Raw genomic sequence first — 57671 nt, forward strand, 5'->3', positions numbered from 1 at the left:
TAAAAACTATCCCAAACGGATTAATACAAGTCTCAAAACCATAATAGGCCATTTTTGTTCCTATATTCTCCGTAAAACAACTGCCTAAAAAAACCATAGAACTGTTATAGTCCATAGGTGGTTGTAAAGGTAGAATAGGAACTGGTGTGGTGAGTTGCATTTTAATAGTATCGTTTGATAAAATCAAAGGTACGTGAATCAACGAATCTAATTATATTGAAACTTCACGAGTTGATATAAAAGATTACCCAATATATAGAATACAATAGGTGCAGCAATAATGGTAATGATAAGAACCAACCTAGATTTTTGCTTCTGCTTTTCAGCTTGTTTACGGATCTTTCTCTTCACCGCTTCAATTTCTTGAGGAGAGAAATCTTTTTGAGAAATCCCTTCGGTATATGCTGCTTTTAGTTTGCTGTAATTTTTACGACGTGTTTTTCTATTAGATAACAACTTCTCATTGTTTCTAATTGCAGTAACCATCGCATTTGCAGATCCTCCAAAACTCATAACAATATATGAGTCTATAAAGTAGGGTAAATGTTACAGGTTATTGTTAACAGAGTTTTGTGACAAAAGAGTTTTTAATACAATGAAGTGTTGGTTTTCAAAGTATTTAACTGGTATCATTAAGGATTGCTTTTCACCAACATAAAACTTAATCATTTCATATTCTTTAGAAACCTTAATTATGCCTGACCAATCTATTTTTGTTGAAGCAACAGCATTAGTTGATTCGATTCCATTTTTATCAAGAACCAATTTAGATTTAAGACCAGAACCAGCATGATTGCTATATATTTTTCGGTTTTTACCTTTTATAATAAAAGGCTCAAAAAGAGTATAACCAAAATATAAAATTAAAAGACCTAGAATGTATAGACTTGATGACTTTTCATGCAATAGAATAAGCGCCGCTACACAAATTATAAAACTTAATATTCTTATTCCAATAACTATTTTTTTCCAAGGCTTATCAAAATAAACCTTGAAATAATGATTGGCAAATTCATCTTTCGTTAAGACATACTCAATCTTAATATCTTCGGACTCGTATTCCATTTAAACCATCTCCTTAGCCGCATCAAGCGCTGCAGCAATTCCTTCAGGATTCTTTCCTCCAGCGGTTGCAAAATGTGCCTGTCCACCGCCGCCGCCTTGAATGTGTTTTCCTAACTCGCGTACCATAGTTCCAGCGTTCAAGTCTTTTTCTTCTACCAGATTCTTTGAAATGATAATGGTCAACGTCGCTTTCTCTCCATCGCTCGCTCCTATAATGAGGAACAGGTTTTCCATTTCTCGCTCGATTTCAAATGCTAATTCTTTTACAGATTTAGCATCAAGATCAGTTTGCGTAGCGATAAAGTTCACACCATTGATTTGTTGCGCACTTGCGATGAGGTCACCTTTAAGATTTCCAGCTTTGGCTTTTAAAAGTTGCTCGATCTCTTTCTTTAATGAAGCATTTTCATCTTGCAATTGTGCAATTGCATCGGCAGGATTTTTTGTGTTGGACTTTAAGATGGTTTTAATCTCATCAAAATGTCTAGACTGCTCTGCAAAGAAATCTTTAACTGCATCACTAGAAATTGCCTCTATACGACGTATTCCAGCTGCAACAGCTCCTTCACTCATGATTTTAAAGTGCCACACGTCTGCTGTGTTTGCTACGTGTGTTCCACCACAGAGTTCGTAGCTTTCTCCAAATTTTATGGTGCGTACCACATCACCATATTTCTCGCCAAATAATGCCATCGCTCCATCTTCTACAGCAGCTTCATAAGTATTGGATCTATTTTCTTCTAGCGGTAATTGCTCACGGATTCGTGCGTTTACAAAGTTTTCTACTTCCTGTAATTGCTCTGCAGTTACTTTAGAGAAATGTGAGAAGTCAAAGCGTAAACTCGCACTGCGCACCATAGAACCTTTTTGCTCTACGTGATCACCCAATACTTTACGTAATGCTTGATGCAATAGGTGAGTAGCGGTATGATTTGAGCTCGTTCTATGACGTTGATTCTTATCGACTTGAGCCGTGAAGTTACTTTCTAGATCTTTAGGTAAGTTCTTAGTCAAGTGAACGGTTTGTCCGTTTTCTTTTTTAGTATCGATGATGTAAATGGTGTCACCACTAGCACTTTCTAGATAACCTTTATCACCTGTTTGTCCACCACTTTCTCCATAGAAAGGAGTCATATTAAATACTAGCTGATATAAATCGCCGTCTTTCTTAGTGGTTACTTTACGATATTTAGAAATGCGCACATTTGCTTCTAGTTTATCATAACCTATAAATTCTTGCGTGTCATCACTACGTATCTCAGTCCAGTCGCTTGTGGTGGTTTCACTTGCTGCACGAGAGCGCTCTTTTTGCGCTGCCATTGCTTTATCAAATCCAGCCTCGTCGAGTTCCATTCCTTTTTCACGCAGGATTAAAGCTGTTAAATCAATAGGAAATCCATAAGTATCATATAATTCAAACGCTTTGTTTCCATCTATGATATTCTGCGATTGACTTTTTGCATTTACAATCATGGAATCAAGCAATACAAGACCGCTATCCAGCGCGCGTAAAAATGACTGTTCTTCTTCCTTGATCACATTAAGAATCAAATTCTTTTGTGATTTTAGTTCTGGAAAAGCATCGCCCATTTGTTTAGACAGTGTATTAACCAGCATATAAATAAATGGTTCTTTTTTATTTAAGTAAGTAAATCCATAACGTATCGCGCGTCGCAATATCCTACGGATTACGTATCCAGCACCATTGTTAGACGGCAGCTGCCCATCTGCTATAGAAAATGATACGGCGCGCACGTGGTCTGCTATGACACGTATCGCGATATCTTCTTGTTCTGTTTTACCATAAGCATGACCTGTTATGGTTTCTATCTCACGGATCAGTGGTGTAAATACGTCTGTATCATAATTAGAGCGCACACCTTGCATTACCATCGCAAGACGTTCAAATCCCATTCCTGTATCTACGTGTTGTGCTGGTAAGTTTTTAAGAGAACCGTTTGCCATGCGATTATACTGCATGAAAACGAGATTCCATATTTCTACCACTTGTGGATGGTCTGCATTCACGAGTGATGCGCCATCTACAGCAGCTTTTTCTTCTGGTGTTCTTATATCCACGTGAATTTCAGAACATGGACCACATGGACCTTGATCACCCATTTCCCAGAAGTTATCTTTCTTATTACCATTAAGAATACGATCCTCGGCAATGAATTCCTTCCAGTAATCATAAGCCTCTGTATCGCGATCTAGGTTTTCACTTGCGTCACCTTCAAATATGGTTACGTACAAACAATCTTTATCGATTTTATAAACCTCAGTGAGTAGTTCCCATGCCCAGGCAATTGCTTCTTTCTTAAAATAATCGCCAAAACTCCAGTTTCCCAGCATCTCAAACATGGTATGGTGATAGGTGTCAACACCTACTTCTTCAAGATCATTGTGTTTACCGCTCACGCGCAGGCACTTTTGCGAGTCTGCAATACGGTTGTGCTTAGACTCACTTATTCCCAGAAAATACTCCTTAAACGGATTCATTCCAGCGTTTACAAACATTAACGTTGGGTCATTTTTTATTACCATGGGCGCGCTGGCGACGATCTCGTGCTGCTTTGATTTGTAAAAGTCTAGGAACGTCTGGCGTATCTGTTGTGATTTCATGCGTGGCTTTAAAAACGGTTAATGGTAATTTCTTATTTTTGTTGAAATGGAGCAGTTGGATTGTTGTGAGTCCGCTTTCGCGAAAGCGTAACAATTCATATCTTTAATCGTTATAATGACACTCCATTTAAGGACACAAAAATAGCATTTTATACCGTATGTCAAAGGTCAAGTATTACTATGATGCAGAAACGCTTTCTTATCGAAAAGTACAGAAGCGCAAGCGCAATACTTTTAGAAAAATAACGGTATTTTTTATAGCGAGTGCGCTGTTTGGGTTCCTATTTTTTAATCTTGCCTCGCAGTTTTATGAGTCGCCACAGGCGCGTAAATTGAAACGTGAGAATGAGTTTTTAAAATTAAGCCTCGCACAGTCTCAGGAAGATGTGAGCGACCTAGCAAAGGTGATTAAGAATGTAGAGGAACGCGATAACTCGATTTATCGCATCTATTTTGACGCCGCACCTATTGCCGACGAGCAGCGCCAGAGTGGTTTTGGTGGAGTGAATCGCTATAAAGATTATGAAGGATTTGACAGTTCAGAAAAGGTCATAGGTTTAAAAGAATCTGTCGATAAATTAAAAAAACGCGTGGCAATCCAGTCTAAATCTCTTGATGAGATTGAAGAACTCGCAAAGAGTAAAGAAGAACTCCTGGTTTCAATTCCAGCGATACAACCAGTACGTAATAAGGATTTAACACGCATGGCGAGTGGTTATGGTTATCGTACAGATCCGTTCAATAAGACTAGAAAATTCCATTATGGTATGGATTTTACAGCTCCGCGAGGAACTCCAGTGTTTGCAACGGGCGACGGCGTCATAGCACGTGCCGATGCTAATAGTGCTGGTTATGGAAATCACATACGTATCGATCATGGATTTGGTTATGTTTCTCTGTATGCACACTTGCGTGCGACAAATCCATATAATGTGAGAGTAGGACAGCGCGTGAAGCGTGGAGACATCATAGGCTACGTAGGTAGTACCGGTCGATCTCAAGCACCACATTTACATTACGAGGTTTTTAAGGATACAGAGCGTATTAATCCTATTAATTTTTACTACGGTAACTTAACTCCAGAGGAATTCAATTTACTATTGAAGGCATCTCAACAGGAAAATATATCTCTAGATTAATGCATATAGATCTTCCAGAAAAGCTGTATTATTCCATGGGTGAGATTACCAAAGCGTTTGATGTGAATGCCTCATTGATCCGTTTTTGGGAAAAGGAATTTGACATTCTACAGCCTAAAAAGAACTCACGTGGCAACCGCAAATTCACTAAGACCGATGTTGAGAATCTGCAGACTATTTATCACCTAGTAAAAGAACGTGGCTTTACACTTGAAGGTGCACGCGACTACATGAAAACTCATAAAAATGAATTGAGCCAGCTCGAAATCATTAAAAAGCTAGAGCACGTTAAGGCTGAGTTGTTGAAGATTAAGGAGCAACTTTAGTATTCAGTCGCAGTTTGCAGTCTCAGTTTTCAGTAGGCAGTAGGCAGGTTGATTTTAGCGTCGCTACGCTTGCTAAAATGTAGTAGGCAGTTGTTCAAGTCTATATCAAATTTCAAAACGGAATGCAAAAGCTCATCCTTTAGGGTTGGGGAAAGGTTTTGTTTTGAAGTTTTCAGTCTCAGTCTCAGTCTCAGTCTCGGTTGTCAGCAGGCAGTAGGCAGGTTGATTTTAGCGGCGCTACGCTTACTAAAATATAGTAAGCAGTTGTTCAAGTCTTAATCAAATTTCAAAACGGAATGCAAAAGCTCACCCTTTAGGGTTGGGGAAAGGCTTTTGTTTTGAAGTTTTCAGTCTCAGTCTCAGTCTCGGTTGTCAGTAGGCAGTAGGCAGGTTGATTTTAGCGGCGCTACGCTTGCTAAAATGTAGTAGGCAGTTTTTTTTAAGTTTAAGTTTAAATTTGAGTTTAAATTTAAGATTAAGTCTCAGTCTCAGTCTCAGTCTCAGTCCCAGTTGTCAGTAGGCAGTAGGCAGGTTGATTTTAGCGGCGCTACGCTTGCTAAAATATAGTAAGCAGTTGTGTTTATAATTTAAGGCTAAACTTAAACTTGATTTTAATCGAGTACTTCGTTTTACTTTTTTAATACCCTAAATAATTATTGTGCTTAGTGAGCATACCAATCGTCAAATGAACTAAGCAGTTCATAGATTGATGGTTTCTCTAATTCTAAAATAGAATCATTTTTGAATAACTAAAAATATTCAAAATGAAAACAATCAATAAGTACTTTTTAATTGCAATCGCTGTAGCGAGTTTAATGAGTTGTGGTGGTGATGATGATGTAATGTCTGGATCGACTACTAGTACAAATGGAATTACCATAGAAGGTAATTTTACTCCAGCCTTAAAAGCGTTTGTCGTTTTTGAACGTAATGCACCATTTGAAGACGCTTTTAGTGTCATATTGAGTGATGGAGACCTTATTAATGACATAAATAATGAATTTCTTATAGAAACAACGACATCTGTTGCTGCGGTATTATTTTATGATACTAATGGAGCAAGTGTAGCTACAGAATCACAAGTAAATTTGGGTATAGGTAATTATACGCTTGATGTGGATACCACAGTTATTGATGGAATACAAACGATTCCTGTTACAGCAACTCAAAGCGGTATGAACTATGGCGACGCAGATTCCTTAAACTCTACTGAATATGTAATGCAGAATACGGGAACGGCCAGTTTAAATATAACGGCAATTACAAAGGATTTTATCACTCGCACAGGAACAATCACTTTTACTTTTAATATGATTGACGATTTTGGTCACGTTATATCAGGTTCCTATACAGGATCTTATAAGATGCTGAAAGGTGATGTGTAAATTTTAAAAGAAATGCAGGTAGAAATTAATTGAGCAACCGGCAATAAAACTCCATGTGGTTCGGGAAAAGCTTTGGTAATTGTCTATTCAGTTCTAAGAATCTTTTCCATTTTACGATTTTTGGCAAGTTCATCGACGAGTTTGTCTAGGTATCTGGTTTGTCGTGTGAGTTTGGTTTCAATTTCTTCTATGCGGTAGCCACAAATCACTCCTTTAATGAGATGAGCATTTGGATTTAAAGTAGCTTGTTCAAAAAATGTCTTGAAAGTCACTTTATCTGCAATGAGTTCTTGAAGTTTTTTTTCATCAAAGCCAGTTAACCATTCAATCACTTGATGTAATTCTGCTACGGTTCTACCTTTTTTCTCAACCTTATCTACGTAATGTGGATAAACACCTGCAAACGTAAGTTTTGCTATGCGTTCATCATGTTCTGGTGTTGTTTTCATGGGTTTTTATTTATTAGCCTTTAACTAATCATTTTTTGATTCAATTTTTAGCAATGACATTTGTGAGATTAAGATTCCTAATATTACAAATCCTGTAAAAAAGAAAAATCCACTTTGAATATCAGAATCATTAGTTGTGAGAATACTGATTCTAGATGAAATTTGTTCGAGCTGAGCTAGTTGACTAGATATAATTCCTGAAAAACCAATATAAGACATAAAAATAGCTACTACCATAACATCTGCCATGGACCATTTACCACTTTTAAAAGCCATAAAATTGATAATTGTATTATTTTTTAGTTTATTAAAAAACAATACAAGTAATGTTGAAATAATTTTAAATACCGGAAATAATACACTGAAAAGTAGCACTAGTAAGCCTACAAAGAAAATTTTCACTTCTTCTTGTAGTAACAATAATTTTGCCATTTCTAGGACACTTTTGCTTTTATAGTAAAGCACTTGATTTTCAAAGGAAATATTTTCTCCTAACAAATTAAATTCCATAAATTTAATTCTTGCATCTATATCAATCATTGGTGAGGTAATTCCCAAAAGAAGAAAAACTATTGCTATTAGGGAATACAAAATAATATCAAGATTGGATTTAAATCTGATAATTAAAATTGTTATCAAAGTAGTACAAAACAAGAAAATTATTAAATAATAATATAAACTCAATTTAGATTTTAATTCATGAGTTTTGTTTTCAATTTTTAAAACACAAGAAATTCCGGTATCACAAGAATATTTATTTAAGATATTGTCATAAATAGTATAGTCTATACTCTGAAATGTTTCGTTAGTATAATTATCAAGTTTAGAAATTATATATGCTTTAATATTATCTCTATTCTCTTTCTCTTCTAAAAAATTCAGAATAGTGTCTGCTATTTCAGGAATGTTTTTTTTCAACTCTTCAAAAATTGAAAAAATTTTTACACCAAAATTTTTGAGAGAAAACCCGAAGCTAGAATTTTTTTTGTTTTCTTCTTTATAATTTTTTTCAAAATCATCAATTATCTTGCTTAATAAATTAATGATTTTTAATTTATTCTCTTCTCTATTAGCCTCTGTTAGCTCTAGTTGGTCTATTTTCTTTCCAATTATTGTCGCTATTTTTTCTTTCCATTTATCTACATTAAATAAGCCATACTTAATATCTGATAATTCTGTTAAATCCGCTTTCAAGATACGATTTGAACTCTCTAAATCATGGATTTTAAATGACGTTAAACTAATTGATATAAAGAGTAGTAGTAGAACTATCGAGCTTAATTGCTTTTTAATTTTCATATACTAATCGTATAAGGTATCGACGAAGAACGAATTAAGAGTTAAATTCATTATTAATTATAAGTAGTGAATTTAAATATTTTGAATTAATTACAGCTTGATATGAGTTTTAAAAAACACTAAAAGCTTTTAGATTCATTAATATGAAACTAAAAGCCATTTCTTATAACAACCTAATAATTGATTTTTTCCTGATCAGTTTAAATTAAAACCACCACAGGTCAATTTCCGTAAATCAATTATGAGAAAAACCTTTTTACTATTATTACTGGCAGTGCTGCTGGCTCCATTAAGCTTTGCCCAAAAAATTGATAATCTCTCATCTCATAGAGATATTAAAAGTGAGCGCTATTTTAGGTTTAACTATGATAACGATTACTTTGCAGCAACAGATAGGAATTATACTCAAGGCTACAGTTTTGAGCTGGTGACTCCTTATTTTAAAAGTAATCCTGCAAATTATTTATTTCTCAATCCTCAAGACAGTTACACACGTTATGGTCTCGCTGTGGAACATATAGGTTTCACACCAGATCGTTATGATGAACCAGCGATTCAGGTAGGCGATAGGCCATTTGCGGCAGCTATTATGCTCAAGAGCTTTATCATTGCTACAGATTCCATAAAGCGCACTCGATTCACGTCTTCTTTTAATCTAGGGATTATAGGACCAGCAGCTTTTGGCAAAGAAATGCAGGTAGAAATTCATAGAGCAACCGGCAATAGAACTCCACGTGGTTGGGGAAATCAAATTAAAAATGACTTAGTTCTTAATTATGAAATAGGTTATGAAAAACAATTATTTCATTACCAGAATTACTTTGCTATCCAAGCTCAAGGTAATCTCAAGGCCGGAACACTTTTTACAAATGCATCTATAGGATTAAATACCACTGTAGGTATTATCAATAATCCATTTACTACTATGCAACATAATAGTGGTTTTAAACTCTACGCTTATGCACAACCACTAGTAACCGCAGTCGCTTATGACGCTACATTGCAAGGTGGATTATTTAATGATAATAGTCCATATACTATAGCTGCCAGCCATGTGGAACGGTTTACTGCACAGCTCAATTATGGAATTGTTTTCAGGACTAGAACGCTATATTTTGAATACACACGCAGCAGGCTTACCCGAGAATTTGCTACTGGAAACACTGCAAATTATGGCGGTATAAGAATAGGTTTTACGTTTTAGAGCACTATATTTTTGAGGTACGCTTTCGCGAAAGCGTCATAAAACAACTTGCCATGACATAACTAGCGTTTAAAATGCTGTAATAATTCCATGGTGGATTTGTGAGCTCTGCCAGTAGCTTGCTCATAGTCTGAAGGGATATCATAAACGCCATTTCTTATTCCTTCATAAATTCCAGCAATAACACCACCTATAAATTCACCCAATTCCTGTTTTCTTTCAACAGCATAATCTTCTACAGACATGGAATTAAAAACCAATTGAGTCTTGTAAACTTGATTCATCAATGTGGCCAATTCCTGCTGAGAAATAGCGGTACCGAGTAAATTGTAGATATAGTTATTATGTTTCTCATCGAGTAACATATGAGTGTAAGCGTGAGCAAGTTCTGTCCTGCTGGTATAACCGCACTTACCTTGAGCAGCACAATTTCTTATTTCGCCGTCCTTTATATAAGTGTCGAGATATTCCAGATCTGGTTCAATATAAATCCCGTTTCTACCGATGACCCATTGCATGTTAGAATTCTGAATATCTTTCTCTGTTTGTCGATTACTCTGGACTATGGGACTAAATGCTGTATGGAACTCATCACCTACAATACTGGTGTAAACGATTTTTGAAACGCCATTTTGTTGAGCAGCGCTGATAACATTGCGGTGCTGCTCAATTCTTTTTTGAGGCTCGTCCATTCCAGAGATTAGCAGTACTGCGTCTATTCCTTGTAATGAGTCATTAAAATCGCTGCGGTTGTTATAATCTCCTTTGCGTATTTCTACTCCTAGATGTTTTGCTTTTTCAGGAGTTCTCGCAATGCCTACTACATTTTGTTTTCCTATTTCTTTAATTAAATTTTTGACAATCGCTTGACCTAATTGTCCGCTAGCCGATGTTACTGCAACTTTCATAATTTCTATAGCTTAGGTTTTTGAGTATGCTCTTTAAGATCATTAATTAATTCAAGTAAAGGTAGAATCACTAATTCTTTATTATCATAAGATATTTCATGACCTTTTTCTGGAATGGTGATGATTTCTATTTGTGGGAAATGCTCTTTACTGAAATGAACGTTTTCATAAGGAACAATCTTATCATTTTCTCCATGAATATGAACGACAGGAATCGCTAGCTGTTCCCAGTCTTTTTCTATTAAGGCAAGTTCTGTAGCGTGGATTTTCTTTTCGTCACCTGCCACGCGATAAGCAGTAGGAACTATCCATCGTGTTAACTTCCACTGCGTGAATCGAGATGCCCAAATATCTTTTTCAATCGTAGGGTCTATTGCTGGCGAAATCATCATCACAGCTTTAACGTCAGTATTTAATACTGCAACTCTTGCCGCAATAGGACCACCATATGATGAACCTGCTACTATTATATTATGGATTTCTTTTTCCTTTAAAATCGAGCTAAAAATTCTGGCTTGTTGATCAATAGATGGCATTTCATCACCAAAGTTTGAATAGCCATATCCAGGTCGATCTATAGCATACATATTTGCGACAGCTAGTAATGTGGTGTCGTTAAGATATCCTTCCCAGTTTGATAACGAACTAGGAGCACCGTGAAAGAACACCACATTAATATTATTATCAAGTGAAGTTACTTCTTGAATGCGCACTTTTAAATCGAGGCTGTCGATTTCAAAATAAGAAACCTCGTTCTTATAGTTGGGATTTTTAAAGTCTGCTATTAATTCTGCATCAGATTTGCGCCATTGCAAGACACTACATGAAGTAGTAGATAAGACTACAAATAGGAAGCTTAAAAGTAAAACAACATTTTTCATAAGTTCCCTTGATAATAGGATGGAGGCAATCAGTTTTTTACTCACTAAATGTCCATATCAACGCTTTTTCTTTTGTGGCTCTAAAAATGGTGTTGTGCTTTTCATTAGGTTCATCTTCATATTTCCATGTTAACCCATTTTCAATACCTTTCAATTGTTGCTCTAATTGATTGGTATAAGTAGAAATATCAGTGACACTTGATCCAGCGTACCAAAGCTTTTTGTTTACATAATTATTTTCTTTAGTTAAGTCTTCGTAATTCTTAACTAAATAACTTTCATTAAACCACAAAGAAGGATCCATAGCAATATAGTAGTCAAACATATCAGGTTCTAATATGGAAGTTTCTACAACAAACAATCCAGCCAACGACTCACCTATAATCGCCTTTTTATTTGTTGTTCTATACTTTTTATTTATCTCTGGAACCAATTCATTTTTTATGAATTTTCTAAAATTGTCTGCACCACCTGGATTGGGAATAAATTCTAAATCATAAGCAACCTTTGATGGGCCAGATAGATCTCTTCTTCTTTCGGTATTTTCAATTCCTACTAAGATGACATTAGGGATTTTATGTTGCTTGATAAGCGTATCTAGGGTATTTGCGATATGCGGAAAATCTTCTTTGATTCCGCCATCAGGCATGTAGAGCACAGTTAAGCTATCAGTAGTCGTGTCATAATTAGGCGGAGTCCAAATGTTTATGACTCGTTCATCATTTGTGAATTTTGAATCTATTTTTAAACTGTCGTGTTCTGGAATAGGATCATCATAAACAGTTGATGTATTAATACAACTAGCCGTTAAAATGATGATTAATAAGTAAAGGATGTTTTTTTTCATGGGTTCTTGTTTTTAACAGCTACTCTTGTTTTATTTTTATGTTTAAATTTCTTTTATAAATATAACCAAATAAAAAATTTGGCGTACTTTTTAAATATACAGAAACCTCTCGGAAAGCCTATAATAGCTATGTTTTATACACGTTGTTGTGTGTAGTGTTTTTTTCGTTCTGCTTGGTTTTCCGATGTTTGTTATTTAGTTCAAATGTGAGCGTTGGCAAGACATACTCTTTTGCAATTTTGGACTTGTGTATTGGCTGAAGCGAATTGCAAATGTGTATGGCTTTGAGCGTTGACTATTCAGTTTCTAATGCTTTTTCAATTATTGCACTTATCTCAGCTTGTTTTTCCGCTATCTGTTTATCAATTTCTTTCTGTGCGTCTATTTGCATTTTTATTTTATCAACTAATTCGGTTTGTTTTGTTTCGTCCCAATCTGGAATCGGAAATTCTTGAACTTGACTTGGAAAAATATTTGTATTGTTTCCTAAGCCTTTTTTATGAGTATAAACTAAATATTGAAATAGGTCTGAACGCATATAATAATACGCTAATCTCGGATTGTAATTCGCTAGTCTAATTCTTTGTGTAAAATCTGCGTGGATTGCGTTAATTTCTTCATCTTCGATTAATGCAACTTTTCCGATTGTTCCTTCTCCAGAACGTGCTAAAATTATATCGTCTTTTTTTACTGACTTATTCATATTCGATTTTGAATAAGCATTACTAACAGTTTTGCAACCTTCTGCATCAAAAGCCCAAGTTTTTATATTAGACATTGCTATGTAAAAATAGTCTCCATCATCATCATAATCTTTTGGCGAAACACTTTTACCTAAAACAATTGGTTCTGAAATGAAGTCCTTGATTCGTTTATTTGTTTTAGAACTAAGGAAATCCCAAACAAATTGACCAGCTCTATTGTGAAACTTAAAACTAAATCTACAATCTATATTATTGCCAAATTCTTTAAGGTTTGAACTAAATTTATTTTCAGCTTTTAATTTTTCAAAAGTCTCTAAATTAAAATCAAGTTCTTCTGCAATTACATTATTTATAATGTCAACATCTAAAGTTCTAGAGTTATCAAGTAAATTAAGCTCTAATTCTAGCTCTTTAATTTTTGTTGCAAATTCATTTTGTAGTGCAATATCAATATTAGGCAGTATCAATCTACTATATTCGTCTTTAGAGTAATATTTAGATGCGAAAATTGACTGAAAAGCTTTTCTTATTTTTAAATTAAAGTACCATTTTAAGAAAGTAATATTATACTTTGTTTCTTCAATATTAAAGTGAAAAACATTTTGATTTAAATAAATAGGTCTGTCAACAATAAATGCCAAACCAATAGTCATAGCATTAGATACAATTAATGAATTTGCTGGTGCTTGATAAAGTGTTTTTCATTCTCTACAGCATATTTCGTAATATGAGCAGATACTTTTGGCATTAAGACATAAGTACTTGTATTAATGTCTTGCATAGTTAAGAATTCAATATCTCCTAACCAATAATCTGGATTATATTTTGAAGGTGTTCTTCCTGATTTAATATCAGTTGATACATCTGCATTTTTTAATATATTTTTGAGCCTATATCCTTTTGTAGAGTTGATTAAACTATAATCTTTTAGCCCAAGTTTAGGGTCTAAAGCAAACTGTTTAAGACTTATTTTTCTTATTCCCATATCACATCTTTTCTAATTGAATCCAAAATTTTATGGGTTTCAGACTTTCTCAAAATAATATCATTGCTTTTGTATTTTGTTAAGAGTCCTTTTTCAAAATGATCTATCAAAGCATCATCAGTTCTTTCGTAATATTCATTTCTAAGAGTATTATTTTCATAAAATGTTTCAAGAATTTTTTTTACAGTCTCTTTCTCTATTTCAAGGTTTTCTATTTTGGTTTTTAGTAACGTAATTTCTAAATCTAACTTTTCAATTGACTTTTTTAATTTTTCTGTTTCTTTTTTTGCCTTTAAAGTTTTTAGTTTTGTTTCAAGAACCTTTTGATCTTCTTTAAAAGCGATAATTCTATTATTATAACCTTCCAATATTTTCTCGCAATCTAAATTTTTTGGTGCATATTCAATATCGTACAAGTCATTTGGTCTTGGATTTTCTCCTCTTTTTGTTCGTTTGTAACCTACATTTTCTGCTTCTGCCATAAAAATGTCGTAATCAATTTCCATTTCTTTAGCAACTTCTCCAAAAACCCACCAAGCATTATAATGACCGAAAATTTCTGTGTCTTTCTCCATTTTAGATAAATCCGTAATTTCAGATAGATATTTTGTGATTAAATCTTTGACGTCAAGTAATTTGTCTTCATCAGTTATGTAATCTTTTAAAAATCTATACAAAACAGCTTTTTCTTCTTTTGGTTTTAAATCTTTAACAGATGGTAGTTTTTTTCTGTCCTTGTCTTCTATGTAAACTTTTATAAGATTTAAAGACCTTGTTTTTAATAAACTCCATTCTTTACCATAAAGATCCCATTTAGCATTCCATTTCTCAATTTCAGCTACTTTCTTTTTTTGTGCAAAAAGAATGCTTGTTTTTGTTGAAGTAAAAGGCTCAAAAGTTATTTGCGGTAAACTTACAACTGCTTTAATTTTAAAATACTTGAATAAAAACAAACGAATGTATTTGTTTTCCGTAGTGTCAAAAACACTTTCAGGTAAAACAACTCCAAGTCTTCCGCCTTCTTTTAAAAGTTGATAATAACGCTCTAAAAACAGATTTTCAGAATTCTTTTTCTTTCCAAACAAAAAGTATTTATCTACTTCTTCTTTTGAGTCATTTATATTTACACTAAAAGGCGGATTAGAAATAATAACATCAAACTGTTCATTAACTCCAATATTTCCTTTTGCTTTATTATAAACCTTATGTCCAGTCTCGTAACTAGCTAATTTTGAATTTTTATATTTTGAATACGTTTGTAAACTTTTTAAACCGTCATCTTTAAAAGTGTTACTACTTCCGTCTCCGTGTAAAATCATATTTACTTTGGTAGAAACAGTTAAACTGTATGAATTATCTATACCATAAATATATTCTTCTGCCCAATCGTTTGGTTTTTCTTCTGGAAAAAGTTTTTTTAGTTTTGATTTTTTAGTGTTTGTTAGTTTAAAGTCGTGCTTTGAAAATTCTTTGGTAATAATTTTCATTGCTTGAATTAGAAAAGTTCCACTTCCTGTACTAGGATCAATAATGTATGGCAAAGAGTAATCTTTTTCAAATTTTTCAATTGCTAATTCGTCAACTTTCATTGCGTAAACTAGAAAATCTACAACATTTGTAGTTGTAAAAAATTGACCTTTAGATTGTTTGAATTTTTCTCTGTTGGTTTCTTCAAAGAAATGACCTAAAATATCTTTTTTCTGTGTTTTTATACTTTTCGAGAACGAGTAGTTCTGTAGTTCTTTTACCAGAAAATATAAGCTTTGTAAAGAGATTTTTTCTGTTGTTAAAATATTGCCTACATTTTTTAAATCTTCTGCTGTATAATTCAGCTTATTTTGAAGTGCATCTTTGTAGCATTGATTGATACGATCAAAGAATTTATTTTGGTCGTCATAATCTTTGTCGTAAATCTGACATCTGTATTTTTCTCCTTCAATGGTTTCGTCTTCGTCATAAATTTTGGTAAGTAAAAACTGAACTAAGAAAATATAAGCTTCATTATCTTCAACGCCTGAACTCCAAAGTGTGTTATGTATGTTTCTTCTAATTTCAGACATTTTTGTTTCTGAAATAGAAAGCAAATCAGAATCATCTTCATCTTTTACTCGTTCTTTCAATTTTGGTTTGCCATAATTGAAAGGTATTTCTAAACCAAAAGTTTTATCTTTTTCTTCTAGCCAATCATCATATTCTTTGTATTCGTCCTTTTCAATTAAATACATTCTATCTGCTAATTCCTCACTAGTATCTAATGAGTAGTAGACAAGATATTTTACTTTGGTTTTGTTCTGTTTTTGTTCTAAATCGGAAAGTTCAAAAAGTTGCCCTTTTATGTCTTTTTCTCCATCTTCAAACATATCAGGTGCTTTAACCTCAATATATAAAAATGGGTTTCCAGTTTTATCTTTAACTATAACGTCAATACGTGCTGAATCATCTTTGTTTTTTTGTTTTTCTCGACCAATACTACCTCTTACATAATATTTTTCGAGTTCGATATTTTTCTCAGAATAACCTAGTTCATTTACAAGTTTGTCAATTAAAAAAGCTCTGACAACTTCTTCAGGTCCAAGTTTCTCAATTTTCGGTTTAGTAATATCTTTTGAATATTCAACTTTAGATTTATCAAGATCGATTTTTGCAACCTTATTCTTGCTTTTAGCAAGTTTGTCTTTTGTTAGTTTTTTCCAGTCACTCATTATATATTCTCTCTTTTTTCTAGTAATTCAGCTACTTCCAAGTTCAAAATCTCAGCAATTTTATATAAATCCTCAATACTTGGTTGCCTTTTATTTCTAGCGTATTCGTTAATAGTTGTATAACTTTTGTCAGTTTTTTCAGCAAGCCAAGTTTGACTTATACCTTTTTCTTTTAGAACTTCTTTTATTCTGTTCATAATTAACCGTTTTGGTTATTCAGTTGCAATGTAAGAATAATTCGCTGAAATGTAGTGAAAAAGTTCGTTGTATTCTCGTGAGTCAGCGTTGGAAAGAAACAGCTCTTTTATTTTTTTGAGCGTTGGCATTTCGCGTTGGCAAAAAAAAATAAATGTGCTGTTTGAGCGTTGGCTTTTTTAGTTCAAATGTTCAGTTTTAGTACGATTTTCACATTACACACAACTAGTGTATAAAGGTAGTTTTTTAATAATACAATTCCTATCAACAATAAAATACATTCAAATTCTAATTTTTTTATTTTGCTTAAGATTCAACAATAACAACCCATTAATTAAATTCAACCACTTACAAACGAAAATAAACGTAAACAAACGTTTAAAATACTTGTTAAACTTCAATGTAGCCACATATTTGCACCGTCATCAACAAACAAACAATGATGTCACGAAACACAAACTAATTTTAACCACGTAAAATCAATTATTATGAGCACGTTAAGAAACAAAGTACAATTAATCGGTAACCTAGGAGCAACTCCAGAAATCAAAACTCTAGACTCAGGTAGCAAGCTTGCAAAGTTCTCTATCGCAACCACAGAGCGTTACAAAAACAAGCAAGGTGAGCAAGTAAGTGACACACAATGGCACAACATCATCGCCTGGGGAAAAACTGCCGACATCGTTGAGCAATACGTTCAAAAAGGAAACCAAGTAGGAATAGAAGGTAAACTTACCTCAAGATCTTATGAAGATAAAGAAGGAATCAAAAGATACGTCACAGAAATCGTTTGCAGCGAGTTACTTCTTATGGGAAATAAAGCTTAAACCATTTTAAGATTTAAGAATAAAAAGACCTGAGCAATCAGGTCTTTTTTGATTTATCAAATTAATTTTCAAATACACACAAATAAAAAAAGCTCCTTTCAGATTCCTGATAATTTGTTCTCACAAATTTCTGGGAGAGGAAAGGTGGATTCCGACACAGTCGGAAGACGGATAGGTTGAAACACCTATGTTATTTTTAAGAATGAATTATTGTTTTATAACCTTACGTATTTCCAACCACTCCTGATACTCCTTCGACAAGCGAAGGATCATCTGTCCTCGCCTTAGCTAAGGCGAGGAGCTTTTACAGAGAAGAATAAAAAAAGCTCCTTTCCTCAGATGAGGAAAGGTGGGCAAATTGGAGTTTACGGAAATTTGGTCGGATAGGTTGAAACACGCATATTATTTTTAAATATGAATTATTGTTTTAAAAATCTATCAAGTTTTCAACCACTTCTAATTCAATTCTTGACTTGTCAAAATTGAATCTGTCCTGTGCCTTCCTCTCGCTACGTAAACTTCGCTCGTCGGATGAAAGATCGAAGGCGAGGAGCTTTTACAAAAACAACAAATGAGAAATAAAATACAAGTACATAATCTTAAACACTTAAAAAAATTTAGGAAAAGATTAAGGAAACAACTGACTCCAGCTGAAGCTTTTTTGTGGAAAGAAATTACTTCTAGAAAATTTCACAATTTAAAGTTTAGAAGACAACACTCCATCCACAACTACATCGTTGATTTCTATTGCGCGCAACATCAACTAATCATAGAACTTGATGGACAATATCACGACGAGCCCAACCAGCTAGAACAGGATAACAAAAGTGATGCCTATTTAAACTCAAGCGGATTTCACGTTTTGAGATACGAGAACAAATACATTTTTGAACACCTCGATCTTGTATTAAAAGAAATCAAACAGCATTGCGAGGTTGATATTTAATTCTAACAAGCTCTTTTCAAATGCCTGATAATTTGTTCTCACAAATTTCTGGGAGAGGAAAGGTGGATTCAGTCACTGTCGGAAGAAGGATAGGTGGAAATAGGTATGTTATTTTTAAAAATGAGTTATTGTTTTAAAAATCTAACAAGTTTTCAACCACTCCTGATACTCCTTCGACAAGCGAAGAATCATCTGTCCTGTGCATTCCTCTCGCTACGTAAACTTCGCTCGTCGGATGCAGGAGCTAAGGCGAGGAGCTTTTACAGAGAAGAATAAAAAAAGCTCCTTTCCTCAGATGAGGAAAGGTGGGCAAATTGTAGTCCACGGAAATTTGGTCGGATAGGTTGATAAACGAATGACTTCATAAACTCTAAAGTTACTTTTAGATCAACGTTAGCGTTTTAAATAAAGCCTTTCCCTTCAGACGAAGGCTTGTGCTGAGCAAGGTCGAAGTAGAAAACAGATACTTCAGCTTGCTGAATATCAAAAGGGTTTGACACACGGATTTTACTTCAAAAAAATTAAATTCCACTAACCACTAACCACTAACCACTAACCACTAACCACTAACCACTAACCACTAACCACTAACCACTAACCACTAACTTTAAACCTTGAACTATAAACCTCAAACTTTGAACATCAACCCCATAAAGACCAACCATTCTTTTTCGTAACTTTCCGCTTGAATAAAACAAATCAAAGACAATAATTAATTGAGATAATAATGAAAAAAATAGGTGGATTAGCAATAGCAGGAATACTCTTAGCCGCATTTGTAATTTATGGCATATTCTGGTATAATGGAACAGTAGGGATGAGTGAAGGAGTAGCCTCTTCATGGGCAAATGTTGAGAGCAGTTACCAGCGTCGTGCAGATTTAATTCCTAACATCGTTGCAACTGCAAAGAAATATGCAGAGTTTGAGCAAGAAACATTAACTCAGGTAATAGAAGCACGTGCTAAGGCGACTTCCATAAACGTAGATGCTTCAAACCTTACGAGCGAGCAAATCAAAGAGTTTTCTGAGGCTCAAGGAGCTGTAAGTTCAGGATTAGGACGTTTACTCGCCACTTATGAGAACTATCCAGATCTCAAGGCAAACGAAAACTTTAAAGAACTCATCAACGAGCTAGAACGTACTGAAAATCGTATCAACGTAGAGCGTAATCGCTATAATAGTGCAGTAGGAACTTATAACGTAAGAATTAAAAAATTCCCAGGTTTGATCTATGCAAAAATTCTAGGATTCAATTCTGCAGCATTCTTCCAGGCCGAGGCTGGATCAGAGAACGCACCAGACGTTGAGGACCTTTTTGGCGAGTAACACATGGATTCTAGAGTAGAAGATTTTCTCACGACCGCACAAGAGCAGCAAGTCATTGCCGCGATTAGAACCGCAGAGCGCACCACGAGCGGTGAGATACGAGTACATCTCGAGTCTCACTGCGCTGGCGACGCTTACGTGCGTGCACAGGAGATTTTCCACCTGCTCAAAATGGATAACACTAAGGAGGAAAACGGCATTCTGTTCTACGTCGCCGTGACCGATCGCAAGTTTGCCATCATCGGTGATAAGGGAATTCATAAACACGTAGGAGATGAATTTTGGTTAAGTATTAAGGAGCTGTTGCGTTCCCGCTTTCGCGAAAGCGTGTTCCACACAGGCCTCATAGAAGCCATACATCTTACCGGTAAAAAACTATCACAATACTATCCATGGGATATCAATGATACCAACGAGTTGCCCGACGAAATTACGACCAGTTGATGAAAAAGATCTATACCATTCTAGGCGTTTTTTTACTGGTCTCCATGCAAGCGCTGGGACAATTTACTATTCCAGAAAAGCCCACGGGAAGCAAGCAAACCGCCGTCTATGACTACGCAAGCCAGCTCGATCAATCGCAACGAGTCGCTTTAGAGAATAAACTCCTGCGCTATGCAGACTCTACATCTACACAAATTGTTGCGTTTATCATTAAATCCACAAACGGTGATGATATATCCATGGTGTCCACACAATGGGGACAAAAATGGGGCATAGGGCAAGCACAAGAAGATAACGGTATCGTTCTTTTACTAGCCGTAGATGATCGCAAGGTGGACATCTCCACAGGATACGGCATAGAATATCGCATGACAGATTTAATGTCAGAACGCATTATCAATCGCGTGATGATACCACAATTCAAGTCTGGAAATTACTATGCAGGTCTCAATCAAGGTGCCGATGCTATTTTCCAGGCGCTAAATGGTGAGTTTAAAGAAACCAGAGACTTCAGCCAGGAAGAATTCCCTTGGCAAGTATTGATATTCTTTGGAGTTGTACTATTATTTATAATTCTCAGTGCCAGTAAAAATAATCGTAATAATGGCGGTCGTGGTGGCGGTAGTCCGTCATTACTCGATATCATCATTCTCAGTAATATGGGACGCGGCAGCATGGGCGGCGGTTTTGGTGGTGGAGGATTTGGCGGCGGCTCATCAAGCGGTGGTGGTTTCGGTGGTGGCTTCGGCGGCGGCGGTTTCGGTGGTGGTGGAGCTAGTGGTGGCTGGTAGTTCTATTCTTTAATAAATGCCGTATTTACATCTCTCTAAATCTCTCTTCAAAGAGAGACTTTTACAGAATATCTTATTTAAAAGCTCCTTTCAGATTCCTGATAATTTGTTTTCGCAAATTTCTGGGAGAGAAAAGGTGGGCAAATTGCAGCGCAAATTTGGTCGGATAGGTTGAAATACGCATGAATTTTCAAACTCAAAAATTTCTTCCTACTCAAATCGGAATCATTAAAAAGCCTTTCCCTTCAGACGAAGGGAAAACAGATACTTCAGCTTGCTGAATATCAAAAGGGTTTGACACACGCATGATATTTATTACTTCAAAATTCCTTTTCCCACATCCGTTTTCTTATTCTCCAATAACCCAATAACCCAATAACCCAATAACCCATTCTGTAACAAATCACCTCACTCAACCACTAATGAATTAAATAAGCTACACATGGTTCATGATATCCTTAATTACTTTAAAAATCCCGATGCTGAAAAAGGCCCTAATATTTTCAATACGCAAAAGGTAAAATTGTTTTGGACCAGTTTCTGGATGATTATGGTTTGCAACATTGGACTTTCTATACTCATTTATGGAGTAGAAGCGCTAGGTTGGGTTAGTACAGACAACCATGCGGTGATGGATATGGTAAAGGAACAATCGGTACTTTTTATTCTGGTGGCAGCTGTTATTGCTGCGCCTTTACTAGAGGAACTTATTTTTAGAGCGCCTATCACGCTTTTCCGTAGTGTGGACCGCAGTGATTTTAGATGGATATTTTATTTATTTGCGCTGCTCTTTGGAGCGGTTCATATTACAAATTATGGAATAAGCATGAACACCATTTTATTACTTCCTATTCTTACCGCACCTCAGATCGTTGCGGGATTATTTCTAGGATTGATACGCGTGAAAGTTGGATTACTTTATTCTATGTTATTTCATGCTATTTATAATGGAGTTCTCATGATTCCGTCTATTATTTACTTGAAGTATTTTGAAATGTAGGTAAATGGCACCATATTGCGCTCTTGAATTCTGCAAATGAAACTATTAAGAAATAATCAAGACCGTAAAAAAGTTGCAGTTATAGCCATTTACTTTGCCATGGCTATGGACGTTATCAATATTATAGGAGTCTCTATAAATTATTACAACCTCGCAGGAAATGATATTCCCGATTTTATGGGGACTATGAGTTATTATCTAGATATTCTCTCTGGAACGGCTCAGCTTATAGTAGCTCTTATCGTTGGGATTTTATTTATCATGTGGTTTAGACGTGCTTACTGGAATTTGCATCAACTTGTGAAAAATTTAGATCATGGTGAAGGTTGGGCTGCAGGTGCATGGTTTGTTCCTATTCTTAGTCTTTTCAGACCTTATAATATCATGCAGGAATTGTGGAAGGACACACCGCAATATTTAAAAATGAATAATGTTGAACCTTCTATTACTGAAGGTCAGGTATCTCTAGGATGGTGGTGGGCAGCATATATAAGTTATGGCATCATAGAAAATATATCGGGTAGACTTTACTGGCGTTCTGATGATCTTGGATTATATGAAGCAGCGATTATCACAGACTATATTGCTTCTGGATGTTCCCTGGTTGCAGGTTATTTAGTGATCAAAATCATTGAAGGTTATCACCAGTTAGAACAGCAATTGCAACAAATCGATAACTCTACTTCAGTTCAGGATGGTACTCAATCTGAATCATTTATTAGTTACAGGTCGTAGATTAATAGTATTTTTGCTTTTTAGGGACACGCTTTCGCGAAAGCGTAATCCAACCAACCAACTCACACACATCACCACATGAAACATCTTCTTAAAACGAGTGTCATTCTTATTCTTTTAACGACTTTAACTAGCTGTTTAGGCGGTTCAAATGCTCCAGAAAATCTAAATATAGACGAAGATTTTAAACTTTTTGAAAGCACAAAGTTTAACATCAAGGTTCCAGATTATCTTACAGAGACGACAGACCTTAATGATGATGCCGAGATGCAAATGCAGAACATGTTCCGTGAAACATACATGATTGTGATGGCCGAGTCTAAGTCGGATTTTGACTTTGCACGACGTATTCTAGACATGGGAAGTGATAGTCTTTCTTATGCAGAGAATTATATGGACATGCAACTAGATTCTATGGAAGAGGCGTTTGATTATAATGTTACTAAGCCTAAAATGACACACGTCATTAATGGAATGCCAGCCATGACTGCCGAGGCGAGCGCAAGAATAGATGGAATGGATATCGTTTACCTTATCACTACTGTTGAAAGTGAGCACGATATATTTTATGCGACTTGCTGGACACTCAAGAATAGAAAAGATAAGTATTTCCCGTCGTTCTATCAATCTCTTGAAACACTTACACAGCTAGAGTATGATCTAGAAAGTGAGGAAAGTGAGATGGATATAGATTACGAGCAGCTGCTTAAGGATCTTGAGATCGAGGAATAGTATTTCTTACAAAGATGCTGTTATAGCGCACTTTTAAAAAACCATTCTTATACTGCAATAGTATAAGTGGTATGGCAGTATTGCCTAGCTTAATTAGATTACCTTTGCAGCTTAATACAATTCATGACATTTAAAGAACTAGGGCTCGTTGAGCCTATCTTGCGTGCGCTGCAAGACCAAGGATATGAAAATCCTACACCTATTCAAGCGCAATCCATTCCTGTTTTATTAAAAGGGAAAGATTTATTAGGAGTTGCACAAACAGGTACCGGTAAAACAGCCGCGTTTTCAATTCCAATTTTACAACACTTATATAACGGAGCACCACCTAAAGGTCGTCGTCCTATTAAAGCACTTGTAGTAACACCTACCAGAGAACTTGCTATACAAATTGATGAGAATTTCAAGGCCTATGCAAAATATACTGATATAAGAAACACCGTTATTTATGGTGGAGTAAAACAAGCCCAACAAGTTAATAGACTTAAAAGTGGTATCGATGTACTCGTTGCAACTCCAGGTAGATTACTGGATTTAATCAATCAAGATTTTATAACCTTGAAACACATTGAGTTTTTTGTGCTGGATGAGGCAGATCAAATGCTGGACATGGGATTCATTCATGACATTAAAAAGTTACTAAAGTTGCTGCCTAGTGAGCGACAGTCCTTATTTTTTAGTGCTACCATGCCTAAAACGATTGTGGAATTATCCAGACAAATTTTAGGAGATTTTGAACGTGTAACAATTGCACCAGAGAAAACAACTGCTGAGAAAGTAGAGCAGCAAATCTATCACGTTAATAAAAAGAACAAGACAGCTCTACTCGTGGAGTTACTTGAAACGAAGTTGCTAGATTCTACACTTGTATTTTCTAGAACTAAACACGGTGCAAATAAGATCGTAAAAGATCTTGAGAAAGCAGGAATAGGAAGTGCTGCCATTCATGGTAACAAATCTCAAGCTGCAAGACAACGTGCGCTAGGTGATTTTAAAGACGGGAAAATTCAAACACTTGTAGCAACTGATATTGCAGCACGTGGAATTGATATCGATGAGTTAAGTTATGTAGTCAATTATGATCTACCTAATGTAGCAGAGTCTTATGTTCACCGTATAGGTCGTACTGGTAGAGCAGGAGCAAGCGGTCTAGCCGTTTCTTTCTGTATGCTAGAAGAAAGACCTTTCTTAAAAGATATCGAGAAGTTGATCAAACAACAAATTCCTGTAATTGAAGATCACGATTTTAAATTTAAAATGGAAGATGCTGCAGAGCCTAGTTTGAAAAAACAAGGACAGCGCGGTCGCAGACCACAACGCAGTGGTTCTGGTGGAAATTCAAAATCTGGTGGTTCTAAAGGATCTGGAAGCTCGAGTAATAAACCTAGAAGAAGGTATTAAAATTCCTTTTTATATATCATAAGAATCGCGGTTTGGATTTTCAAATCGCGATTTTTTTTTTTAGGGAATAATAGATAAGCGATTAGGAGTTATACATATTTTTCAAGGCTGGTCATGAACGCATCTTTGTAGTGTTATTAATCAAAAAACTACATATCATGAAAAGTCCAGTAAAATCATTATTCAACCTTATAGAAATCTTTAGAAAAGGATTTCATAGAACCCAACCTATTTTAGTTCCTAAAGAACATTGTGAGAGTTTGAGTTTACACGATTACTATTGTGACCAAGAGCATTTAGGTGTCTAAGTTTTAGATAGAAACTTTAAGCTCATATAAGTTATTGAGAGATAACGGCATTTGTACGGTTCCAACTTTCTGAAAACCTTGATTCACGTAGTAATCACACAAGCCTAGATTTGAGGCATCACAATCCAGTCTTAAAAATGAGATACTGTTTAAAGCTGCTTGATGTTTAATAATCTCAATGATTTGAGTTCCTAGTTGCTTACCGCTGTACGCTGGAATAATGACTAGAGAATGAATATAATAAGCAGTGCTCGATTGTTTTCCCCAGTAGAGTAAGTCTTCAGTCATTAATCGATACATTCCTATAATTGTAGAGTTGTCTTTTACAAAGTAGAACTCATTTTTATCGATTCCTTCTTGTATCCATTCTAGTTTTTCTTTTGGTGGATGGAGCCAGTAGCTCCACTGATTGATACCTTTATGCTGCAAGCTACTTGCTGCAATCTTGAGCAATTCTAGAACTTGCGGGAATTCATCCTTAAGGGCTGCGGTGATTTCATAATCAATCATAGATTGTAAATTTATTCATTACTATAGAACTCATCAATGAATCTCTAGAGTTTCTACATCAAAAGAGTACCTTTGCACGCTTTAAAAATCAAGCAACATGCGCAAAATATTCAATAATTTTACAAAGAATCCTAAAGACGATATTCTGTCCGGTATTACCGTTTCTCTAGCGATGATACCAGAAGTAGTAGCATTTGCTTTTGTTATAGGTATAGATCCTTTAGTAGCGCTGTCTGGAGCTTTTATGATAGGATTAATCACGGCACTCTTTGGTGGACGACCAGGATTGATCTCTGGAGCTGCTGGTGCGGTAGCTGTAATATTTGCAGATTTAATTATAGAAGGAAAAGCAAAAGGTCTAGCCATGGAAGTTCCTGTGGATAATATGCAGTACATCTATTTGTTTGCCGCAGTTATTCTTATGGGATTAATTCAAGTCCTAGCAGGAGTTTTTAAAGTTGGAAAATTTGTACGATTGATACCGCATCCTGTAATGATGGGATTTGTAAATGGACTTGCGATTGTGATTTTCTGGGCTCAAGTAAAGATGTTTAAAAATAGAAGTGCAGTCGTAGATGATAATGGTGTAACAAATTATGTAGAAAGCTGGATGGATATAGGTGGTTCACAATTATGGACCATGATAGGACTCGTTTTACTGACTATGGCGATTGTTTTTTTCTTACCTAAACTGACTAAAAAAATACCGGCAGCATTAACCGCTATTATTGTGGTAACCGCAATCGTAGTTATAGGAGATATGGAAGCCGTGAGTACCGTAGGTTCCTATATACGTGATGGTGGTGGAACAGGACTTAAAGGCGAACTTCCAGTGTTTAATATGGAGCTTTGGGAAAAATTACCATTCGGTTTAGACACCTTGAAGTTCATTTTACCTTATGCATTTCTAGCTGCAGCGGTAGGTCTAATTGAATCATTAATGACTATGAATCTTGTGGACGAATTAACTGAAACACGCGGAAGCGGTAACAGAGAATGTGTAGCTCAAGGAGCTGGAAATATAGTCAGTGGATTATTTGGTGGAACAGGTGGATGTGGAATGATAGGTCAAACGGTAATTAATATCAATGCTGGTGGACGTGGTCGTTTAAGTGGTGTTATGATGTCTGTAACACTTTTAATCTTCTTGCTTTTTACAGATAAGTTGATTGAACAAGTTCCCATCGCGGCATTAGTAGGTGTGATGTTTATGATGGTTATTGAGACATTTGCTTGGTCTAGTTTTAGAATCTTACGTAAAATCCCAATCTCTGATGCACTTGTGTTAATTACAGTTTCTGTGGTAACGGTTGTATTTGACCTTGCTATTGCTGTGTTTGTAGGTGTTATTATATCTGCACTAGTGTTTGCATGGGAAAGTGCTAAACGCATTAGAGCTCGCAAGAGTATCAAGAGCGACGGAACTAAAGTTTATGAAATCTGGGGACCTTTGTTCTTTGGTTCAGTGACAGATTTTAATATGAAATTTGATCCTAAAAATGATCCTGATAAAATCGAAATAGACTTTATAGAATCCAGAGTTCAAGATCATAGTGGAATAGAAGCCTTACGTGGTGTAGCAAACAAGTATTTAGATTTAGGGAAAGAAATTAAGTTGACACATTTAAGCCCAGAATGTAAGGAAATCTTGATACGTAATAATCCAGAGTTTGATACTATCATAGAAAGTAGTGTGGAAGATCCTAGATATCATATCGCTACTGATTTGCTGGATGCTGAGGTGTAGTTTCACTTATTAATTCAACCTCACAGGTTTTAATCAACATAGAAATACCCCAAAAATTTTGAAAATCTTTGGGGTATTTTATTATTTGAGAATTGAATTGTACTTCTAATCGAAGCGATCTGCATTCATCACTTTATTCCATGCAGCGATAAAATCGTTTACAAACTTCTCTTTACTATCGTTACTCGCATAAACCTCGGCGATGGCTCTTAATTCTGTATTAGAGCCAAATATTAAATCTACTCGAGTTCCTGTCCATTTTAAATCTCCAGTCTTGCGATCACGACCTTCAAAAAGTAAATCGGCACTAGACTTAGATTTCCAAGTGGTGCTTAAATCTAATACATTTTCTAAGTAATCGTTAGTCAATTGCCCTGGACGATTTGTGAAAACTCCATAATCAGATCCATCATAGTTTGCATTCATGGCTCTCATTCCAGCTACTAGCACCGTCATTTCAGGAACAGATAAATTCAATAAATTTGCTTTATCCACTAAAAGATTCTCTCCTTTTGCTTTTTGCTCATTACCTAAGAAATTTCTAAATCCGTCTGCTCTAGGCTCTAGATAACTGAATGATTCTACATCAGTTTGCTCTTGAGTTGCGTCGCCACGTCCTGCAATAAAAGGAACTGTGATGTTATGACCAGCGTCTTGCGCTGCTTTTTCAACTGCTGCATTTCCTCCTAGAACTATTAAGTCTGCCATGGAAACTTGTTTGTTACCACTTTGAGCATTATTAAAATCTGATTGAATTTTTGCAAGTACGTCTAGTACTTTGTGCAATTGTTTTGGGTTATTTGCTTCCCATTGGTTTTGTGGTGCTAGTCTTATGCGTCCACCATTTGCGCCACCACGCTTATCACTATTTCTGAAAGTTGACGCACTAGCCCAAGCAACAGATACTAATTCCTGAACTGATAATCCCGAATTCAATATTTGAGATTTCAATTGAGATACTTCATTCTCATTAACTAACTCATGATTTACTTCTGGGATTGGATCTTGCCACAATTCTTCTTTTTCGGGCACATCATTTCCTAAATAGCGTGAAATCGGTCCCATATCTCTATGTGTTAATTTGAACCACGCTTTCGCGAAAGCGTCTTCAAACTCATCTGGGTTCTCTCTAAAATGTCTAGAAAGTTTCAAATATTCAGGATCTGTTTTAAGGGCAATGTCTGCGGTTGACATCATTAAGTTCTGACGTTTTGAGGAATCTCCAGCTTTAGGAGCTTGGTCTGCATTTGAAGTGGCAGTAGGTTTCCACTGGTGCGCACCTGCTGGACTTTTAGTTAATTCCCATTCATAATCTAGTAGAACTCTAAAATAATCATGATCCCACTGATCTGGATGAGGTGTCCATGCACCTTCAAGACCACTAGTTGTGGTGTCATCACCGTGACCAGTTCCAAAAGTGCTATTCCAACCGGTACTCATTTCTTCAATCTTTGCACCAGCAGGTTCTGCACCCATGTATTTATCTGGATCTGAGGCACCATGTGCTTTCCCAAATGTGTGTCCACCAGCAATTAATGCAACGGTTTCATAATCATTCATCGCCATACGACCAAAGGTTTCTCTTATGTCGCGGGCACTTCCCATAGGATCTGGATGACCGTTAGGACCTTCGGGATTTACGTAAATTAATCCCATATGTGCCGCTCCTAGTAGTCCTTCTAGCTCTCCATTTTCATAACGCGCACCATTCCCTAGCCATTCCGTCTCGCTACCCCAATAAATATCTTGTTCTGGTTCCCATATGTCTTCTCGTCCACCTGCGAAACCTAATTTCTTTAATCCCATGGATTCCATGGCTACATTACCAGTTAGTATCATTAAATCTGCCCAGGAGATATTTTTACCGTATTTCTGCTTGATAGGCCACAAAAGTAGACGCGCTTTATCTAGGTTTCCATTATCTGGCCAACTGTTCAATGGAGCAAATCTCTGACTACCAGAACAGGATCCACCACGTCCATCTCCTACACGATAAGTTCCTGCGCTGTGCCATGCCATACGTACAAAAAATCCACCATAGTGTCCATAATCTGCTGGCCACCAGTCTTGGGAATCTGTCATTAAATCAGTTAGGTCTTTTCTTAATGCATCCATGTCTAAACTCTTAAAGGCTTGAGCATAATCAAAATCTGGATCCATTGGGTCTGACTTTGGAGCATTTTGACGTAGGACGTTAAGCCTTAGTTGATTAGGCCACCAGTCATTATTTTTAGTTCCTTGTCCAGCAACATTTTGAGATGCGCCACCCATAAATGGGCATTTAGCAGCATCGGACTTATTGATATCCCAGACATTAGTTTTATTAGAATCCATATGATGATGTTTAAGAATTAGATTTCACTCTAAAATTAGACAAAATAATGGTTGTAAAAAGGATGTGCTTATTTTTTATAGCTACTTAGGTATAGTTAAAAACTATTATGTTTTAAATTTACATATACTAAAGTGATTGTAAATAATAATTTACTTAATTAGAAAACTCGTTTCTAACAGATTTTACAAAATCAATAAATTTATCTAAATCCTTTTGGCTGGTCGGTAGTCCTACAGATACTCGAGTAGCTCCACGCATATCCTTTAATTTACTTACTAAGCCTTTAAGATTGCCAGAATCTGTGGTGAAGAATTGGTTTTCTATTCCATCATTACTGATGTTATTATTAAGCTCGTCTATTCCAGGATTACAAAAACAACCCGATCGCAAGGATATGTTCATCTCGTTTGCTTGTGCCTCAACATCATAGACAGAGATTAGTTTACCAGCACGATCAAAGAAATTCATGATTATAGTTCCTCCAGTAGATTCTCGACAAGTAGGTCCAAAAATGTGGACAAAACGAGAGCCATCGGCATAGTTAAGTTTTTTGAGTTCTTGATAGAGATATTTAGTCATTGAGGTAATGCGTTCATTTACACGTTGCATTCCTATCTTTTCAATAAAATTCAGGCCTATCGTTATGGCTGGAATATCAAGATAATTAATGGTTCCATTTTCAAATTTCTCGTAGTTATCGTGAAGGAGATAAAAGGGATTGTTCACACTGGCATATTGCACTGTTCCACCTGCAAACCATTTTTTATTAAGTTTAGGAAAAGCAGTTTTTTTAACCAGTAAACATCCTAATCCAGTAGGATAACCAAATATTTTATAAAAAGAAAGCGCCACAAACTCTGGCTGGTATTCTTGTAAGTCTAGAACACTTGAAGGTACATAAGCTGCAGCATCCAGACAAACATCCCAACCTAATTTTTGGGCTTGATGGATCCATTCTAAGTCATGCTTTACGCCAGACACATTAGATTGTGCTGGATATACAAAGAGTTTATGTTTCTTATCAACTTGTGCGTTTAAACTTTCTTCAAGTTGTTCCTCATTTATAGTTAGATCTTCAAAGTTGATGGGCGCATAATTATAAGTACCATCTTGTTTACTGCAGTATTCACGTATTCCGTGAACGCTGTTATGATTATCGGCAATCATGAGTAGATGACTTTCTTCACAGTGAGGATAACATTCACCTACTATTTTAAGTGCGCCGCTTGCGTTTTGTGTAAAGACACATTCATAGTCATCTCCAGCATTAAAGAATTGCAACACTTTTTCTCTTGCTTCTTGAACAAGCTCTGTAGATAGTTTACTAGACGGATTTGTGGAATGAGGATTGCCTAATATATGATTGCGTAGTAATTCTTGGTGTTTATCAATTTGAGATTGTGCATAAAGATTACCACCTGTATAATCTAAATAAGTGTGTTCTTGATTGCATAGCCGTGAATACTCTTTACGTCTTAATTCATTGAAATAAGTATCGTGCAATAAAGAGGTTTGCGGTACTGCTGGCTTCTTAAATAGATTACTTAACATAACAAATGTTAATCTTTAAACATTATTGTTTGTCTAATTTAAGAAAATTAATTCACAGTAAAATTTATATCTATTGAGTTTAATTGATAATATTTTTTCTACTCAAGGAAGTGTGATAAATGGTGCTATCCCGTTTGTAGGTCAGTTTATCAATAGATTGAATTTCGCTAAGCTCAAAATTGGTATAAATATTACAAGAGCTTGTATCATTTAGATTATCAAATCTATGGTTGTCTATACTTATAATTTGATCACCTAATTCAAGCTCGATAGGTAGTTCTTTTATCAATGAAGAGACGATCACTTTATTATTCTTAACGCGCATTGCAAACCCAAAAGAGCTTTCCACCGCAGGTTCTAATTCTGCAATAGGTTTAAGGTAAATAGTCTTGTGAGGCCAGTCTATAATCATATCATGCTTATTCATAAAATCATTACCTAGTAAACCACCATCATCTAGAGTCACAATTTGAGGACCTATTTTTAAGTTTCCTAATTGTAAACTATCTAGTTTTATAACACGTTGATTTACAGAATCTCTTGCTCCATAAAGACCTACGCTTGAATTTCCATATTCAGTGTAGCCCTTAGATTTTTCAAATTTGGAAATCGATTTTTTAATATCCATGTTACCAGCAAAACCAGTGTCAAATGTCATCGTAGTCTCTATTCCATTCACTTGGAGTTTAAACTTAGGTGTTCTTTGAGAATTATAATAAAAAGAGAACTTATTAGGATAGGCATCCACCTTGTAATTTGATAAATCGTCTGTTATAGTAACTTCTTTATTCTGATAATCAAATTTCCAAAAAGACTTTGCCATCTGGTTAGCACCTAAAATTCCGTCGATTTCCATGCAATCAAATTCAAAAATGTCACGCAAATTTGCCACCACAGCTCCGGTGTCTTGATATATTAAATCACCCAACTTCATTTCGGGCACAACGGCTACTTTTTGCATATTACTCTGCCCTTGAGAATCACCTACTGAGATGCTTTTTTTGGCTTTTATATTAAGGTCATCAAAAATTTCTTGAGAGATCACAGTAGGAGCACCAGTGTCTATTAAAAAAGTGTATTCTTTGCCGTTGATTTCCACATTTACGAGGGCAAGGTTATAACTATAATTAAATGGGATTTGCTCGTTATAAGATTCTTGCAGTACGCCACCTTCGTTGAAAATATTGTCTAGACTTGAACAACTTGTTATAAGGAAAAGTGAAAATATATAAAGTAGATTTTTCATAAGCTGGATTTAAAGTTAAAGATAAGAGGTTGTTTATTACGCTTTCGCGAAAGCGTAATAATTCACATTTTTCTAACATCTAAAATCGCTATTTTTGAGCAAAGACATTTTACATGGATATCAACTTCAATAAAAACGAAGATCATAATAAATTACTCCTTTCTGACTTAAAACGTAGGCTAGGTGAAGTCCACTTAGGTGGCGGAAAAAAGCGTATTGAAAAACTGCATGCTAAAGGTAAAATGACCGCTCGTGAGCGTATCGATTACCTGGTGGATGATCCAGAAGATTGTATTGAGATTGCAGCTTTTGCAGGTGATGGAATGTATAAAGAACATGGCGGTTGCCCTAGTGGTGGCGTGGTGATTAAGATAGGTTATGTAAAAGGTCGTCAGGTTATGGTGGTAGCAAATGACGCTACGGTAAAGGCTGGTGCATGGTTCCCTATTACTGGAAAAAAGAACTTAAGAGCGCAAGAAATTGCGATGGAGAATCGACTACCGATTATTTATCTGGTAGATAGCGCAGGTGTGTATTTACCTATGCAGGACGAGATTTTCCCAGATAAGGAACACTTCGGTCGCATATTTAGAAATAATGCCGTGATGAGCAGCATGGGAATTACCCAAATCGCTGCGGTAATGGGAAGTTGTGTTGCCGGTGGCGCCTACTTACCTATAATGAGTGATGAAGCTTTAATAGTAGATAAAACAGGAAGTATTTTCCTTGCTGGTTCTTACTTAGTAAAAGCCGCGATAGGAGAAAGTATAGATAATGAAACCTTAGGTGGCGCGACTACACACTGCGAGATTAGTGGTGTGACAGATTATAAAGCTGCAGACGATAAAGATGCACTTGATAAAATTAAGAGCATTATCGATAAAATAGGCGATTATGACCGCGCAGGATTTAGTAGAGTAGAGGCTGTAAAACCAGCGCTGGATCCCGAAGAATTATTTGGAATTTTACCTAAAGAACGCAATGCGCAATACGATATGATGGAAATCATCAATAGAGTTGTGGATGCAGATTCTTTTGAGCCCTATAAAGATGGTTACGGTCAAACTATCATTAATGGGTATGCACGTATTGATGGATGGGCAGTAGGAATAGTGGCAAACCAGCGCAAGATTGTAAAGACTAAGAAAGGCGAGATGCAGTTCGGTGGAGTAATCTACAGCGATAGTGCCGATAAATCCACAAGATTTATTGCTAATTGTAACCAGAAGAAAATACCGCTCGTGTTTTTACAAGATGTTACTGGATTTATGGTAGGATCTAAGTCTGAACATGGTGGGATTATAAAAGATGGTGCTAAAATGGTAAATGCCGTTTCAAACTCTGTCGTTCCTAAATTTACAATCGTCATAGGAAATAGCTATGGAGCTGGAAATTATGCGATGTGTGGTAAGGCTTATGACCCAAGATTAATAGCAGCGTGGCCTAGTGCAGAGCTTGCTGTAATGAGTGGAAATAGCGCCGCAAAAGTACTCATGCAAATAGAAAAAGCATCTCTTGAAAAGTCTGGTAAAAAACTGACTGAAGAAGAAGAGAAAGCACTTTTTGCAAAGACTAAAGATCGTTATGACGAGCAAGTATCTCCATACTATGCCGCATCACGTATATGGACTGATGGAGTTATAGATCCACGTGATACTCGTAAATGGATTTCTATGGGAATAGAAGCTGCAGATCATGCGCCTATTACTAAGGATTTTAATTTAGGGATTATACAGACTTAAAAAAGTAAAATCAAAAATAAAATCAAGTTAGGGCAGTAGCTGAAAAGTGAAATTTTATTATCAATATAAAAACCTCTCAATTCCATATAGAATTGAGAGGTTTGTTATTTTAAAAAAATCGGTTTGTTTCTCTAGTTCTTAATTAGAGTTTCGGCCGCTCGACCGTTGTTAGTATCAATTACAAGTAAATACTGACCACTATTTAGTTCTTGAACATTAAGTTGATAGGAACTAGAAACTGTTGCTAACTCAACTTGTTTAACAAGTCTTCCCATCATGTCATAAATACTCACATTTTCTATGTTTGAATCTGATGCAGTGATTCTTACTTGATCTACTGCAGGATTAGGGTACATTTTCAGACTTACTTCAAAATCGTCCACGCTTGCTGTAGAGCAGTTTGCATTAAATGCAGCAGTGGGATCAATGTTGCTTGTAAAGTTAGCATTCATGTAAGGAACATCACTAACTTCTATACAAGTTAGACCTGGATTATTCAATACATTAATACTCCATGCTGCTTGATTTGCTGGATCTGCTGGATCATTAGGTACTAAAAGATTGTTTGCTCCATTATTGATGTTCAAATCTGTCAGTTGATTGTTTTGTAAATTTAAGTTGGTTAACAAATTATTGTTAGAAAGGTCTAGCATAGTCAGATCATTATCTTGAGCGAGTAAATTATCTAGCAAGACATTATTACTAAGATCTAATGACGATATATTATTCTCGTTTATTCCTAAAAATAATAGAGCAGTTTGTGCAGAAAGATCTATAGTTGTAATTAGATTTCTTTGAATTCCTATAGAATTCAATAATGGATTCTGACTTAAATCTAGGGTATTCATTAAATTGTCACTTAAAAACAAGCGTTCTAAGTTGCTATTGCTAGTTAAATCTACCGCTGCTAACTCACTATTCTGCCATTGAAATAATTCAAGGTTTGTAAGATTACTTACATCTACAGTGGATATTCTACTACCGGCATTTATAAGTTGTTCTAAGTTTAAATTATTACTTACATCAATAGTGTTTATAGGGTAATTGGTTGTAGTTCTATCAAATCCGCCACCAAATCTAAGATATTCCAGTGCTGTGTTTTGGGTTACGTCTATAGCTGATAAAGCTGGACAAAATAAAGCATCATAATATAATAGATTAGGGTTGTTTGATGTATTAATACTAGTAAGATTATTAGAACCTGCTAGAAAGAAGACTTCTAGGTTAGGATTGTTAGAAAAATCGATACTTGTTATTTGACTCAATTGCATTCTTAAGTGAACTAGGTTTGTATTTGCACTTACATCAACGCTTTGAAGTGAAGGCATAAAATCAACATCTAACCACGTTACAGCTGGATTTCCAGTTAGGTCTGCTTGGGTTAATTGATTGCTAGATATTCTTATGAAACGTGCATTTGCAACTCTGGAAAAGTCAAATGAGGCAATGCTATTACTTCCAGCTCTTAATGTGTCTAGTGCTACAAATGCTTCTACACCTCTTAAATCGCTTATAGATTTACCGGTTACATCTAGAGCAATGACATTACTCACGTTTGCATTATCAATAAAATCATCGAGGATAGTATCAAAACCTAAATTAATAAGTTCTTGCTCAAAATTATCATCTGGTACAAATGTTCTTGTACTACCACCACATGTGGACTCATACATTTGTCCAGCATCTAGAGCTACATTGAAGTTAGCATTCATAAATGCTACATCGCTTACTTCTACACAAATCAAGTTAGGATTACCAGTAGCGATAAAAGATTGAAGTAAATTATTGGCATTATTCTTTAAATTGAGACTTTGTAAACTTGGATTATTTCTAGCGTCCAGTAAAGTAAGTGTAGCTGAGTTACTAACATCTATAGAATTTAAATTTGTTCCAGTAACACTGAGTTCTTGCAAAGAAATACCCGATGACAATGTCCCAGTAAGTGGATTAGAACTTAAATTAGTTTTCAACAGATTAGGATAAGCGCTTAAATCAAATGACGTTAGATTTGATCCAGTTATGGTAACCTCTTCTATGTTAGGATTTAAAATAACACTATCAGTAACTCCATTAAACGAGGTGAAAATATCTAGATTACTAAGTGCAGACAGATTGATACTAAAAATAGGATTGTTAGAAACTGTCAACTCATTAAGCGCTGTAAAATTTTCGATTCCAGTCATATCTGAAATTGCACTTGCCGACACATCTAGGATGGTTAAGCCATCTATATTAGCCGTCGTCACTAAATCATCTAGTGTTGTGTCATAACCTTGATTGATTAGAGCTTGCTCAAAATTATCATCTGGAACATAAGTTTGTCCAGGTGGTAATGCATTAAGGATAAAAGAAGCCTGCGCTGGAGCAACTCCACATGAGGTCAGTGTGTTTTCAGTATAATTTACAGTTAAACTTTGATCTCCAGCAGCTATACTCCATGTACTATTATTTCCCGTTGCCGCAGGACCATAAGTTATTAAAGGAGCACCACCGCAAGATAGATTTGAAGTAGTTGTGGGAAACAAAAATTCATTTGAGGATAAATCTAGTGTCACTTGAGCGCTACTACCGTTGTTAGTTGGTAGAAATTGAAAGGTAAAAACTCTTTCATTTGGAGCATTACCTACAGCAATATTTACAATGCCTTCTTTCATATTTGTATCGCCAAAAGCAGGACCTAAGGATGTTGTCCCATTAGTAAGTTGATATAATCCCACCATAAAATCCGATGGCTGAGCTTGTGAGATGGATAAGCTCATTATAAAGCCTATGATAATTAGTAATCTTGTTTTCATGATATTAAGTTTGTTCAAATTTATGAGTGAAATTTGCGCATTGAAATACCCCATATGGGGAATATTTTAAATAACATTTGGGTGGTTACATTATTGATTATAACTAAAAGTGTAATCTTTCGTTCTATATAAGTTTCTTAGTAATTTTGTAATGCTAGATTTAGAAGAAATATTTAATTAAATTGTTTTCAAGTGTCCAAGAAAAAAATCATCTGGTTTTCCATCATCGCTATTCTAGTTTTTTTAGGCTATCAAGCCGTGACCTTTTTTGCGCTAGAAGAAGATAAAATCAACTCGGTGTATTTGATTCCTAGTGATGCGATATTTATCATGGAGTTTGATGAACCGCTGGAGAACATGGAAACGCTTTCTAAAAGTGCCCTATGGGATCACTTGCAGACTAATGATGCGATTCACGAGATGTCTGCCAAAGTCAACACACTCGATTCTCTATTCCAGCAAAAAGCCGACGTATTTAATTTGATAGGTGAGCGCGATATTTTGCTTTCTGCACACATGATCAAGCGCGATGATTATGCGTTTCTATATGTGGTGGATATGGATAAATTATCCAGACTAGGTGTTGTGAAAAACAATATCAACCAACTACTTAATGAAGATTTCAAGGTCACTAAACGACTTTATAAACAAACCGAAATCACAGAAGTTACCGATCTAGATACTTATGAAACGCTATCCATAGCGTTTGTAAAAAACCAAATGGTCGCTTCATACACGCACACACTCGTAGAGAAATCTATTGATGAATATGAGAATCCGCAAATAGGTCGTGATCTACAATTTCTTGAGATCCAAAAAGAGTTGAAGAAAAAAGGATTGTTTCGTTTCTATTTGAATCACAAATTACTGACTGATTACTATAAAGTTTTCTCAAACGAGCCTAGCCCGATAGTACAAACACTGGAAGAAAATTTCAATTATTCGGGCTTTTACATAGAAGAAGATGACGATCGTTTAATGACTGCAACCGGTTATTCCAGCGGTAATATAGTCATGGATGCGCTGGTAAAAGCGCTCGATGAGTCGGGAACTGGATCTATAGATGCGACAAGTATTTTGCCTCGTGAAACAGCGCTGTACATGAGTTTTGGTTTTGAAGATTTTGCAACGCTGCATAAATCTTTTTATAATCTTTTGGGCGAGAAACAACCCGATGTTGTGAAAGAATATGAGTCGGGAAAAAAGAGCGTAGAAGAGTTCATAGATATTGATCTTGAAAAAGATTTTTATAGCTGGATTGATGATGAAATCGCTTTCGCGAAAGCGGACTTCCCACAACTCAACGAGAAGGATGGACTTGCCGTTGCCTTTAAAACTAAGGACGTAGATGATAGTAATGAGCGTTTACAACACATTGAAAATCAGATTAGAAAAACGACTCCTGTAAAGTTTCAAACAGTGGATTATAAAGGCTATGATATTCACTACTTGAACATAAAAGGCTTTTTTAAATTGATTTTAGGATCTTTATTTGAGAACATAGAAAAACCTTATTACACTACGATTAATGAGTATGTAGTTTTCAGTAATTCACCGGTAACCTTGAAACTATACATCGACGCTTACGAGTCTCAAAAAACCTTGTTCACAGACGAGTACTACCGTGATTTCATAGATGAGTTTAGTAATTCTAGTAACGTGTTTCTATATGTGGATACGAATCGACTAGCGCATGCTTCACAAACCTACTTGAATACAGATTCTAAAAAAGAGCTTCAGAACAATGAGAATTTCTTCTCACAATTCACTCAGTTAGGTCTAGAGTTAAAGGCAGACGATAATCATTTCAAGACCAAAGCTGTAATTCATTATGATGCAGATTATGATGTTGAGGCACTGCGATTAGAAGAAAAAACAAAGGATATTCCGTTTTCAGTTCTTGATATTAAAAAAGAAGAAATCAGTAAAGAAACCATTTTCAATATTCCAGAGATTTTCCCGAGCGACTTCACGTCAAACAGTTATGAAACAAAATTCAATACTGGAAAAACAGAGATGAAAGTCTATCTCAAAGATGGAATGCCACATGGTAGATATAAATTATATCACATCAACGGTGAATTAAAAATCTCTGGCCGATTCAAAAAAGGAGAAAAAACAGGAACGTGGAGAGCTTACACTCGTGAAGGTAAGCTGTTTCATAAGGAGAAGTTTTGATTAACAAATTTAAAAGTTCACAAACCCAAAATTGTTTAATAATTAAGGGACAAAAAAATATAAGCACTTTCTGTCTAAAGGAAAGTGCTTAGTAATATTTAAGGATTATAAAATTTAATTTTACTTGATTATAGACTTTATAATTTATTAAATGTAGTAGAACCTAACCTCATCGATTCTCCTCTTATAACACTGGCTTTTTTCTTATAAACTTCATTAAGATCCTGATCAAGTATGATTAAAAATAATTCACCTTCCTCGATAATATACTCAAATGTTGCATTACTATATTCGTTCTTTTTTTCTTTAAATGTTAATTTATTATCTTCTAAAAAATCCATGGTCACTTTACCATTTGAAGATTTCCAGAAACCAGTCATATAAGTGGTATATAGTTTTTTCTTCCGATTTAACATATTAGCTTTTCTCTCAGCATTTGCATTTTCATTGGAAACTGCCGCGCTGCCTCTAGTTATTCCACTACCTTCTTTTATGAAAACAGTTCTATTTATAGTAATGTTGTTTCCCGATCTACCTATTGATACAGTTTTATCTCTACCTTCTCTAGGAATTAAAATTAGAGATCGAGACGATACTAGTCTTGTACCAAATTTATATTTACCCTTTGTAGTCTTATCTTTTTTTGCAACGTAATGTTCAAAGCTACCGTCAGCATTGAAAATGTAATGTTCTCGTTTTTTCTCTTTACTTGTGGATCGATCCCATTTACCTTGTATGATGTTAGGTAAGTCAGTTAAAAATTCTTGATTTTTTAGATAGTTTTGATAGGAGTAAACAGCAGTTTTTCCATATTGACTTAAATTGTTACTCGTTATTCTTAAGTCGTTTTCGTCAGATATAGCTTTTTGCCACCCGTTTGAGGTTGGTTCATAATCTACTTTATGAGAAAATGTTTGAAAACGCTTAAACGTCCCGAGAGATTCTCCAACTGGAGAAACATCTAAAACCTTCAGTTGATAATCAATAACTTGAGCGTTGTTTTTAGTTTGGTGTAATCTCACTTCATTTACTTTATCAGTCTCAACCAGCGCTACAGCCATATAGATATAACCTACACCATTTTCTTCTTTAAAACCAGCAATGTATTTCTTACCTGTAGCGGTGATATCTACTTTTATTTGAGGACCTGTAGGGTTTACAACTTGGTACGTGATTATACCTTTATTTTTTAATTTATCAATTATGGTAGCTTCGGTTTTATTGAGGCCATTATATTGACTTTTTAATTCGTAATTAACTGTTTGATAGCCATATTGCTTGGCTAGAACAGCTGCTTCTTCGTTGGTCATCAATGTTTGAGAACTAGCGAAACTAGTAATTAATAAAAAAGTAATAAGGCTTAATCTGAACATATTTGTAAGTTTTATGTTCAAATGTAGGAATTTGTATGCTTTACAGCAAATCTGCCATTTCCTGCTGTAATTCCATAGCTTTAGCTCTTGCAGCATCAGCAAAATCAGTTCCTTGTGATGCGTAGATGATTCCTCGAGAGGAGTTTATTAATAGACCTACTTGGTCATTCTTTCCATATTTCACGACGTCTTTGAGAGAACCACCTTGAGCACCTACTCCAGGCACAAGTAGAAAAGCATCTGGTACAATTGTTCTGATGTCACTTAAGTACTCAGCTTTTGTGGCACCTACTACATACATCAATCGGTTGCTGTTCTTATATTGAGAAGCGGTTTTTAAAACCTCTTGGTAGAGTGGTTTTCCGTCAACAGATTTGGTTTGGAAATTGGCACTACCGGCGTTTGAGGTGAGCGCTAATAGTATAGCAAACTTATTTTCAAACGCTAGAAACGGCTCTACCGAATCTTTACCCATATAAGGTGCAATGGTCACACTGTCAAAGTTCAAGTCTTCAAAAAACGCCTTGGCATAACGAGTAGAAGTGTTTCCTATGTCACCACGCTTAGCATCTGCTATAGTGAAGTGATCAGGATAATTTTTGTTGAGATATTGAATCGTTTTTTCCAATGCCATCCAACCTTTAACTCCATAAGCTTCAAAGAAAGCGGTATTAGGTTTGTAAGCCACACAAAGATCATGAGTTGCATCTATAATCGCTTTAGCAAAAGCAAAAATAGGATCTTCTTCCTGCAATAAATGAGCTGGTATTTTTTCAAGATCAACATCGAGACCTACGCATAGGAAGGATTTTTTTTTGTTGATTTGAGAAGTGAGGTTAGTTAAGGTCATTGGGTTGCTGGGTTATTGGGTTGCTAGGTGTTATTAACACCTATTTGTTTTTATTATAGCTTATCATTGAACCTATGCTTTTTTGCAAAGCATTAATCTTTATTGAAATATCTTCAGGGGATAATTCTGTAAGCGCAATATTTTTGGTGATTTGAATTAAAGTATCGAGTTCAAATAATGAACCTTGACTTATTCTCAGGAATCTAAGAAAGTCTGCGTTCGAGTCTTTTGCACATCCTTCAGCAATATTTGCTGGAACGCTCACTGCAGCTCTGTTAATTTGAGAAATTAAACCAAATTTTTCTGAATCTGGTAAAAGAGCTGTGAATTTGTAAATAGCGGTAACAAGTTCCATACTATCCGACCAAATTCTCAATTCTTTATAATTTCTCATTATTAAAAAGTTTACCTAACGACCCAAAAACCTAACTACCCAACAACCTATAATCCTTCATCCGTCATTTTCAACTTTTCTGTATTATCTACCAGTTGAAGTTCGTCTATGATTTTTTGGATATCACCATTGATGATATTATCTAGGTCATATAATGTTAGGTTGATACGGTGATCAGTCACACGTCCTTGAGAGTAGTTATAAGTTCTGATCTTTGCACTACGGTCACCAGAACTCACCATGCTTTTACGCTTTTCAGAGTCAGCTTCCATTTTCTTAGCAAGCTCGATTTCATATAAACGAGAACGTAAAACCTTTAAGGCTTTTTCAAGGTTTTTATGAGATGATTTTTGATCTTGACAACTTACGATCATTCCCGTAGGCTCGTGGTGTAGTTTAATCGCACTATACGTTGTGTTTACAGATTGTCCACCAGGACCTGTTGAAGTAGTACGTTCTATACGTACCTCAGTCATGTCCAGTTCTACGTCAAATTCCTCAGCTTCTGGCAGCACCATTACCGTCGCCGCACTAGTATGTACACGACCTTGAGTCTCAGTTTGTGGGACACGTTGTACACGGTGCACTCCAGCTTCATACTTGAGTGTTCCATAAACGTCTTCACCATTAACTTCTAGAATAATTTCTTTAAAACCACCACTAGTTCCGTGACTGGTATCCACAATACTAGTTGACCAACCTTTTGAAGAACAGTATTTTTCATACATGCGGAATAAATCACCGGCAAAAATACTCGCCTCATCACCACCAGCTCCAGCACGTATTTCCATCACGGCATTCTTTGCATCTTCAGGATCTTTAGGAACCAGCATCATGCGTATTTCTTCTTCCAGTTTAGGAATGGCTTCTTTAGCTTCGTCTAGTTGCATTTGAGCCATTTCTACCATATCAGCATCACTACCGTCAGCTAGGATTTCTTGTGCTTCCTCAAGATTTGCAGTAAGTTCCATATACGTTTCACGTATATCCATTAACGCTTTAAGGTCTTTATATTCTTTAGTAAGTTGAACGTATCGCTTCTGGTCAGAGATAATATCTGGCTGGATAATAAGGTCATTTACCTCGTCAAAACGATTCTTTACTATATTTAATTTATCTATCATGGTCTATATCAAGTCCTGCGAAAATACGGAATTTGGCTCAATTTTTTAGCTATATTCATGGCGATGAAAACGATTTTTAAAATAGGATTAGGTGGCGGCTGTCACTGGTGTACCGAGGCTGTTTTTCAAGTCGTTCCAGGTGTTGAAAAAGTCGAGCAAGGTTATATTTCTAGCGTTGCACCACACGATTCCATGAGTGAAGCAGTCATAGTACATTATAACCGATTTATCGATTTAGAAAAGCTACTTGACATTCATTTAGAAACCCATGCATCTACACAACTCCACAGTAGGAGAGATGATTACCGCAGTGCGATTTATTATTACACAGCAAGTGATAAGTTAATGATAGAGCTTGTTTTAAATACGCTTTCGCGAAAGCGTAACAAAAAATACATCACCGCCATTTTACCATTTGTAGAATTCAAACCATCTCGCGAGTCCATCCAAAATTATTATAAAACGAGACCCGACGCACCGTTTTGTCAACGATATATTGAGCCTAAGTTGAAGGTTGTGGAGGAGATGCTGAAACAAGATTTAAAAGCTCCTTTCCTCAGATGAGGAAAGGTGGTCTCGGCTAAGCCGAGATCGGAAAGGTTGAACTCACGGATAATGTTTCAATTTATAAAGTATTTTGCCGACAAACTTAGAATTTTTCAAAAGCCTTTCCCTTCAGACGAAGGGAAAACAGATAGTTCAGATTGCTGAATATCAAAAGGGTTTGAAACACCGAAGTTATTTTTGAAATCATCTGTTTATGAAACCCCTTATTTTGGACCGTACACGGCCAAAATTTTCCCCTTTACAAAAGGGGAAAGCTTTTTACTTGAGTTTAAAATTCCTAATACTCAAAAACCCCAAACTCACTATCAATCGTCAGTTTCTTAGGGTCTGCTGCTTCTACGCGGCCTATGATTTGAGCATCTACATTAAAGGACTTTGAGATATCAATAATTTGCTGTGCAATGGATTCATTTACATAGAGTTCCATGCGGTGACCCATATTGAAGACTTGATACATTTCTTTCCAGTCGGTACCAGATTCTTCTTGTATCATTTGGAACAGTGGTGGCAATTCAAACATATTATCCTTGATGATATGTAAGTCTTTTACAAAGTGTAAAATCTTAGTCTGTGCTCCACCAGAACAGTGTACCATACCATGAAGATGCTCACGATTTACATCGCTTAAAATCTTTTTAATAATAGGTGCATAAGTACGAGTAGGAGATAGGACCAGTTTACCAGCATCCAGCGGACTACCTTCCACAGGATTTGTCAAATTTTGTGATCCAGAATACACTAAATCTGCTGGAACGGCGGCGTCATAACTCTCAGGATATTTCTGTGCTAGCGTTTTATTAAAAACATCGTGGCGTGCGCTGGTGAGTCCGTTTGATCCCATGCCGCCATTATATTCTGTTTCATAAGTAGCTTGACCAGAACTAGAAAGTCCTACGATGACATCGCCAGCTTTTATGTTTGCATTATCGACCACATCACTACGTTTCATACGAGCAGTAACGGTAGAATCTACAATGATGGTTCTCACGAGATCACCTACGTCTGCAGTTTCACCACCGGTTGAGATGATTTCTACACCATGTTTTTTAAGGTCTGCGATGAGTTCTTCAGTACCGTTGATGATGGCACTAATCACTTCGCCAGTAATTAAATTTTTATTTCTTCCTATGGTGCTGGAAAGTAAAATATTATCGGTCGCACCTACACAGAGCAGGTCATCTACGTTCATGATAAGTGCGTCTTGAGCAATTCCTTTCCAGACAGAGATGTCACCTGTTTCTTTCCAGTACATATAAGCTAGACTGGATTTAGTTCCAGCACCATCAGCATGCATGATGAGGCAGTGGTCTTGTGATCCGGTAAGTGAATCGGGAACGATTTTACAAAAGGCTTGTGGAAACAATCCTTTATCTACGTTTTTTATGGCGTTATGTACGTCTTCTTTGCCAGCGCTTACACCACGCTGCGCATATCTTTTGGAAATGTCTTGGCTCATGTTGCAAATTTAATATTAAGTACAAAGTATTAAGTACAAAGTATTAAGTTTTAAGTAGAAAGTATGAAGAGGTTGTTAAGAATTTTGAATCAACTTCCCGCTAAAGGTGAATTAAATATACCAACCGCTAGCTCTATCCATAACAGTATAAAAACGAGTAAGAAAGCTATGAGGTATAACACTAAGCGTTTTTTATCCTTAACAAATTTAATAAGCGCCGAGATTCCCAAGCCAAAGATGAATAATAGGACTCCAGAAACCATAAAATCAAAAAGGCTCCATTGCACTTCGCTGGTAAACTGCATAGTAATAAGTGGAATACTTAATAGTATTGTAGTAACTAGAAATATGTATTTAAGGTGTTTTTTCAGAAGGTGCTTCCTTTGGTTTCCATTCAATAGGGTAGCTTCTTGCATTTTTATCGATTATGATAGAGATGTTTTGCTTCTTTAAGGATAGAAATTTTAATTTAATTTTTGAGTTTACATTCCAATCTTGGTGTTCAGAATACGTTAAAACTCCAGTTTCTGCTCTTGAATCCTCAGATATGATTACTGGAAAGCTACTTGTGAAAAATGAAATATGATAGTTTGAAAAAGTATGATCAAATTCTTCAATAGTTTTACTATAAAATTTACCTTTCATAAATATCTTAGATTTTAATTTACTAGTTGAATCTTGAGAATTAAATTTAAACTGATTTTTATGAGTAAAGACTTTACTGTATTTATTCTTTGATTTCTTTGACGTGTAAAGTGGAGAATCAATCATTAGATTCATTTCCTTTTTAACTACAAAACGTTCTGCATGATGCACCGAGTCTGTTAAAAACTTCGTTTTTACATTAAAGCCAAAACGAGAAAACCACATCACGTAAAAATTGTTTTCTTTATATAGTTCAACCCTTCGCGTTTTAACAGAGTCCTTAGAATTAATCAAATAATATCGTTTGTAAGTTTTTTTATCTTTTTCACGATATTCATCATATTCTATAATCGTGTCAAAATGGTAAACTATGGAGTCGTTTTCTTGAGCTTGAATAGTATTAAAAGCTAGAAAAGAGAAAAGTAATAAGAATGAATTTATATTCATAAGGATTTATTAAAACACGCTTTCGCGCAAGCGTAAATATAAGAAAAGCCTCTAATCATAAAATTAGAGGCTTTTTAAATGAAATATAATCTAATGAGATTATCGAGTAAATAATAACTCGCGGTACTTAGTAAGTGGCCACATTTCATCATCAACTAGTAATTCTAGCTTATCACAGTGGTAACGGATCTCGTCAAAGTAAGGTTTTACTTTTTCGCAGTATTGATCCGCGGTAGCTTCGGCATTTTTAGCATTGTTTGCTTTTTTACGCGCCTCAGTCATCTCCGTAATTCCTTTGTTGATTTTCTCCATGTGTTCAGAGATTTCTTCAATAAGAATCATTTGCTCTTTTGCAACTTTCTTGAAATCTTTACCGTAGATTTCTTTAAGTCCCACTACGTTTTCAATCAATCTGTTTTGATAATTTACAGCGGTAGGAATCACGTGATTACGAGCGATATCACCTAGGATACGGCTTTCAATCTGGATGCGTAGTGCATATTCTTCTACTTCAATCTCATAACGCAATTCAGTTTCTACCTTGCTCATGATCTTCAAGTCTTCAAAAAGCTTGATCGTTTGCTTAGAAACCTTTGCTTTAAGTGCACCTGGAGTAGTTTTATTATTACTTAGACCACGTTTTTTTGCTTCTTTTTCCCATGCGTCACCATATCCATCACCTTCAAAACGTATTTTCTTAGACTTCTTAATGTACTCACGTAGTACGTTAAAGATTGCCTCGTCTTTCTTAAGTTTTTTGTCCTTAATTAATGCATCTACTTCTTCTTTAAACTCGATCAATTGTTGTGCAACAATCGCGTTAAGAACAGTCATAGGGTTTGCACAGTTTGCAGTAGAACCTACGGCGCGTAATTCAAATTTATTACCGGTAAAGGCAAACGGAGAAGTACGGTTACGGTCTGTGTTATCTAGAATTAATTCTGGAATCTTACCTACTACATTTAATTTAAGATCTGTTTTTTCTTCTGGAGAAAGTTTACCGTCAGTTACTTTTTCTAATTCATCAAGTACTGCAGTTAATTGTGACCCTATGAATACAGAAATAATTGCTGGAGGCGCTTCATTTGCTCCTAGTCTGTGATCGTTTGATGCACTTGCGATAGTTGCTCTGATCAATTCTTCGTGATCGTGAACCGCTTTAATCGTGTTAATGAAGAACGTTAAGAACTGTAGGTTCTTCATAGGTGTGCTACCTGGAGATAATAAGTTTACACCAGTGTCAGTCGCTAGTGACCAGTTATTGTGTTTTCCAGAGCCATTTACTCCTGCAAATGGCTTCTCGTGGAATAATACTTTAAAGTTGTGACGTAGAGCTACTTTTCTCATCACGTCCATTAATAAGGAGTTGTGATCTACGGCTAGGTTAGCTTCTTCAAAAATAGGAGCCAGCTCAAACTGGTTAGGTGCCACCTCATTGTGACGTGTTTTTACTGGAATACCTACGAGCATACATTCAGTTTCCATGTCACGCATGTAATTTAATACACGTGATGGAATAGAACCGAAGTAGTGATCATCTAGTTGTTGTCCTTTGGCAGACGAGTGACCTAATAAAGTACGTCCTGCCAGTTGAATGTCTGGACGAGAATCTGCAAGAGCGCTGTCTATTAAGAAGTATTCTTGTTCCCAACCTAATGTTGCGATTGTTTTAGTAACGTTTTTATCGAAGTATTTACAAACATCAGTCGCTGCTTGATCGATAACTTGTAATGATCTTAAAAGCGGTGTTTTATAATCTAATGCTTCTCCTGTGTAAGCAATAAATACAGTAGGAATACATAAAGTAGTTCCCATGATAAATGCTGGAGATGTAGGATCCCAAGCAGTATATCCACGAGCTTCAAAAGTGTTTCTTACTCCACCATTAGGAAAAGAAGAGGCATCTGGCTCTTGTTGAACTAACTGTCCACCACCAAATTTCTCGATTACTTCACCATCCATTTCTAGTTCAAAAAAAGCATCGTGCTTCTCTGCAGTTGCACCAGTAAGTGGTTGGAACCAGTGTGTGTAATGAGTCGCTCCATGCTGGATAGACCATTCTTTCATTCCTGTTGAGATATGGTCAGCTATTTCACGGCTTATTTTAGTACCGTTTTCCATAGCGTCTATCACACTTTTATAAGCTTGCTTAGTTAAGTGCTGGCGCATAGATTGTTTGTTGAAAACGTTTTTTCCAAAAATCTCGCTGCGACGTGCTGGTTCATTCACTTCAACGGTCTTACGGTTGAGTGTTTCTTTTAAGGCATTAAATCTTAATGTAGACATGGTATGTTGTTATTTTAATAAAATACGATACAAAAATAACACATATTATTAATCTACCCCTAAAATTTTAGGGGTACAATATCAACAAAAGGTTAAATAATGTGAATAACCCTAATTATAGTAGGGTTGCAAAGGCTAAATAAAGAAATAGCACATAGGAAATTAAGTAAAGGACACCTTTATATCTAGAAATGTTATAAGCCTTAGGTAAAAAGGCGAGTGGAAGAAGTGCAAATGCAATTCCCAGCATCCAGAAAATGTCATTGTTTAATAATCCCATTCCTTTTTCTTCAATTTGAATAGGTTGAATGATAGCTGTGATTCCCAGTACAGATCCTATATTGAAGATGTTTGAACCTATTAAGTTTCCTAAAGAAATTGCTTTTTCTTTCTTCAATGCTGCTATTATAGATGCCGCAAGTTCAGGTACTGAAGTTCCTATAGCAACCATAGAGACAGCAATAATACTTTCAGGAATTCCTAGACTTGCTGCGATTTCAACAGCGCCTTCTACCAGCCATTCACTTCCTTTCCATAAGGCTGCTCCACCTAGAATTAAAAACATGATGATTTTCCACCATTTAGCTTCTTGAAGATCTTCATCTACTCCAGCAGCTTCAGGATTTTTACGAGCTCTCCTTATTAATAGAACTAGGAATATAATAATACTACCTAGCAATACAGCGCCTTCCCATTGCACAAGATTATTGTCTGATAATAGTAATACATATAATAGGATACTAAACGCCATCATCCATGGCCAGTTGAATTTGAAAAAGTCTTTATCTATAGCAAGCGGTGCAATAAGTGCCGTCGCTCCTAAAACTAGAGCAATGTTTGCAATGTTAGAACCTATCACATTTCCTAGCGCCAGTCCAGAAAACCCGTCCATTGCAGATTGAATACTAACGATAAGCTCTGGAGCACTCGTAGCAAATGATACCACAGTCAAACCGATAATCATTCTAGAAAGTTTCAACTTAAGAGATAAACCTACAGATGATCGTACTAAAAACTCTCCACCTATGACGAGTAAGACTAAACCTATGATTAAATAGAAAATGCTCATATAACTATTTGCTTTTTAAGACCGCAAAAATAAGTCTATAAAGTATGATGTAAACTAAACTGTAGCTGACCTTTACCCCAAGAATTAGTTTTTTGGTTCATCCAGCCTATTTGTGCTCGTAACTTATCAGATATGGCATATCCAGCACCTAAATAGGTTCTATTACGGTCAAAGATTTCTACCGTTCTATCATCGCCTATATCTGTCTGACCGTTAATGAAAACCTCGTTATATAAAGCTACATAAATGGCGTTTTTCCCTAGAGTTTTCTGGTTTACAGGCACATTCAAGAATAAATTATAACGGTATCTCGTTCTGAAATCTTGATTCTCCACCCAGCGTTGCTCGTATCTAAAGCGGTGCGTGATGTAAAAACGTTCTCCTAGTTTTTGAGGAAGCAGCGCTTCTTGATATAAGCGGCTTTCACTAGAAGTTGCCTTAGAATCACCGAAGGCACCAGAGGTAATATTACCATACCCAAGTGTAAAAGTTGCGTTTACATTATCTGGACTATAAGTGATTCCAGATCTTAATAATAATTGCTCTAAATCTCCTAGTCCTTGCCAGTCACGATATTGAAAATCGCCTTGTATTCCAAAATTTGATTCCTTAAATTTTTTATTAAAAAAGTACATGTACCACGCACCAGTTTCTGAGCTTTCCACTTGGGAATAACTCATGGTTGTACTTAAAAGAATAAGAAATAGGAAAAAATGCTTCAACATCTTTAGCTTGTTTTTATTTATAGATTCAGTAACTCAATTTTTATGTTTATTACGCTTTCGCGAAAGCTTTTTCAAAACAAATTATAAGGGTAATAAATTATGGAGTCACCTCACAAATACAGCGGAAACCTGTATTGAGCTCATCTGCTTCATAATAAGATAGTGCCTTATTAAGTGGGAAGTATTCACCATTTTTAGAGAGTTCTTTCATTTCAAATACTGCCATATGATTTTCATCTTGGATGCGCTTGAATTTATAAAAATCACCGTAGTAGCTGTAAATCTCATCTTGATAAGTCAGTAATTGAAGCTTTTTATCCAGTAAGGTATAAGCTGCCGTCATTTCATTTTCTGACGGTAAACGATAGATGACTTGAGCAGGATATTTTTTACGTTGATTAGCATTTTTACTGCGTATCCCATAAACCGCATTTACCATATCAGTACGCCATTTACAAAACAGTTCTGCTTGCTCTTGAGAAACATGAACTACAGGATGCCACTGGTAATAGGGATGACTCATGTAATTATTCATGTCCAGTTTAGGCTGAACAAATAATCTAGGATCGATATGAGCGCTCATTAATAATCTTATGTTACCATTATATGGAGCAAACACAGTGTCTGGATCTAAACCATATTTCTCATAAGATTTCATTTTTTCATGCTTCTTATCTGACCAGTATTTTTCTAAATGATCCAGAAACTCTTGATACATAAGATTAGTTACCGGCACACGATCTATATAAAGATGATCTGTGAGCTTAACGGTTCCAGGTGGAACTGACGGGTCTTCTATCTCTTCCTTAATATTGGTTTTGGATTTTGTGTTTATAGGACCACAACTTACAGCAAATACAATAAGTAAGGTAAACAGGGAAAGGCTCTTCATTTTAGACCAATTCATTTTTGTAAAATTTGATGTTAAAAACATTTCATATCTTAATCTTACAAGGATACAAATTACCTGTTAACATTAACGACCTTTGTGCTTGAAATACATCAACATATATATTAACAATACAACATATCTATGAAATTTTTTATTGACACCGCAAACCTTGATCAAATTGCTGAGGCACAATCTATGGGAATCCTAGATGGAGTTACTACAAACCCATCGTTAATGGCCAAAGAAGGAATTACTGGAGCCGCAAATATTATCAATCACTACAAGAAGATTTGTGAACTAGTAGATGGCCACGTAAGTGCTGAGGTTATTTCTACAGATTATGAAGGAATGGTGCGTGAAGGTGAAGAACTAGCAGCTATGAATGATCAAATCGTGGTAAAATTACCTATGATTAAAGATGGTGTAAGAGCTTGTAAATACTTTAGTGATAAAGGAATTAAGACTAATGTTACTCTAGTCTTCAGTCCAGGACAAGCATTACTAGCTGCAAAAGCTGGAGCTACTTATGTTTCACCATTCATAGGTAGACTAGATGATATAAGTACTGACGGATTAAACCTTATTGCTGAGATAAGAATGATTTATGACAACTACGGTTTTGAGACTGAAATTCTTGCAGCGTCTGTAAGACATACTATGCACGTTATCGATTGTGCAAAACTAGGTGCAGACGTGATGACTGGACCACTTTCTTCTATAGAAGGATTGTTGAAACACCCATTAACTGATATAGGACTTGCAAAATTCCTAGCAGATTATAAGAAAGGAAACTAATCGTTCCTCTTCTAGTTATAATAAAAAAGGCTCGCAATGCGAGCCTTTTTTATTAAACATAAGTTTTAATTACCTATTGATATAACCCAATAACGTTGTTTCAATTTGATAATGAAACAAGTTAATACTAGGATCTATTATGGTTAAATTTTTATCGATTACCATACTGCGATTATCATTACGTAAAGCAAGTTGAGCAGTCACTGGAGAAGTGTTGAGAATCTGGTATTCTGCCTCTTTATTAAATTCATAACGTCCATAAGCCTCTTCCCACTTATCCTCGTCTGAATTATCAAGGTTAATGCTTATAAAATCAATCTCAGGATATTTAATCTTTAAATCTTTAATTTTATCATGAACGCGTATTGCATATTCCTGTTCATCATCTGACCAGAAGTATAGGACGCTTAACTTTGTTACACGATCTGATAGTAGAAGGCTCTTTTTATCAGTATTCTGAATTACTATATTAGGCATTTCATTACCTGGATCTAACTTTATGTAAGTTGCAGCCATAGTTGTGATGCGTTTTTTCAACTCAACGTCATCAGTCATTTTAAGGAAAACAGCTACTAAATCATTAATTTCACTTGCATTTTTACGATTCATTATAAATTGTTGCGTGTCGTTTGCCGCATAAATATCTTTAATGGTTCCTTTTGAGAAAAGACTATCTATAATGTGAAGTCGCTTCTCATGATATTTAAAACTCCTGCGATTTACAAGCGCACCTGAACCTAGCTCTTTTGCTAGATTACTAAATGAAAGATTAGAAATCAACGCGTTCACATAAGGTCTGTAAGCAATGTTATTAAGTAGGGCTTGTTGATTAATTTTAAATTCTTTCCTGTAGGAATAAAAATTTTCTGGTAATTCATCACTTCTTAAAAAGTCGTTTTTACCATAATGAACTAGTGCAAATCGTTCCATTTTTGCCCATGAAGAAAATTCTATGTATTGCTTTGCGTGGCATACAAACTCTTCATCAAATTGATGTTCTTTTGAAAGTTTTTCAAGATTAGATAACCTAGCGCCAGTAATACTGTCTAGAGTTTTTTTAAATTCAACATGTGATAGTTGATAGTTCTTTAAAAACTTGCGGTCCTCTTTTTCAATCTCAATATAGAGATTTATTAAATAGTTATTTTCCTTTGATCGATTACCAGAGAATGCAATCGTTTCATCAAATGCCTTGGTATTTAAACGCAATGTAACGCTATCACCTGGCGATAAATAGATAGATTGATATTCATGTGGATGTGAAAAAGTATATAATCCTGCTCCTAAATTTTTATACGTTTTTGAAAAAGAACCATTTTCTGCAAGTGGGATCGTATCATTTAATCCATTAAAATCATTAAGCACTACATAGTCTTTATGTGGATTAATAATTTTACCTGATAAGAAAGTTTCTTCGTTTTTAGGGTCTTCACATGAGAATAATAGTAGCGCTACCACTGGTAAAAAGCAGTAGATATAAAGGTAATTACGCTTTCGCGAAAGCAAACTATTTACAATCATTTAAAGAGACTCATTAAGACTAATCACAAAAGAAGCATTTATATAATATAATATGAGTTAATGAGCTGTTAAAAACAACAATATCAGTGCGGTAAAAAGGTAATAATATCTGTACTTTTGCACGCTCAAAGACAAAATTATGTTATCAGTTTCTAATCTATCAGTACAATTCGGTAAACGCATTCTTTTTGATGACGTTCACGCAAAGTTTGGCGGTAGTAATTGTTATGGAATTATAGGTGCAAATGGTGCAGGGAAATCTACTTTTTTAAAGATTTTAACCGGTCAAATGGAACCTACTAGCGGTCATGTTACTCTAGAGTCAGGCAAGCGCATGTCTGTTCTTGAACAAAATCATAACGCTTATGATGACACGACCGTACTCGATACAGTGCTTCAAGGAAATAAGCCACTTTATAAATTAAAGACTGAAATAGACGCGCTGTATGCAGACTATACAGATGAAAACGCTGAGAAAATAGGAGAATTACAAGTTAAGTTTGAAGAAATGGATGGCTGGAATGCAGACAGTGCTGCTGCGTCATTACTTTCTAACTTAGGAATAGGCGAGGAGTATCACCACACATTAATGGGTGATATGGATAACAAGTTGAAGGTACGAGTATTGCTTACTCAAGCACTCTTTGGTAATCCAGATGTATTAATCATGGATGAGCCTACTAACGACCTGGATTATGAAACAATCTCGTGGTTAGAGCATTTCCTTGCAAATTATGAAAACACAGTAATCGTAGTATCGCATGACCGTCACTTTCTAGATGCCGTGTGTACGCACATTGCAGATATTGACTTCGGTAAAGTAAATCAGTACAGTGGTAACTACACGTTCTGGTATGAGTCTTCACAGCTAGCTGCTCGTCAAAAAGCGCAAGCAAATAAAAAGGCCGAAGAAAAGAAGAAAGAACTTCAAGAATTTATCGCTCGATTTAGCGCAAACGTTGCAAAGTCTAAGCAAGCGACCTCTCGTAAAAAGATGATTGATAAATTGAATATTGAGGAAATTAAGCCTTCTTCACGTCGTTATCCAGCCATTATTTTTGAAAGAGAACGCGAGGCTGGTGATCAAATTTTAAATGTAGAAAAACTAGCTGCTTCTACTGATGGAGATGTATTATTTAAAGATGTTAATATCAATCTTGCAAAAGGTGATAAGGTTGTTGTCTTTTCAAGAGATAGTCGTGCAACGACAGCATTTTATCAAATCATTAACGATCAGATAAAAGCAGACTCTGGTTCTTATATGTGGGGAATTACTACGGTTCAAAGTTATTTGCCAGTTGATAATGCACACTTTTTTGATGTGGATATGAACTTAGTGGACTGGTTAAGACAGTACGCACAGACTGAAGAAGAACGTGAAGAAGTACACTTGCGTGGTTTCTTAGGGAAGATGATATTCTCTGGTGAAGAGGCCTTGAAAAGTGCTCGAGTACTTTCTGGAGGAGAAAAAGTGCGCTGTATGTTATCTCGCATGATGATGAAGAGAGCAAACGTTCTTATCGTAGATGAGCCTACTAACCACCTTGACCTAGAATCTATTCAAGCTTTAAATAACAGTTTAAAGAACTTTAAAGGAACAGTTTTACTGACCACTCATGATCATGAATTTGCTCAAACGGTAGGTAATCGTGTTATTGAATTAACGCCTAATGGTGTCATCGATCGTTATACTACTTTTGAAGAATATATGGATAATAAAGATATTAAGGAATTGAGAAACAAGATGTATTCTTAATCTTCATTCACTGAAAAAAAAAGCCGTTTCTTAATTTAAGAAACGGCTTTTTTTATAAGATGTAGTCCTAAGACTGATTCATTCTATTATCAATTAATGCGATAGCGAGTAAACTAAATGACAGGCTGCGCTATGTTCACCTACTAGAAAACAAAATTCTTTATTGCGATACAAAGCTTTAAGATGGCCTTTATCCTCAAGTTCAGCAAGTACCTCGTGAACCGCAATGAGTCCTTTCATTTTAAAACAATCTGCTAGGTGATACTCGTCTAAGTCCATTGCAGTAGCGTTTTCTACATATGGATTAAGGTAACTTAATGTTATTCCAGCAGCTTGTTCTAAACCGTCTGCAAAACCGTATTCAAAACCTAAGTCAACCTCTACGCCGTCTATGTCCTTGATATCCCAATTGATAATACCATAGGCGAGTGCTTCAGTGTCTTTAGTTTGCGGGATGAAATGTTCAAATAATATAGCGTCTAGTTTTTGATTGGTGTTGACACCACTCTTTGGGTTAGTCCATACAGTTTTGAGATTATGAAGTATTTCTTTGGTAAGCTGTTCTTTATATTGATCAAAATCGTAATTATTCATCAGATCTAGTATAGGGACTAATTGATCTGCGTGAAAGTGATCTTTAAGCTCAAGTATAGCCATTTGAAGTTCTGACTTGAGTTGAACTTTAATTCTGAGGTTACTAATCATGTGATTAATTTATGGGATTGTAATCAGCGGTTTTTAAGCGTGATTTATATTTTAAGGCTGAATATTTTTATGCTTATAATATTCAAAAGCTCTGTAAAGGCCTAGTGCGACTAAGAAAATTGAACCTATAAGTTGAAGGGTTGATATGTCATTGCCCAAAACGTATTTTTCATATAGTTTCCAGCAACCTAATCCTAAAAAAACCAAACCTAAATAAAATTTAAGTGCTGGTTTATTCTGCATCTTTTTTAGCTAAAGCATTGTAAGCAACGACTAATCCATAAGCGATAATGGCAAACGTCAATATTAATCTCCAAGTAGGCATTTCTTCACCTACTATATAATGTGCATATAATCTCCAGGAACCAAATCCTATCATCACTGCCGCAATGATTCCTCCTAAAACTGGATTTCTTTTTCTCATAATTCTATTTGAGAAAGCAAGATAATAAAAAAACGCTCCTACATAGTTAATAGAAGCGTTTCATCGTTGAAAATTTAGGGAATTATCAAGCATTAAAATATTTTGAGTTCCAAATAGCCGTGTTAAAATTCTTTCCTTTTGCAAATGAGTAATACAATACCATACTCGCAATAGACTTAAACATAAAAAAGAAAATTAATATAAACTGAACTCCACTTGTTTCTGGGGAGAAGATACCACCTGGTACTAAAGCACTTACAAGCAGACTTACTAATAGAGTAGTAACTATTAAGTTTTCAAAACTCTTAAAAGACCATGCCCAAATCTTTCTAAGTGAGCTCAAATCATTTCCCCATTTATGAATTAGGTAGAAATAACCATTTCCTATGGGTGCAAAAAGAAGTGGATCATCGGCGTTTTCAAGTTTGAACATTTTAGAAGGCGCAATAATTTTATAACCTTGTAGTGTAATGTCGTGATCTTTTTCTATTCTTTTAATTTTAATAAGAGCTTCTTGTGGAATTTCGTTTTTAAAATATTTACTGTCTAAAAACCGTAAACGGTAATCTATACATATATCTCTTATTTGATCCACATGATAAATCTTATCTGTTTCCAATAAGTCTAGGTTAAACTGATTTCTAGGAGTAGGTTTTTGCGGGCTCTTCATGCGCGCCATAATCGCGTCTTCCTTAAGTTGATCTTCTTTAAGGATTTTAGAAACTTGTTCAAGGATATCAACCTCTTGATATTTCTTATTTCTAGCTTTTTGAAGTTGCTGTTCAATATCTGTGCGCGATAGCATATGTTCTATAAGATTAGATATTTAAATATAAATAGGAATTTTAAAACTGAAAGTTTTAGTAAATAAAAACTCCTTCACAACCTAGGTCGTAAAGGAGTTTAAAAGCTATCAACTTCTCTAGAATTTTAACGTAATTCTACGCCAGCTTGTTTTTCTAGTTGTTGTTGTATTTTTTGCATGGACTTATCTATTTGCTTGTCAGTTAGGGTTTTAACTTCATCTTGAAGTAAAAAGCTTAACGCATATGATTTTTTACCTTTAGGAAGATTCTTTCCTTCAAACACATCAAACAATTGCACTTCTTTCAATAATTTTTTCTCAGTTTGTAAAGCAATGTCATGCAGCTCTTTAAAACTGGTTGTGTCGTTTACTAATAATGCAAGGTCTCTTTTTACTGCAGGAAATTTAGGAATAGCAGTAACTGATTTGCGTTCTTCTTTTACCAGTTTAAGAACTTCATCCCAGTAAATGTTTGCATAATGAACTGTTGTTTCAATATCAAATGACTTGC

At 35.5% G+C, this 57671-nt stretch carries 53 protein-coding genes (2 of these 53 running past the window's edge); 20 read left to right on the forward strand and 33 right to left on the reverse strand.

Annotated elements, in window-relative coordinates; all coding sequences use genetic code 11:
* The 4 genes in view from ACSHWW_RS08155 to alaS are tightly spaced (at most 33 nt apart) and all read right to left on the reverse strand, a layout consistent with a single transcriptional unit that may run on beyond the window.
* A protein-coding gene (locus ACSHWW_RS08155) for a GSCFA domain-containing protein (protein WP_435681945.1) crosses the window boundary here: on the reverse strand, nucleotides 1–202 show its beginning. 758 nt of this gene lie to the left of the window's left edge; 202 of the gene's 960 nt are visible here — the first part of the coding sequence; the start codon lies at nucleotides 200–202; its stop codon lies beyond the left edge, outside the window.
* A gap of 5 nt (nucleotides 203–207) precedes the next feature.
* Nucleotides 208–513, reverse strand: coding sequence for a hypothetical protein (locus tag ACSHWW_RS08160; protein WP_435681946.1), 306 nt, complete (start codon nucleotides 511–513; stop codon nucleotides 208–210).
* A 33-nt stretch (nucleotides 514–546) separates the two neighbouring features.
* On the reverse strand, nucleotides 547–1065 hold the full coding sequence (locus tag ACSHWW_RS08165) for a YcxB family protein (RefSeq protein ID WP_435681947.1): 519 nt from the start codon (nucleotides 1063–1065) through the stop codon (nucleotides 547–549).
* The gene (gene alaS / locus ACSHWW_RS08170) at nucleotides 1066–3687 is read right to left on the reverse strand and encodes an alanine--tRNA ligase (protein ID WP_435681948.1); all 2622 of its coding nucleotides are present in this window, start codon (nucleotides 3685–3687) and stop codon (nucleotides 1066–1068) included.
* A 158-nt stretch (nucleotides 3688–3845) separates the two neighbouring features.
* On the opposite strand from alaS, the gene ACSHWW_RS08175 reads away from it, so the two are divergent.
* The 3 genes from ACSHWW_RS08175 to ACSHWW_RS08185 all read left to right on the forward strand — a co-directional run bounded on the left by ACSHWW_RS08175 (nucleotide 3846) and on the right by ACSHWW_RS08185 (nucleotide 6537).
* On the forward strand, nucleotides 3846–4826 hold the full coding sequence (locus ACSHWW_RS08175) for a M23 family metallopeptidase (RefSeq protein WP_435681949.1): 981 nt from the start codon (nucleotides 3846–3848) through the stop codon (nucleotides 4824–4826).
* Nucleotides 4826–5152, forward strand: a complete 327-nt coding sequence (locus ACSHWW_RS08180) for a MerR family transcriptional regulator (protein ID WP_435681950.1) — start codon at nucleotides 4826–4828, stop codon at nucleotides 5150–5152. Before ACSHWW_RS08175 ends, ACSHWW_RS08180 begins: the two co-directional genes overlap by 1 nt.
* Before the next feature lie 764 nt (nucleotides 5153–5916).
* Nucleotides 5917–6537: a hypothetical protein gene (locus ACSHWW_RS08185; protein ID WP_435681951.1), complete on the forward strand. Its 621-nt coding sequence runs from the start codon at nucleotides 5917–5919 to the stop codon at nucleotides 6535–6537.
* Nucleotides 6538–6620: 83 nt separating this feature from the next.
* Here ACSHWW_RS08185 and ACSHWW_RS08190 read toward each other — a convergent pair whose 3' ends face one another.
* The gene (locus ACSHWW_RS08190; RefSeq protein ID WP_435681952.1) at nucleotides 6621–6986 is read right to left on the reverse strand and encodes a DUF2200 domain-containing protein; all 366 of its coding nucleotides are present in this window, start codon (nucleotides 6984–6986) and stop codon (nucleotides 6621–6623) included.
* Nucleotides 6987–7010: 24 nt separating this feature from the next.
* A complete protein-coding gene (locus tag ACSHWW_RS08195) occupies nucleotides 7011–8285 on the reverse strand; it encodes a paraquat-inducible protein A (protein WP_435681953.1) in 1275 nt (424 codons plus the stop codon).
* 241 nt (nucleotides 8286–8526) lie between these two features.
* On the opposite strand from ACSHWW_RS08195, the gene ACSHWW_RS08200 reads away from it, so the two are divergent.
* Entirely contained in the window at nucleotides 8527–9489 is a 963-nt protein-coding gene (locus ACSHWW_RS08200) for a lipid A deacylase LpxR family protein (protein ID WP_435681954.1), read from the forward strand.
* A 62-nt stretch (nucleotides 9490–9551) separates the two neighbouring features.
* Here the strand turns inward: ACSHWW_RS08200 and ACSHWW_RS08205 are convergent, their stop codons facing one another.
* From ACSHWW_RS08205 to ACSHWW_RS08235, 7 genes are all read right to left on the reverse strand, one after another.
* Entirely contained in the window at nucleotides 9552–10397 is an 846-nt protein-coding gene (locus ACSHWW_RS08205; protein ID WP_435681955.1) for an SDR family oxidoreductase, read from the reverse strand.
* Between the two features lie 5 nt (nucleotides 10398–10402).
* A complete protein-coding gene (locus ACSHWW_RS08210) occupies nucleotides 10403–11278 on the reverse strand; it encodes an alpha/beta fold hydrolase (protein ID WP_435681956.1) in 876 nt (291 codons plus the stop codon).
* Nucleotides 11279–11315: 37 nt separating this feature from the next.
* On the reverse strand, nucleotides 11316–12125 hold the full coding sequence (locus tag ACSHWW_RS08215; RefSeq protein ID WP_435681957.1) for an alpha/beta hydrolase: 810 nt from the start codon (nucleotides 12123–12125) through the stop codon (nucleotides 11316–11318).
* Nucleotides 12126–12420: 295 nt separating this feature from the next.
* Nucleotides 12421–13482, reverse strand: coding sequence for a hypothetical protein (locus ACSHWW_RS08220; RefSeq protein WP_435681958.1), 1062 nt, complete (start codon nucleotides 13480–13482; stop codon nucleotides 12421–12423).
* Between the two features lie 14 nt (nucleotides 13483–13496).
* Entirely contained in the window at nucleotides 13497–13814 is a 318-nt protein-coding gene (locus tag ACSHWW_RS08225; RefSeq protein WP_435681959.1) for a hypothetical protein, read from the reverse strand.
* Nucleotides 13805–16516: a restriction endonuclease subunit M gene (locus tag ACSHWW_RS08230; RefSeq protein WP_435681960.1), complete on the reverse strand. Its 2712-nt coding sequence runs from the start codon at nucleotides 16514–16516 to the stop codon at nucleotides 13805–13807. Before ACSHWW_RS08230 ends, ACSHWW_RS08225 begins: the two co-directional genes overlap by 10 nt.
* Complete coding sequence (locus tag ACSHWW_RS08235; protein WP_435681961.1) at nucleotides 16516–16713, reverse strand: helix-turn-helix domain-containing protein; 198 nt, start codon at nucleotides 16711–16713, stop codon at nucleotides 16516–16518. The genes ACSHWW_RS08230 and ACSHWW_RS08235 overlap by 1 nt, the downstream gene beginning before the upstream one ends.
* Before the next feature lie 486 nt (nucleotides 16714–17199).
* Here ACSHWW_RS08235 and ACSHWW_RS08240 point away from each other — a divergent pair, with 486 nt between their 5' ends.
* The 10 genes from ACSHWW_RS08240 (at nucleotide 17200) to ACSHWW_RS08285 (ending at nucleotide 25222) form a co-directional block, all read left to right on the forward strand.
* On the forward strand, nucleotides 17200–17538 hold the full coding sequence (locus ACSHWW_RS08240; protein ID WP_435681962.1) for a single-stranded DNA-binding protein: 339 nt from the start codon (nucleotides 17200–17202) through the stop codon (nucleotides 17536–17538).
* 571 nt (nucleotides 17539–18109) lie between these two features.
* Nucleotides 18110–18484 (forward strand): endonuclease domain-containing protein, encoded by a 375-nt coding sequence (locus ACSHWW_RS08245; protein WP_435681963.1) that lies wholly within the window; start codon nucleotides 18110–18112, stop codon nucleotides 18482–18484.
* Between the two features lie 727 nt (nucleotides 18485–19211).
* Entirely contained in the window at nucleotides 19212–19811 is a 600-nt protein-coding gene (locus tag ACSHWW_RS08250) for a LemA family protein (RefSeq protein ID WP_435681964.1), read from the forward strand.
* A 3-nt stretch (nucleotides 19812–19814) separates the two neighbouring features.
* Complete coding sequence (locus ACSHWW_RS08255) at nucleotides 19815–20255, forward strand: TPM domain-containing protein (protein ID WP_435681965.1); 441 nt, start codon at nucleotides 19815–19817, stop codon at nucleotides 20253–20255.
* Entirely contained in the window at nucleotides 20255–21046 is a 792-nt protein-coding gene (locus ACSHWW_RS08260) for a TPM domain-containing protein (protein WP_435681966.1), read from the forward strand. Before ACSHWW_RS08255 ends, ACSHWW_RS08260 begins: the two co-directional genes overlap by 1 nt.
* Nucleotides 21047–21488: 442 nt before the next feature.
* Nucleotides 21489–22046, forward strand: coding sequence for a lysostaphin resistance A-like protein (locus ACSHWW_RS08265; protein WP_435681967.1), 558 nt, complete (start codon nucleotides 21489–21491; stop codon nucleotides 22044–22046).
* 36 nt (nucleotides 22047–22082) lie between these two features.
* Complete coding sequence (locus tag ACSHWW_RS08270; RefSeq protein ID WP_435681968.1) at nucleotides 22083–22781, forward strand: DUF4328 domain-containing protein; 699 nt, start codon at nucleotides 22083–22085, stop codon at nucleotides 22779–22781.
* Nucleotides 22782–22859: 78 nt separating this feature from the next.
* Nucleotides 22860–23513: a hypothetical protein gene (locus ACSHWW_RS08275; protein WP_435681969.1), complete on the forward strand. Its 654-nt coding sequence runs from the start codon at nucleotides 22860–22862 to the stop codon at nucleotides 23511–23513.
* Nucleotides 23514–23636: 123 nt separating this feature from the next.
* Nucleotides 23637–24914 (forward strand): DEAD/DEAH box helicase, encoded by a 1278-nt coding sequence (locus tag ACSHWW_RS08280; protein ID WP_435681970.1) that lies wholly within the window; start codon nucleotides 23637–23639, stop codon nucleotides 24912–24914.
* 158 nt (nucleotides 24915–25072) lie between these two features.
* Complete coding sequence (locus ACSHWW_RS08285; protein WP_435681971.1) at nucleotides 25073–25222, forward strand: hypothetical protein; 150 nt, start codon at nucleotides 25073–25075, stop codon at nucleotides 25220–25222.
* A 3-nt stretch (nucleotides 25223–25225) separates the two neighbouring features.
* On the opposite strand, the gene ACSHWW_RS08290 is transcribed toward ACSHWW_RS08285, so the two are convergent.
* Nucleotides 25226–25732, reverse strand: a complete 507-nt coding sequence (locus ACSHWW_RS08290) for a GNAT family N-acetyltransferase (protein ID WP_435681972.1) — start codon at nucleotides 25730–25732, stop codon at nucleotides 25226–25228.
* Nucleotides 25733–25829: 97 nt separating this feature from the next.
* Between ACSHWW_RS08290 and ACSHWW_RS08295 the strand changes: the two genes are divergently transcribed.
* Nucleotides 25830–27479: a SulP family inorganic anion transporter gene (locus ACSHWW_RS08295; RefSeq protein WP_435681973.1), complete on the forward strand. Its 1650-nt coding sequence runs from the start codon at nucleotides 25830–25832 to the stop codon at nucleotides 27477–27479.
* Between the two features lie 105 nt (nucleotides 27480–27584).
* On the opposite strand, the gene katG is transcribed toward ACSHWW_RS08295, so the two are convergent.
* From katG to ACSHWW_RS08310, 3 genes are all read right to left on the reverse strand, one after another.
* Nucleotides 27585–29813, reverse strand: coding sequence for a catalase/peroxidase HPI (gene katG / locus ACSHWW_RS08300; RefSeq protein WP_435681974.1), 2229 nt, complete (start codon nucleotides 29811–29813; stop codon nucleotides 27585–27587).
* A gap of 154 nt (nucleotides 29814–29967) precedes the next feature.
* Complete coding sequence (locus ACSHWW_RS08305) at nucleotides 29968–31365, reverse strand: aminotransferase class V-fold PLP-dependent enzyme (protein WP_435681975.1); 1398 nt, start codon at nucleotides 31363–31365, stop codon at nucleotides 29968–29970.
* Nucleotides 31366–31444: 79 nt separating this feature from the next.
* On the reverse strand, nucleotides 31445–32611 hold the full coding sequence (locus tag ACSHWW_RS08310) for an aspartyl protease family protein (protein ID WP_435681976.1): 1167 nt from the start codon (nucleotides 32609–32611) through the stop codon (nucleotides 31445–31447).
* A gap of 113 nt (nucleotides 32612–32724) precedes the next feature.
* On the opposite strand from ACSHWW_RS08310, the gene ACSHWW_RS08315 reads away from it, so the two are divergent.
* Entirely contained in the window at nucleotides 32725–34353 is a 1629-nt protein-coding gene (locus ACSHWW_RS08315) for an acyl-CoA carboxylase subunit beta (protein WP_435681977.1), read from the forward strand.
* Nucleotides 34354–34484: 131 nt separating this feature from the next.
* Here the strand turns inward: ACSHWW_RS08315 and ACSHWW_RS08320 are convergent, their stop codons facing one another.
* Nucleotides 34485–37148: a T9SS type A sorting domain-containing protein gene (locus tag ACSHWW_RS08320; RefSeq protein WP_435681978.1), complete on the reverse strand. Its 2664-nt coding sequence runs from the start codon at nucleotides 37146–37148 to the stop codon at nucleotides 34485–34487.
* Nucleotides 37149–37340: 192 nt separating this feature from the next.
* On the opposite strand from ACSHWW_RS08320, the gene ACSHWW_RS08325 reads away from it, so the two are divergent.
* Nucleotides 37341–39326: a DUF3352 domain-containing protein gene (locus tag ACSHWW_RS08325; RefSeq protein WP_435681979.1), complete on the forward strand. Its 1986-nt coding sequence runs from the start codon at nucleotides 37341–37343 to the stop codon at nucleotides 39324–39326.
* Between the two features lie 137 nt (nucleotides 39327–39463).
* Here ACSHWW_RS08325 and ACSHWW_RS08330 read toward each other — a convergent pair whose 3' ends face one another.
* Genes ACSHWW_RS08330 through prfA form a run of 4 tightly spaced genes read right to left on the reverse strand, consistent with a single transcriptional unit; the run spans nucleotide 39464 to nucleotide 43067 of the window.
* A complete protein-coding gene (locus ACSHWW_RS08330; RefSeq protein WP_435681980.1) occupies nucleotides 39464–40699 on the reverse strand; it encodes a hypothetical protein in 1236 nt (411 codons plus the stop codon).
* A 40-nt stretch (nucleotides 40700–40739) separates the two neighbouring features.
* Nucleotides 40740–41549 (reverse strand): orotidine-5'-phosphate decarboxylase, encoded by an 810-nt coding sequence (gene pyrF, locus ACSHWW_RS08335; protein ID WP_435681981.1) that lies wholly within the window; start codon nucleotides 41547–41549, stop codon nucleotides 40740–40742.
* 40 nt (nucleotides 41550–41589) lie between these two features.
* Entirely contained in the window at nucleotides 41590–41943 is a 354-nt protein-coding gene (locus ACSHWW_RS08340; protein WP_435681982.1) for a four helix bundle protein, read from the reverse strand.
* Between the two features lie 47 nt (nucleotides 41944–41990).
* The gene (gene prfA / locus ACSHWW_RS08345) at nucleotides 41991–43067 is read right to left on the reverse strand and encodes a peptide chain release factor 1 (RefSeq protein ID WP_435681983.1); all 1077 of its coding nucleotides are present in this window, start codon (nucleotides 43065–43067) and stop codon (nucleotides 41991–41993) included.
* Between the two features lie 63 nt (nucleotides 43068–43130).
* Here prfA and ACSHWW_RS08350 point away from each other — a divergent pair, with 63 nt between their 5' ends.
* The gene (locus tag ACSHWW_RS08350) at nucleotides 43131–43631 is read left to right on the forward strand and encodes a peptide-methionine (S)-S-oxide reductase (RefSeq protein WP_435681984.1); all 501 of its coding nucleotides are present in this window, start codon (nucleotides 43131–43133) and stop codon (nucleotides 43629–43631) included.
* 280 nt (nucleotides 43632–43911) lie between these two features.
* Here ACSHWW_RS08350 and ACSHWW_RS08355 read toward each other — a convergent pair whose 3' ends face one another.
* The 6 genes from ACSHWW_RS08355 to ACSHWW_RS08380 all read right to left on the reverse strand — a co-directional run bounded on the left by ACSHWW_RS08355 (nucleotide 43912) and on the right by ACSHWW_RS08380 (nucleotide 51169).
* Complete coding sequence (locus ACSHWW_RS08355; protein WP_435681985.1) at nucleotides 43912–45090, reverse strand: AIR synthase related protein; 1179 nt, start codon at nucleotides 45088–45090, stop codon at nucleotides 43912–43914.
* Nucleotides 45091–45444: 354 nt separating this feature from the next.
* Nucleotides 45445–46182, reverse strand: a complete 738-nt coding sequence (locus tag ACSHWW_RS08360) for a hypothetical protein (RefSeq protein WP_435681986.1) — start codon at nucleotides 46180–46182, stop codon at nucleotides 45445–45447.
* 99 nt (nucleotides 46183–46281) lie between these two features.
* Nucleotides 46282–48468 carry a glutamine synthetase III gene (locus tag ACSHWW_RS08365; protein ID WP_435681987.1) on the reverse strand — a complete coding sequence of 729 codons (2187 nt, stop codon included), beginning with the start codon at nucleotides 48466–48468 and terminating at the stop codon, nucleotides 46282–46284.
* Nucleotides 48469–48583: 115 nt separating this feature from the next.
* Nucleotides 48584–49537 (reverse strand): calcium/sodium antiporter, encoded by a 954-nt coding sequence (locus ACSHWW_RS08370; protein WP_435681988.1) that lies wholly within the window; start codon nucleotides 49535–49537, stop codon nucleotides 48584–48586.
* Between the two features lie 35 nt (nucleotides 49538–49572).
* A complete protein-coding gene (locus ACSHWW_RS08375) occupies nucleotides 49573–50217 on the reverse strand; it encodes a DUF2490 domain-containing protein (protein ID WP_435681989.1) in 645 nt (214 codons plus the stop codon).
* 142 nt (nucleotides 50218–50359) lie between these two features.
* A complete protein-coding gene (locus tag ACSHWW_RS08380) occupies nucleotides 50360–51169 on the reverse strand; it encodes an SUMF1/EgtB/PvdO family nonheme iron enzyme (RefSeq protein ID WP_435681990.1) in 810 nt (269 codons plus the stop codon).
* Nucleotides 51170–51295: 126 nt separating this feature from the next.
* On the opposite strand from ACSHWW_RS08380, the gene fsa reads away from it, so the two are divergent.
* Nucleotides 51296–51949: a fructose-6-phosphate aldolase gene (gene fsa / locus ACSHWW_RS08385; RefSeq protein ID WP_435681991.1), complete on the forward strand. Its 654-nt coding sequence runs from the start codon at nucleotides 51296–51298 to the stop codon at nucleotides 51947–51949.
* A 69-nt stretch (nucleotides 51950–52018) separates the two neighbouring features.
* Here fsa and ACSHWW_RS08390 read toward each other — a convergent pair whose 3' ends face one another.
* Entirely contained in the window at nucleotides 52019–53470 is a 1452-nt protein-coding gene (locus tag ACSHWW_RS08390; RefSeq protein WP_435681992.1) for a TlpA family protein disulfide reductase, read from the reverse strand.
* A gap of 139 nt (nucleotides 53471–53609) precedes the next feature.
* Here ACSHWW_RS08390 and ACSHWW_RS08395 point away from each other — a divergent pair, with 139 nt between their 5' ends.
* Complete coding sequence (locus ACSHWW_RS08395; RefSeq protein ID WP_435681993.1) at nucleotides 53610–55226, forward strand: ABC-F family ATP-binding cassette domain-containing protein; 1617 nt, start codon at nucleotides 53610–53612, stop codon at nucleotides 55224–55226.
* A gap of 93 nt (nucleotides 55227–55319) precedes the next feature.
* Here ACSHWW_RS08395 and ACSHWW_RS08400 read toward each other — a convergent pair whose 3' ends face one another.
* The 4 genes from ACSHWW_RS08400 to pheT form a co-directional block, all read right to left on the reverse strand.
* On the reverse strand, nucleotides 55320–55931 hold the full coding sequence (locus ACSHWW_RS08400) for a hypothetical protein (protein ID WP_435681994.1): 612 nt from the start codon (nucleotides 55929–55931) through the stop codon (nucleotides 55320–55322).
* A 232-nt stretch (nucleotides 55932–56163) separates the two neighbouring features.
* Nucleotides 56164–56355, reverse strand: coding sequence for a hypothetical protein (locus tag ACSHWW_RS08405; protein ID WP_435681995.1), 192 nt, complete (start codon nucleotides 56353–56355; stop codon nucleotides 56164–56166).
* Nucleotides 56356–56440: 85 nt separating this feature from the next.
* Nucleotides 56441–57160 carry a hypothetical protein gene (locus ACSHWW_RS08410; protein ID WP_435681996.1) on the reverse strand — a complete coding sequence of 240 codons (720 nt, stop codon included), beginning with the start codon at nucleotides 57158–57160 and terminating at the stop codon, nucleotides 56441–56443.
* Nucleotides 57161–57285: 125 nt separating this feature from the next.
* Nucleotides 57286–57671, reverse strand: partial view of a phenylalanine--tRNA ligase subunit beta gene (pheT, locus tag ACSHWW_RS08415; RefSeq protein WP_435681997.1) — the end only. The gene runs 2038 nt beyond the window's last position; the window shows 386 of its 2424 coding nt (coding positions 2039–2424); its start codon lies beyond the right edge, outside the window; the stop codon is at nucleotides 57286–57288.

The organism is Nonlabens sp. (genome assembly GCF_051251825.1).
GTDB lineage: Bacteria > Bacteroidota > Bacteroidia > Flavobacteriales > Flavobacteriaceae > Nonlabens.

Bases quoted from the DNA above. Each gene is read 5' to 3' on its own strand.
- ACSHWW_RS08160 (WP_435681946.1), bottom strand. From the start codon at position 513: ATGAGTTTTGGAGGATCTGCAAATGCGATGGTTACTGCAATTAGAAAC.
- ACSHWW_RS08165 (WP_435681947.1), bottom strand. From the start codon at position 1,065: ATGGAATACGAGTCCGAAGATATTAAGATTGAGTATGTCTTAACGAAA.
- alaS (WP_435681948.1), bottom strand. From the start codon at position 3,687: ATGAAATCACAACAGATACGCCAGACGTTCCTAGACTTTTACAAATCA.
- ACSHWW_RS08175 (WP_435681949.1), top strand. From the start codon at position 3,846: ATGTCAAAGGTCAAGTATTACTATGATGCAGAAACGCTTTCTTATCGA.
- ACSHWW_RS08180 (WP_435681950.1), top strand. From the start codon at position 4,826: ATGCATATAGATCTTCCAGAAAAGCTGTATTATTCCATGGGTGAGATT.
- ACSHWW_RS08185 (WP_435681951.1), top strand. From the start codon at position 5,917: ATGAAAACAATCAATAAGTACTTTTTAATTGCAATCGCTGTAGCGAGT.
- ACSHWW_RS08190 (WP_435681952.1), bottom strand. From the start codon at position 6,986: ATGAAAACAACACCAGAACATGATGAACGCATAGCAAAACTTACGTTT.
- ACSHWW_RS08195 (WP_435681953.1), bottom strand. From the start codon at position 8,285: ATGAAAATTAAAAAGCAATTAAGCTCGATAGTTCTACTACTACTCTTT.
- ACSHWW_RS08200 (WP_435681954.1), top strand. From the start codon at position 8,527: ATGAGAAAAACCTTTTTACTATTATTACTGGCAGTGCTGCTGGCTCCA.
- ACSHWW_RS08205 (WP_435681955.1), bottom strand. From the start codon at position 10,397: ATGAAAGTTGCAGTAACATCGGCTAGCGGACAATTAGGTCAAGCGATT.
- ACSHWW_RS08210 (WP_435681956.1), bottom strand. From the start codon at position 11,278: ATGAAAAATGTTGTTTTACTTTTAAGCTTCCTATTTGTAGTCTTATCT.
- ACSHWW_RS08215 (WP_435681957.1), bottom strand. From the start codon at position 12,125: ATGAAAAAAAACATCCTTTACTTATTAATCATCATTTTAACGGCTAGT.
- ACSHWW_RS08220 (WP_435681958.1), bottom strand. From the start codon at position 13,482: ATGACTATTGGTTTGGCATTTATTGTTGACAGACCTATTTATTTAAAT.
- ACSHWW_RS08225 (WP_435681959.1), bottom strand. From the start codon at position 13,814: ATGGGAATAAGAAAAATAAGTCTTAAACAGTTTGCTTTAGACCCTAAA.
- ACSHWW_RS08230 (WP_435681960.1), bottom strand. From the start codon at position 16,516: ATGAGTGACTGGAAAAAACTAACAAAAGACAAACTTGCTAAAAGCAAG.
- ACSHWW_RS08235 (WP_435681961.1), bottom strand. From the start codon at position 16,713: ATGAACAGAATAAAAGAAGTTCTAAAAGAAAAAGGTATAAGTCAAACT.
- ACSHWW_RS08240 (WP_435681962.1), top strand. From the start codon at position 17,200: ATGAGCACGTTAAGAAACAAAGTACAATTAATCGGTAACCTAGGAGCA.
- ACSHWW_RS08245 (WP_435681963.1), top strand. From the start codon at position 18,110: ATGAGAAATAAAATACAAGTACATAATCTTAAACACTTAAAAAAATTT.
- ACSHWW_RS08250 (WP_435681964.1), top strand. From the start codon at position 19,212: ATGAAAAAAATAGGTGGATTAGCAATAGCAGGAATACTCTTAGCCGCA.
- ACSHWW_RS08255 (WP_435681965.1), top strand. From the start codon at position 19,815: ATGGATTCTAGAGTAGAAGATTTTCTCACGACCGCACAAGAGCAGCAA.
- ACSHWW_RS08260 (WP_435681966.1), top strand. From the start codon at position 20,255: ATGAAAAAGATCTATACCATTCTAGGCGTTTTTTTACTGGTCTCCATG.
- ACSHWW_RS08265 (WP_435681967.1), top strand. From the start codon at position 21,489: ATGGTTCATGATATCCTTAATTACTTTAAAAATCCCGATGCTGAAAAA.
- ACSHWW_RS08270 (WP_435681968.1), top strand. From the start codon at position 22,083: ATGAAACTATTAAGAAATAATCAAGACCGTAAAAAAGTTGCAGTTATA.
- ACSHWW_RS08275 (WP_435681969.1), top strand. From the start codon at position 22,860: ATGAAACATCTTCTTAAAACGAGTGTCATTCTTATTCTTTTAACGACT.
- ACSHWW_RS08280 (WP_435681970.1), top strand. From the start codon at position 23,637: ATGACATTTAAAGAACTAGGGCTCGTTGAGCCTATCTTGCGTGCGCTG.
- ACSHWW_RS08285 (WP_435681971.1), top strand. From the start codon at position 25,073: ATGAAAAGTCCAGTAAAATCATTATTCAACCTTATAGAAATCTTTAGA.
- ACSHWW_RS08290 (WP_435681972.1), bottom strand. From the start codon at position 25,732: ATGATTGATTATGAAATCACCGCAGCCCTTAAGGATGAATTCCCGCAA.
- ACSHWW_RS08295 (WP_435681973.1), top strand. From the start codon at position 25,830: ATGCGCAAAATATTCAATAATTTTACAAAGAATCCTAAAGACGATATT.
- katG (WP_435681974.1), bottom strand. From the start codon at position 29,813: ATGGATTCTAATAAAACTAATGTCTGGGATATCAATAAGTCCGATGCT.
- ACSHWW_RS08305 (WP_435681975.1), bottom strand. From the start codon at position 31,365: ATGTTAAGTAATCTATTTAAGAAGCCAGCAGTACCGCAAACCTCTTTA.
- ACSHWW_RS08310 (WP_435681976.1), bottom strand. From the start codon at position 32,611: ATGAAAAATCTACTTTATATATTTTCACTTTTCCTTATAACAAGTTGT.
- ACSHWW_RS08315 (WP_435681977.1), top strand. From the start codon at position 32,725: ATGGATATCAACTTCAATAAAAACGAAGATCATAATAAATTACTCCTT.
- ACSHWW_RS08320 (WP_435681978.1), bottom strand. From the start codon at position 37,148: ATGAAAACAAGATTACTAATTATCATAGGCTTTATAATGAGCTTATCC.
- ACSHWW_RS08330 (WP_435681980.1), bottom strand. From the start codon at position 40,699: ATGTTCAGATTAAGCCTTATTACTTTTTTATTAATTACTAGTTTCGCT.
- pyrF (WP_435681981.1), bottom strand. From the start codon at position 41,549: ATGACCTTAACTAACCTCACTTCTCAAATCAACAAAAAAAAATCCTTC.
- ACSHWW_RS08340 (WP_435681982.1), bottom strand. From the start codon at position 41,943: ATGAGAAATTATAAAGAATTGAGAATTTGGTCGGATAGTATGGAACTT.
- prfA (WP_435681983.1), bottom strand. From the start codon at position 43,067: ATGATAGATAAATTAAATATAGTAAAGAATCGTTTTGACGAGGTAAAT.
- ACSHWW_RS08350 (WP_435681984.1), top strand. From the start codon at position 43,131: ATGAAAACGATTTTTAAAATAGGATTAGGTGGCGGCTGTCACTGGTGT.
- ACSHWW_RS08355 (WP_435681985.1), bottom strand. From the start codon at position 45,090: ATGAGCCAAGACATTTCCAAAAGATATGCGCAGCGTGGTGTAAGCGCT.
- ACSHWW_RS08360 (WP_435681986.1), bottom strand. From the start codon at position 46,182: ATGAATATAAATTCATTCTTATTACTTTTCTCTTTTCTAGCTTTTAAT.
- ACSHWW_RS08365 (WP_435681987.1), bottom strand. From the start codon at position 48,468: ATGTCTACATTAAGATTTAATGCCTTAAAAGAAACACTCAACCGTAAG.
- ACSHWW_RS08370 (WP_435681988.1), bottom strand. From the start codon at position 49,537: ATGAGCATTTTCTATTTAATCATAGGTTTAGTCTTACTCGTCATAGGT.
- ACSHWW_RS08375 (WP_435681989.1), bottom strand. From the start codon at position 50,217: ATGAGTTATTCCCAAGTGGAAAGCTCAGAAACTGGTGCGTGGTACATG.
- ACSHWW_RS08380 (WP_435681990.1), bottom strand. From the start codon at position 51,169: ATGAATTGGTCTAAAATGAAGAGCCTTTCCCTGTTTACCTTACTTATT.
- fsa (WP_435681991.1), top strand. From the start codon at position 51,296: ATGAAATTTTTTATTGACACCGCAAACCTTGATCAAATTGCTGAGGCA.
- ACSHWW_RS08390 (WP_435681992.1), bottom strand. From the start codon at position 53,470: ATGATTGTAAATAGTTTGCTTTCGCGAAAGCGTAATTACCTTTATATC.
- ACSHWW_RS08395 (WP_435681993.1), top strand. From the start codon at position 53,610: ATGTTATCAGTTTCTAATCTATCAGTACAATTCGGTAAACGCATTCTT.
- ACSHWW_RS08400 (WP_435681994.1), bottom strand. From the start codon at position 55,931: ATGATTAGTAACCTCAGAATTAAAGTTCAACTCAAGTCAGAACTTCAA.
- ACSHWW_RS08405 (WP_435681995.1), bottom strand. From the start codon at position 56,355: ATGAGAAAAAGAAATCCAGTTTTAGGAGGAATCATTGCGGCAGTGATG.
- ACSHWW_RS08410 (WP_435681996.1), bottom strand. From the start codon at position 57,160: ATGCTATCGCGCACAGATATTGAACAGCAACTTCAAAAAGCTAGAAAT.